Source organism: Streptomyces sp. NPDC047049, from assembly GCF_040643995.1.
GTDB classification, from domain to species: domain Bacteria; phylum Actinomycetota; class Actinomycetes; order Streptomycetales; family Streptomycetaceae; genus Streptomyces; species Streptomyces mooreae.
This window is the reverse complement of record NZ_JBEYVM010000007.1, coordinates 287668-344274: the sequence shown is the minus strand read 5'-3', so window position 1 is coordinate 344274 and position 56607 is coordinate 287668. Positions and strand designations below refer to the sequence as shown.

Genomic DNA, 56607 nt, shown 5'->3' with positions numbered 1-56607 from the left:
CTCGCGGGGGAGGGGGCCGTCGAGGTCGTGCCCAACCGCGGCTTCCGGGTCGCCGAGCGCAGCTCCCGTGACCTCGCCGAGCTGGCCGAGGTCCGGGCGATGCTGGAGGTGCCCGCGATCGTCCGGCTGGCCCGGGCGCTGCCCCCCGAGCGCTGGGAGGGGCTGCGCCCCCTCGCTGATGCGGGCGTCGCGGCCGCCGCCCGCGGTGACCGGGTCGGCTATGCCGAGGCCGACCACGCCTTCCACGACGCCCTGATGTCGCTCACCGGCAACCGCACGCTCACCGAGGTCACCGGTGATCTGCTCCGCCGCGCCCAGTGGCCGCCGGCCGGCGGCCCCCGGCGGCGCACGGCCGAGCTGCTGGCCGACGCCTCCGAGCACACGGCGCTGCTCGACGCCCTGGTCGCCCAGGAGTACGCGGTGGCCGAGCGGATCGCCCGCGAGCATGTGTCGGTGGCGCGCCACCCGCACTGAGCGGGTCCGCCGGCGGCTCGGCCGGACGGCGCCGGGGTTCAGCCGGGCAGCAGCTCCTCCAGTGGTAGCGCCGCGACATCGGCGGCGGGCCGGGAGAGATAGAGGTCGGCGTGGTAGAAGCCGTCGGCTTCCTTGTCCGCGGTGGACAGGCCGCGGGCGGCCAGCGCTTCGAACGCCGCCTGCCGCTCGTTGCCGTCGGCGAACCGCCGCTGACGGAACGTACGGGTGGTGAGTCTCTCCGTCACCAGGCCGGCCCGGGCCAGCAGGGCGGAGATCGGCCGGTAGGACACCTCGCGCAGCACGAACGCGGCGACCCAGGGCGGCGTGGACACACAGTCGAAGAGGCGGGCGAAGGTACGGGCGGAGATGTAGCCGACGCCGCCGGTGACGGTGATCAGGTCGGTGCCGGCCAGCACCTTCCGCAGTTCCGGGCTCGGGTCGTCGAGTTCCAGGTTCTCCGCGAAGCCGTGGTCGAGCAGTCCGACCGCCCGGGCGTAGCCGACCGCGCGGTCCGCCGCGTCGATGCCGGTCACCCTGAGGGGTTCGGCACGTCGCCGGGTGGCGAAGAACGTGCGGTCCTCCTCCAGGAGTTGGGCGGTGGAGGGCAGCGCCTTGCCGTTCCCGGCATAGCGGCCGTAGAGGTCGGTGAGGGAGAGCTGGTGGTTGAGCAGTGCGGCGTTGACCCCGTACGAGCAGCAGAGGTCGACGACGTTCAAGGGCGGGCGGTCGCTGCGGTGCCGCTGCAGGGTCTCGGCCACGGCACGGAACACCGCTTGGCCGTGGTGTGGAATCTGGTAGTCCAGGGGGTTCAGTGTGGTGAAGTACCGACGGGGATCCGGGCAGTTGTAGATCGCCTCGAAATCTGCCTTGCCCCAGTCGCTCGCAGCGGTCGTGTTGGTCACTCCTGCTGTCATGTGGCCTCCTGAAAGGCTGTGCCAGTGGGTGGGGCCGGCTGGTCCCGGACCAGCATCCATACCCCGCTGCCGCCTCACAGTGCGACTTGCGGCCATTCTCGGGGCCTGTGGGGCGTCGTGAGACATCCCTGCCCCGGGCCTTCGGCTCATAGTCCCACCTCAGGCTTCGCGTGGCGCGTCGACGGCCGGTCGGGCCCGCAACCATCGCAGCCCGGCCGATCCACTGCCGGGACCCTATGAATCCGGTCAATCGTCGAAAGATCCGGCATGGCCGGTGTTGAGGGGTTGACGGCGGCGGAACGAGCGGGGCACGGGCGGCAGATCGAGTGGCGCGGGCCGCGGACGGGTCAGCCGGACCGCCACGGAGAGTGGAGGACCGGCCGCCGCCCGTGAGGCCTCACCGGCGGACCGTGAGGCCGTCCAGAGTGAGGTCGAGCAGGCGCTCCGCTTGCTGTCGGTGTTCGGCGCCCGCCGAGGTGAGGGCGATGCCTTCCAGGGCGGCGCCGATGTCGGCGGGCCGGATATCGGTACGGATCACCCCGGCAGCCGTGCAGGCGTCCATGAGCGAGGTGAGGGCGGCCTGGATCATTTCCCGGCTGTGGCCATAGGGATTGTTTCCCTTCGCGGCGATGGCGCGCAGGGCGTCGATCATGCCGTACTTGGCGGTGACGTAGTCGAGGAAGAGGCGCGTCCACGCGCGCAGGGCCTCCGCCGGCGGCTGCTGCGCGAGCAGGGCGGGGGCGGCGTCGCACAGCTGGGCCACCTCGTTGCGGTAGACCGCCTCGACCAGGGCCTCCCGGGTGGGGAAGTGGCGGTAGAGAGTCGCGCTGCCCACGCCCGCCTCCTTGGCGATGCGTTCCAGGTGTGCGTCCAGCCCCTCCGTCGTGAACACGCGCACGGCAGCCGCGAGGATCTTCTCCCTGTTGCGCCGTGCGTCAGCCCGCAACGGCCGAAGCGCTTCGTCGGTCATCAGCGCTCGCCATCCCCTCTTGCCCTCTCGGAAGTCATCCGTCTTGTTAAACGGAGACGCCCCCACTTAACCTGAGCTAAACGGGGACACCTCCGTTTCACTGTAGGTCACCGCACTGGCCTGCGCGCACTCCGTGAAAGGAAGCCGGTCATGTCGGGTATCCAGGGCAAAGTCATCGCGATCATGGGCGCCAGCAGCGGCATCGGCGAGGCGACGGCGATCCACCTCGCCGAGAAGGGCGCCCGGCTCGTGCTCGGGGCCCGGCGCGAGGACCGGCTGAACGCCGTCGTGGACGGCATCACGGCGAAAGGCGGCACTGCCGTCGGCGTCCTCGTGGACGTCACGCGCCGCGAAGATCTCCGGCGTCTGACGGACACGGCCCTCGACCGGTACGGCCGGCTCGACGTCCTCGTCTCCAACGCGGGCACGATGGCCGTCTCGCCGTTCGACGACCTGCGCCAGGACGACTGGGACGCCATGGTCTCCACCCACATCACCGGCCTGCTCAACGGCATCGGGGCGGCCCTGCCCGTCTTCCGCCGGCAGCGCGCCGGCCAGTTCGTCAATGTCGGCTCCACGGCGGCCTACGTCGTCAAAACTCCCCAGGCGGTCTATGCGGCCACCAAGACGGCGGTGAAGGTGCTCACCGAGGGCCTGCGCCAGGAATCGGGACCCGACCTGCGCGTCACCCTGGTCTCGCCCGGCTTCACCCACACCGAAGGCGTCGGCAAGGGAGCCGGCCCCGAAGTCGCGGCCGCGATGACCCGCCAGCGCGACGAGATCGCCATGCCGCCCTCCGCCGTCGCCTCCGCCATCGGCTACGCCATCGAACAGCCCGAGGGCGTCGACGTCAGCGAGATCGTCGTCCGCCCCACCGTGCAGGCCTGATCGCCGCGGGCCGGGCCGAAGGGACACCCGCTACGTCGCCGTGACGCCGGTGGACAGATGATCGGCGAGCCATGTGGGGACGCCGCCCATCAGGCGGAAGAGCCGGGCCGCCTCGGCGCGCAGCCGGTCCGCGTCGGCGTCCGGGGCGGCGTCGGCCAGCGCCACGAGGGCCGGTGCCGTGCCGACCAGAAAGCCCAGCTCCTCGCGGATCCGCAGCGACTCGGCGAAACCGTGCCGGGCCTCCGCCAACTCGCCGTCACGCAGGGCGAGTCCGGCCAGGTGGCGCCAGGTGAAGGACAGCAGCAGGGTGTCGCCGTGCGCGGTGGCGCCGGCGTGCGCACGACGGTAGGCGGCCCGCGCCGCGTCCGGGCTGTCGGCGACATGCTCGGCCATCAGGCCACGGCGGAAGTCCAGCAGCGGGCGGCCGGCCGCGGTGGGCGCCAGCAGCGCGGCGGCCCGGCCGAGTGCCGAACGGGCCTCGTCGGCGCGGTCGCGGACGCCCAGGACCGTGGCGGCGTACGCGAGATGGCCGCGTTCGCAGGCCGCGCCGCCCCGCTCGTCGTCGTCGCCCGCCAGCGCCTCGGCGGCGCGCAGCGCGTCCTCGGCCTCGGCCCAGCCGGTGGCCGTGAACATGCACCGCTCGACCAGCAGCGCGGCGCGGCGCAGCGCGGACGGCGCGTGCCGGACGGAGTGCGGTTCCAGCAGGGCGGCCGCATCGTCCCAGCAGCCGCGGGAGCGCAGACGCCACACGGCACGGTCGAGGGGGCCGTCCCCCTCGGCCGTGCCGAGTGATGCTGTCTCCGGTGCGGATGCCGGTGCCGGTACCGCGAGCGGCACCACAACTGCAGAACCGGCCGGATCCGCGGAATCCGCGGATTCCGGCATGGCGGTATCCGCCACGTTGCCCTCCCCGAGCGCGCCATTGAGCTGGAAGTTGGAAGCAGTGGGCGCATCTCAGCACGGATCCCGCCGCCCGGCCAAGGGGGTGGGTGAATGAATTCACAATCCCGGGGCGGGCGTTCCGGACCGCCGGCGCGGCCCTGATCGGGCACATCGCCGCACCGTGCGGCGGGCCCGGGGCACCACGACGGGCCGCGTGATGACGCCCGATCGAGTTACCCCGAATGGCGTAATCGGGCCCCGCCGGGTCGAACGGCGGGGCCCGATCGGGCGACAGGCGCGGGCAGTCGCTTCGCGGCGGCGTCACGCGGACGGCGCCGTGACGCGGGGCGGAGCCGTGACGCGGGGCGGAGCCGTACGCGGGACCGCGTCGTCAGCTCATCCGCAGCGCCAGGAAGAAGTCGAGCTTGTCCTCCAGGCGGGACAGATCCCGGCCGGTCAGCTGCTCGATGCGGCCCACCCGGTAGCGGAGGGTGTTGACGTGCAGGTGGAGGCGGCTGGCGCAGCGGGTCCAGGAGCCGTCGCAGTCCAGGAACGCCTCCAGGGTGGGGATCAGCTCGGCGCGGTGCTTGCGGTCGTACTCGCGCAGCGGGTCCAGGAGGCGGGCGGTGAAGGCCCGTCGGACGTCGTCCGGCACGAAGGGCAGCAGCAGGACGTGCGAGGCCAGCTCCTCGTGCCCGGCGGCGCAGACCCGGCCCGGACGGGCCGCGGCGACCCGGCGGGCGTGCCGGGCCTCCTCCAGGGCGCCGCGCAGCCCCTCGGCGGAGTGGACCGCGGCGCTCACCCCGACCGTCAGCCGCCCGTCGTCCGCCAGACCCCGGCCGAGCGGCCCCTGGACGGCGGACAGCAGCTCACCGGCGTGCAGACCGGCCGCCGAGGGAGCACCGGGCTCGTCCGGGACGGGCAGCGGCACCAGCGCCACCGCCTCGTCGCCGGTGTGTGCCACGGCGATGCGGTCGGAGGGCTCCGGGCCGAACGTGCCGGGATCGACCAGCATCTCCTCCAGCAGGCTCTGCGCCACCGGGCCACCGGGGACGTCGCCGTCCTCCCACTCGACCCGGGCCACCACGATCTGCCAGTGCGGCGCCGCGCCCAGCCCCGGCAGCAGCACCGGGGCCGCCACCCGCAGCCGGGCCGCGATCTCGGCGGGCGGAGCGCCGGTCTGGACGAGTTCCAGGACCTCCTGGGCGAGCCGGCGGCGCACCGTACGGGCGGCATCGCGCCGGTCGCGCTCCACGACGATCAGCTGAGTGACGCCGTACAGCAGGTCAAGGCGCTCTTCGGACCAGTCGCCGGCGTCCGCCTCGACGGCCAGCAGCCAGTCGCTCAGCAGCGTCCGGCGCAGATCACGGCCCTCGTGGCGGATCGGGAAGAGGGAGAAGGTGGAGCTCGCCGGCCCCTCGCCCGGCCGCCGTCCCTCCTCGGGCTTCCCCCGGGCCTCGTCCGCGGCGGCGGCCGTCGCGGCGCCCGCCTCGACCGTGACGCGATGCGGGCCCCGGCGCCCCGAACGGGCCGCCGCCAGATGCTCGCCCGCGAGACGGGCGGCCAGTTCACCGGAGAGCTCGGGCCCGGCGTCCGCCAGTGTGGAGCCCGCGATCTGCCGGCCCGTGGGGGAGAGCACCCAGGCCCGCAGATCCAGGTCGGAGCCGAGCAGGTCCAGGACCACTTCCGGGCCGCCGCCCGTGGGGCCCGACGTCATCAGCCGCCGGTGGCGGTCCACCACGGCCGCCAGATCGCCCGCCCGTTCGCTGGAGACCTGGCGGACGACATGCTCGGTGATGGAGGCGAACGAGACGTCCTCGACGACGGAGAACAGCGGCAGCCGGTGGCGGAGGCAGGCCTGTACGAGGTCGTCGGGGACCGAGCCCAGCTCCGCCTCGCCCGCCGCGAGCCCGGCGACCCCCGCGGTGGCCAGGATGCGCACGAACCGTTCGGAGTCCTCCGGTTCACGGCGCCACGCCAGCCCCGTCAGCACCAGTTCGCCGCCGGAGAGGTAGCGGCTGGGGTCCCGCAGGTCGGTGGTCATCACGCCGCGTACCGTGCGGTCCAGCTCTTCCTCGCCCCCGAGCAGCCGGAGGCCAAGGGTGTGGGTGTCCAGGAGTGCGCGGAGCCGCATGACCTCGCCCGCCGTTCTTTGCTGTCTGGTGTTGCCGGTGGAATGCCGCGAGGTTTCCGAGCCTCGTCTTTCGTTCGAATCTACAAGACATGTGGTGTGGCCAGCCAACCGCTTCATGGTTTCGGTGACTGCACCGGGCGGGTCCCGGGCGCGTTCACTGAACGCATCTCCGTGAACAGGACATGAATGAACGACTCCGTGGCGATGCCGGCGCAGCGTCCTCACCATGAGTAGCGAACGACCCGATTTCGTAGAATTCGTAGAAGAGGCCAACGATGGACTTCCTTCGCCCCGCCAGCTGGGAGGAGGCGCTCGCCGCCAAGGCCGAGCACCCTACTGCTGTGCCCATCGCGGGCGGCACGGACGTGATGGTCGAGATCAACTTCGACCACCGCCGCCCCGCGTACCTGCTCGACCTGAACCGCATCGGTGACCTGAGCGAGTGGGAGGTCGGCGAGAAGACCGTCCGCCTGGGTGCCTCCGTCTCCTACACGCAGATCATGGAGAACCTGCGGGCCGAACTCCCGGGCCTGGCCCTGGCCTCGCACACGGTGGCCTCCCCGCAGATCCGCAACCGCGGCGGCGTCGGCGGCAACCTCGGCACCGCCTCCCCGGCCGGCGACGCGCACCCCGCGCTGCTCGCGTCCGGCTGTGAGGTCGAGGTGGAATCCGTGCGCGGCCGCCGGATGATCCCGATCGACGACTTCTACACCGGCGTCAAACGCAACGCCATGGAGCCCGACGAGCTGATCCGTTCGGTGCATCTGCCCAAGGCGGACGGCCCGCAGCAGTTCTCCAAGGTGGGCACCCGCAACGCCATGGTCATCGCGGTCTGCGCCTTCGGTATCGCGCTGCACCCCGGGACCCGCACGGTGCGCACCGGCATCGGCTCCGCCGCACCCACCCCCGTACGGGCCCGTGAGGCCGAGGACTTCCTCGCCGCGGCGCTGGAGGAGGGCGGCTTCTGGGAGTCGGGTAATTCCCTCCCGCCGTCCCTCGCCAAGCAGTTCGCGCAGCTCGCCTCCGGCGCCTGCAACCCGATCGACGATGTGCGCGGCAGCGCCAAGTACCGCAGGCATGCGGTCGGCATCATGGCGCGCCGCACCCTCGGCTGGACCTGGGAGTCCTACCGGGGCAAGGAGAGGAGCGCACAGTGCGCGTGACATTCACCGTCAACGGCCGCCAGCAGGAGGCCGACGACGTCTGGGAAGGCGAGAGCCTGCTGTACGTCCTCCGTGAGCGGATGGGCCTGCCGGGCTCCAAGAACGCCTGTGAGCAGGGCGAATGCGGGTCCTGCACGGTCCGTCTGGACGGTGTGCCGGTGTGCTCCTGCCTGGTCGCCGCGGGCCAGGTCGAGGGCCGCGACGTGGTGACCGTCGAGGGCCTGGCGGACTTCGCCCGGCAGCGCGCCGAGAACGGCGGCTGTGCCTCTGGCACCTGCGGTACGAGCATCGACCAGGCCCAGCGGTGGCAGGCCCGCCCGGCCGGTTCGCAGGCCGGGGAGGGGGCCGAACTCTCCCCGATCCAGCAGGCGTTCATCGACGCCGGCGCGGTCCAGTGCGGCTTTTGCACCCCGGGCCTGCTGGTCGCCGCCGACGAACTGCTGGAGCGCAACGACTCCCCGTCGGACGCCGACATCCGTGAGGCGCTGTCGGGCAACCTGTGCCGCTGCACGGGCTACGAGAAGATCCTCGACGCGGTCCGGCTGGCGGCCGCCCGCGGCGCGCACCCGACCGCCGGACAGGGGGCCTGATCGCCATGGCAGAGAAGGAGACCCGCCTCGCGACGGCTCCGGGCCGTACGCCCACGAACCTCACCCAGGGCGGCCAGACCAAGGCCGGGATCGGTGAGTCCACGCTGCGGCCCGACGGCACCCTCAAGGTGACCGGCGAGTTCGCCTACTCCTCGGACATGTGGCACGAGGACATGCTGTGGGGCTACACCCTGCGCTCCACCACCGCGCACGCCGAGATCAGGTCGATCGACACCTCCGAGGCGCTGGCGACCTCCGGGGTCTACGCCGTCCTGACCTACGACGACCTGCCCACCGACGTGAAGAACTACGGCCTGGAGATCCAGGACACGCCGGTGCTCGCGCACGGCAAGGTGCGCCACCACGGCGAGCCGGTCGCGCTGGTCGCCGCCGACCACCCGGAGACCGCGCGCCGCGCCGCCGCCAAGATCAAGATCGACTACGCCGAGCTGCCGGTCGTCACCGACGAGGCCTCCGCCACCGCCGAGGGCGCCCCGCTGGTCCACGAGCACCGCACCGACCACCACATCGGCCACGTCCCGCACCCCAACATCGTCCACCGCCAGCCGATCATCCGCGGCAACGCCGACGAGGCCGCCAAGAAGGCCGATGTCATCGTCTCCGGCGAGTACGTCTTCGGCATGCAGGACCAGGCCTTCCTCGGCCCGGAGTCCGGCCTCGCGGTGCCCGGCGAGGACGGCGGCGTCGATCTGTACGTCGCCACCCAGTGGCTGCACTCCGACCTGCGCCAGATCGCCCCCGTCCTCGGCCTGCCCCCGGAGAAGGTGCGGATGACGCTCTCCGGCGTCGGCGGCGCGTTCGGCGGCCGCGAGGACCTGTCGATGCAGATCCACGCCTGCCTCCTGGCGCTGCGCACCGGCAAGCCCGTCAAGATCGTCTACAACCGGTTCGAGTCCTTCTTCGGGCACGTCCACCGGCACCCGGCGAAGCTCTGGTACGAGCACGGCGCCACCAAGGACGGCAAGCTCACCCACCTCAAGTGCCGCATCGTGCTCGACGGCGGCGCTTACGCCTCCGCCTCCCCGGCCGTCGTCGGCAACGCCTCCTCCCTCGCCGTCGGCCCGTACGTCGTCGACGACGTCGACATCGAGGCCATCGCGCTCTACTCCAACAACCCGCCCTGCGGGGCGATGCGCGGCTTCGGCGCCGTCCAGGCCTGCTTCGCCTACGAGGCGCAGATGGACAAGGTCGCCAAGAAGCTCGGCATGGACCCGGTCGAGTTCCGGCAGCTCAACGCCATGGAACAGGGCACGATCATGCCCACCGGCCAGCCGGTCGACTCCCCGGCCCCGGTCGCCGAACTCCTGCGCCGCGTCAAGGCGATGCCGCTCCCGCCGGAGCAGCAGTGGCTGACGGCCGGGGCGGGCGCCGACGTCCGTGCGCTGCCCGGCGGGCTGTCCAACACCACCCACGGCGAGGACGTGGTCCGCGGCATCGGCTACGCCGTCGGCATCAAGAACGTCGGCTTCTCCGAGGGCTTCGACGACTACTCCACCGCCCGGGTGCGGATGGAGGTCGTCGGCGGGGTGCCGGTCGCCACCGTCCACACCGCGATGGCGGAGGTCGGCCAGGGCGGTGTCACCGTCCACGCTCAGATCGCCCGTACGGAGCTGGGGGTCCAGCAGGTCACCATCCAGCCGGCCGACACCCGGGTCGGCTCGGCGGGTTCGACGTCCGCCTCCCGCCAGACCTACGTCACCGGCGGCGCGGTCAAGAACACCTGTGAGCACGTCCGCGAGCAGGTCCTCGACATCGGCCGGCGCAAGTTCGGCACGTACCACCCGGCCTGGGCGACCGCCGAACTCCTGCTGGAGGGCGGCAAGGTCGTCACCGATGGCGGCGAGGTACTGGCCGACCTGGTGGACGTGCTGGAGGACGAGGCGGTCGACCTGGAGCTGGAGTGGCGCCACCGCCCGACCGAGCCCTTCGACCTGCACACCGGCCAGGGCAACGGCCACGTCCAGTACTCCTTCGCGGCCCACCGCGCGGTCGTCGAGGTGGACACCGGACTCGGCCTGGTCAAGGTCATCGAGCTGGCCTGCGCCCAGGACGTCGGCAAGGCGCTCAACCCGCTGTCCGTCGTCGGCCAGATCCAGGGAGGGACCACCCAGGGGCTGGGCGTGGCGGTCATGGAGGAGATCATCGTCGACCCCAAGACGGCGAAGGTGCGCAACCCCTCCTTCACGGACTACCTCATCCCCACGATTCTCGACACCCCGACCATCCCGGTCGATGTGCTCGAACTCGCCGACGAGCACGCCCCGTACGGGTTGCGCGGCATCGGCGAGGCCCCCACCCTGTCGTCCACCCCGGCCGTCCTCGCGGCGATCCGGAACGCGACCGGGCTGGAGCTCACCAAGACGCCGGTACGGCCCGAACACCTCACCGGCACCTAGAAGCCGTCCGGGGGCGACCCCGGACACCGGTCTCCGGGCGGTGGGTGTCAGGGGGGTCCCTGTCCGTCCTCCACAGCTCACCGCCCGGAGTCCCACCGCGCACCACGCATCACGCACCACGCAGTCGCTGCTCCGCTCCGGCGGAGCCAGTACCCCCCGTTCGTCTCGGGCCGTCCCCCGGGTCGTGCAGCCGGAATCCATCCCAAATCTCGCCCCTCGCGGCGAGTGCCCCTGTGAACCTTGGGAGTAAGGCACCATGACCCAGCAGTCCACCGAGCCGAGGACCACGGCGGAAGACGCGGGCGCCGGCTCGCGCCAGCCCGCCGGCCGGTCCTGGCTCGACCGGTACTTCCACATCTCCGACAGAGGATCGACGCTTGCGCAAGAGGTGCGCGGCGGCATCACCACCTTCATGGCGATGTGCTACATCCTCCTGCTCAACCCGCTGATCCTGTCGACCCCGGACGTGGAGAAGAACACCCTCGCGCATGCGGGTGTGGTCACCGCGACCGCGCTGGCCGCGGCCCTCTCCACGCTGCTGATGGGCTTCATCGGCAAGGTACCGCTGGCCCTGGCGGCCGGCCTGAACGTCTCCGCCGCGCTGACCGCCCAGGTCGTCCCGCACATGACCTGGCCGCAGGCGATGGGCATGTGTGTGGTCTACGGCGTGGTGATCTGCCTCCTGGTGGTCACCGGCCTCCGCGAGATGATCATGAACGCCATCCCGCTGGCCCTCAAGCACGCCATCACCATGGGCATCGGTATGTTCGTCGCCCTGCTGGGGCTGGTGAAGGCCGGTTTCGTGGGCAAGGGCGAGGGCGGCCCCGTCACCCTCGGCCTGACCGGGCAGCTGTCCGGCTGGCCGGTGCTGTTCTTCTGCGTCACCCTGCTGCTGATCTTCATGCTGCAGGCGCGCAAGGTGTCCGGCGCGATCCTCATCGGCATCGTGGCCGGCAGCGTGCTGTCCATCGCCGCGACCAGGATCGGCGGCCTCACGGCCAAGGACTGGGGCGGTACGCCCCCGGAGCTGAGCGGCGGCGCGGTCGCGATGCCCGACTTCGGTCTCTTCGGCCATGTCGAATTCGGCGGCTGGGGCTCGATCGGCGCGCTCAGCGTCGGCATGATCGTCTTCACCCTGGTGCTGGCCGGCTTCTTCGACGCCATGGCCACCATCATCGGCGTCGGCACCGAGGCCAAGCTGGCCGACGACCAGGGCCGGATGCCGGGCCTGTCCAAGGCGCTGTTCGTGGACGGCGCGGGCGGGGCGATCGGCGGGGTGGCCGGAGCCTCCGGCCAGACCGTGTTCATCGAATCGGCGAGCGGTGTCGGCGAGGGCGCCCGCACCGGCCTGTCGTCCGTCGTCACCGGCCTGCTCTTCGCGGCCTGCCTGTTCTTCACCCCGGTCACCCAGCTCGTGCCGGCCCAGGTCGCCTCGGCCGCCCTCGTCGTCATCGGCTCGATGATGATGAGCGCCGCCGGCCACGTGGACTGGCGCGACCGCTCGGTGTCCATTCCGGTCTTCCTGACCGTGGTCCTGATGCCGTTCACCTACAGCATCACCGCAGGTGTGGGAGCGGGCGTCATCGCCTACGTTGCCATTAAGGCGGCACAGGGCAAATGGCGCGAGGTCGGCGGCTTCATGTGGGTGCTGACCGCGATCTTCGTTCTCTACTTCTCGCTCCATCCGATCGAGCAGTGGCTGGGCGTCAAGTAACCGCCCGCCCTCCCCCCTCGCTCGGCTTCGCCCGAGCGGGGACCCCCATCCGTCCCTAAGGAGACCGACATGCTGGACATCGCCGAAGAGCTGCACCGGTGGGTCGGGCAGGGCCGCGACTTCGCGGTGGCCACCGTGGTGGCCACGCACGGCAGCGCGCCCCGCCGGCCCGGAGCCGCCCTGGCCGTCGACAGTGACGGCACGGCGATCGGGTCGGTCTCCGGCGGATGTGTGGAGGGGGCGGTGTACGAGCTGTGCCAGGACGCGCTGCGGACCGGCGAGCCGGTACTGGAGAGCTTCGGCTACAGCGACGAGGATGCCTTCGCCGTGGGCCTGACCTGCGGCGGCATCATCGACATCCTCGTCCAGCCGGTACGCGCGGGCGGGCGCCCCGCGGGCGGCCAGGCGCCGGGAGAGCCGGCGGACGCCACCGCCCGCACGCTCGCCGCGGGGCTGGCCGCCGCCGCCACGGGGGAGGCGGCGGCCCTCGCCCGGATCATCGAGGGTCCCGCCGAGCTCCGCGGCCGTGCCCTGCTGGTCCGCCCCGACGGCAGCCACACCGGCACCCTCGGCGGCCACCCCGCCCTCGACCGCACCGCGACCGCCCTCACCCGCGCGCTGCTGGACGCCGGGCGCACCACGACGATCGAGATCGGGTCCGGCCCGGCACCCGAGGACGACGCCCGCGGCGAAGGCGCGGCGCAGCCGGCCGGGGAGCAGTGCGGCACGCCCGTCCACCTCCTCGTCGAATCCTCCGTCCCCGCGCCCCGCATGATCGTCTTCGGTGCCATCGACTTCGCCGCCGCACTGGTCAAGGTCGGCAAGTTCCTCAACTACCACGTCACCGTCTGCGACGCCCGGCCCGTCTTCGCCACCCGCACCCGCTTCCCGGACGCCGACGAGATCGTCGTCGACTGGCCGCACCGCTACCTGGACTCCCAGGACCTCGATGCCCGCGCGGTGCTGTGCGTGCTGACCCACGACGCCAAGTTCGACGTCCCGCTGCTGGAGCGGGCGCTCAAGCTCCCGGTCGCCTACGTCGGCGCGATGGGCTCCCGCCGCACCCACCTGGACCGCCTCCAGCGGCTGCGCGACACCGGCCTGACCGAACTCGAACTCAACCGCCTGCGCTCGCCCATCGGCCTCGACCTCGGCGCCCGCACCCCCGAGGAGACCGCCCTGTCCATCGCCGCCGAAATCGTCGCCAACCGCCGCGGCGGCACCGGCGTACCCCTGACCGGCGCGCACACCCCCATCCACCACGACCCGGCCCGTCCGGTGGGGCGGATCGGGTCGGTGGCCTGAGCCTGGGCGCAGGGCGCAGGGCGCAGGGCGCAGGGCGCAGGGCGCGGGGCGCGGGGCGCGGCGGCGCGGTGGGCGCGCGGCAGGTGGCCCGCGCCCGGCGCCCGGCGATCAGAGGCCGTGCGGGCGGCCGCCCGGCGAGGGGTACCGGAAATCGGGATGCCCGCCCCGGCGCACCGCGTTAGCGTCCCCCGGTGACCACTGACGACGACGCCCGCGCCACCACGGAGTTCCGCGACATCCCGGAGGCCGACTGCGACCGGGCCCTGGACCTGACGTACTCCGTCTTCCACCTGACGCCCGGCGACAGGACCCGGCACAAGCACGCGGGAATGCTGCGGGCCGGCCTCCGCGTCGGTGCGTACGACGGCGGACAGCTGGCCGGAGTGGCCGGGGCGCACCGCCGCACCCTCTCCGTCCCGGGCGACCGACTCCCGTGTGCCGCAGTGGACTTCGTCTCCGTACTGCCCACCCACCGGCGCCGCGGCATCCTCACCTCGATGATGGACGAGCTCTGGCGCCGCTGCGCCGCCGACGGGCGCCCGCTGGCCTGCCTGTGGCCGTCCGAGAGCGCCATCTACGGCCGCTACGGCTTCGGCGCCGCCACCGAGCGCTGCCGCATCGAGATCGACTCCACCCGCCCCCTCGCGCTCCGTGCCGCCCCCGACAGCCGCCCGCTGCGGCTGATCGACCCGGCCGCGGCACCCGCCCAGCTCGCCCCGCACTACGACGCGACCCTGGCGCGGCGGGCCGGCCGCTTCACCCGCGACGAGAGCTGGTGGCGCTGGGGGGCACTGGACCTCGACGGCGCCAGTATGAGCGCCGGGCAGGACGGATTCGGGGCGGCGCACGTGGTCGTGCTCGGCACCCCCGGTCAGACGCCCGGCGGCTACGCGGTCTACCGCACCCGCGGCCCCGGCGGGAGCGGCGCCGGCGCGGTCCGTGTCGCCGAACTCGAAGCCGAATCCGCACCGGCCGCCGCCGCCCTGTGGTCCTACCTCGTCTCGATCGACCTCACCTCGACCGTCGAGATCCAGGGCCGCCCCGCCGACGACCCGCTCCTCCACCTCGCTGCCGATCGCGACCAGGTCCGCGTCACCGGCCAGGAACCCGAACTCTGGCTCCGGCTGCTGGACGTCAGCGCCGCGCTGACCGCCCGCTCCTGGGCGGCCCCCGTGGACCTCGTCGTCGACCTCCGCGACACCGTCCTGCCCGCCAACGCGGGCCGCTTCCGGCTGACCGCCGGCCCCGGGGGCGCCACGTGGGAACCCGCTGCCGAAGCCCCCGACCTCTCCCTGGACGTACGGGAGTTGGCCTCCTGCTACCTCGGCGGCACCCCTCTGCGCCACTTCGCACACGCCGGCCTGGCCACCGAGCACACCCCGGGCGCGGTCCGCCGCCTGGACGCGGCCCTGGAGACCGAGTGGCTGCCGTTCACCGGGGAGAATCACTGAGCGAGGGGCAGGGGCGCGGGCCGGAGCGGTCGGGGCCCGGCGCCCGGCCGGCCAGGGGCCGCCCGCGCTCGCCCCTCAGCTCGCGCCCCTCAGCGTGCACCCCCGCTCGCGCCCCTCAGGTCGTGCCTTCAGCCCGTGCTCTCGGCCCGCCGCGTCCGCAGCGCGGCCATCACGAGCACGTCATGCCACGCGCCGTCCCAGAACAGCGCCTCCCGCATCCGGCCCTCCACCTCGAAGCCGCACTTCTCGTACGCCCGCCGGGCGCGCGGGTTGTAGTCGTAGACCTCCAGCTGGACGCGGTGCAGGCCCACCCGGTCGAAGGCGTAGTCGAGCAGCAGCCGGGTCGCCTCGCTGCCGATGCCGCGGCCGGTGGCGTCCGGGACCAGGGCGATCCGGAAGTCGCCCCGGGCGTTGGGGGCATCGATGTCGTTCAGCGCGAGTTCGCCCAGGAAGGCGCCGGACTCCCGGTCCTCGACGGCGAGGTCCAGCCGGTCCGGGCAGTCGGCCCGGCCGGCGCACCACACCTGCAGCTCCTCCAGCGTGAAGTCATGGTGGGTGCCGGTCAGCCGACGGGTCTCCGGGTCCACGGCGGAGGCGTGGAAGGCGGCCGCATGGCGTATCGACAGCGGAGTGAGCCGGATCCGGTCGCCCGTGAGCACCGGTTTCTCTGAGAGTGCGGTGGCGTCGATCATGAGGGGATGATGTCCGGACGGCGGAACGGCCGGCAACGGAATTGACCGGCAACGCGGTCGACCGGCAAGGGGATCGACGGTCGGGGGAGTGCCGGATCGGGCGGCGGAGTGTCGGAACGGGCGGCGGAGTGTCGGAACGGCGGCGGGGAGTGCCCGCGCCGGGCGCCGGGCGCCCGGCCCGGGCAGGGCACGGACCGGGCGGGGCAAGGCGGCCGGCTCCACAGGAGCGGGCCGGAAAGGGGGAGGCGTGGAGCTGCGACAGGTGCGGTACTTCGTCATGGTCGCGCAGGAGCTGCATTTCGGGCGGGCCGCGGAGAAGCTGCACATCGTGCAGTCGGCGGTGAGCCAGCAGATCAGACGGCTGGAGCGGGAGTTGCGGACCGAGCTGTTCGACCGGTCGGCGCGCCAGGTGCGGCTGACCGCCGTCGGCGAGCGGTTTCTGCCGGAGGCGCGGGCCTTGCTCGCCGCCGAGCAGCGGGCCCGTGCCGTCGTCGCCGAGCTGACCGCCGGTTGCGCCGCCACCCTGCGCGTGGGAACGAGTACCGGCCTGGGCGCCCACCTGGACCGCGTGCTGGAGACGCTGGCCGGGCTCGCCCCGGAGATCCGGGTGGAACTGGTGGCCGCACCGGCCCGGGAACGGCTCGCCCGGGTGGCGTCCGGCGGGCTGGATGCCGCGTTCCTCCGCGGTGAACCGCACGACGCGGAGCGGGACGGCCTGCGGTTTGTGCCGCTGTGGCAGGACCCGCTGGTGGCGGTCGTCCCGGCCCGCCACCCGCTGGCCGCCTCGCCGGGCACCGTCGCGCTCGCCGCGCTCGCGTCCGTCCCGCTGGTGCTGACCGCGCGCCGCAACAACCGCGCCCTGGTCGACCTGGTCGTCGACGCCTGCCACGGCGCCGGCTTCACCCCCGCCCCGGGGCCCGCCTACGGCTCGCTGGACGACACCCTGACGGCGATCGGCGCCGCCGGCGCGAGCGACGGGCTGTGGACCGTCGTCTACGCCTCGCACGCCGCCCGGCTGAGCACCCCCAGGGTGGCCTTCCTGCCCTTCCGCACCCCGGGCATGGAGCTCACCACCTCGCTCGCGGTGCGCCGTACCGACCCGCCCGCCGGAGCGGAGCAGTTGCTGCGGGCCTGCGAGCCCGCACGGTTGACGGACGACGGCGCGGGGTCCGATCTCGATCGGTGATCGCTGTGTGCGCGATCCGCTCCTTGGTCGCACGGCCCGTTCGCGATGGACTGAGGGCACGCCGGTCAACCACCGCGAACCCGCGGAGAACCCGGGAACCCGGCTGCGGAACACGGGGGAGTCCCCTGCGTTCCGGCATCCCCACGGCCGTACCCCACAAAGGAGTTGTGTCATGCCGATCGTCACCGTCCAGCAGGGCCCGCGCAGCGTCGAGCTGAAGCGGGAGCTGGTCCGCCAGATCACCGACGCGTTCGTGGACGCGTACCGGATCCCCGCCGACACCGTGCAGGTCTGGATCCAGGAAGTCCCCACGGACAGCTGGGGCGCGGCGGGAACGCTGACCGCCGACAAGTAGCCGACCGGCAGCCGACGACCAGCGGGCCGGCCTTCACGGGGGAGGGCCGGCCTGCCCGGCTGAGAGGCCTCTACTGCAGCGGGCGGCAGAGGTTGCCCCCCCCGGGTCGTCTGGCTGACCAGGGAGGTGGCGTACCTCAATGAAGAGATCGCAGAGAAGCGACAGGCATCGAGGGCATTGCTGTTGCACACTCTGGGCGACCAGACGTGGGCATATGCAGCCGCTGCGGTGGTCGGCGGTATCGGCCTGCTGGCCTCAGTGATCGCTCTGGTCGAGTGCGTAGGTGCCGTCCGGAAGGGTCTGGCCTGGACCAGCGCCGCCTGGGGCATTGTCATTCTGCTGGTGACCAGTTGTGCGGTGGTCCACCGATTGATTGTGGCGTGATGCCGCGCATGAGTACTTGAGAAGTCGCCGGGCTGTCCCAGTCCTACGGTATGAGGCGCGTGGTCGATGAGCTGTCCTTCATCGCGCAAGGAGGCGGGCTGACCGACGCCGAGAGGGTCGTACGGGAGCGGGTCCGGCTGCTGGCCGTGGAGCGCTTCGAGGACAGGGAGAAGAACCGGGAAGATCGCTGCCGCGCTGCGGGTGAGCGAGCGTTCGGTGGAGCGGTGGCGCCGTGCCTGGCAGCGCAGCGCCTGGCTGGTCTTCGAGGACGAGGCTGCGCAGTCGATGACTCCGCCGCGCGCCAGGACGTGGGGCCGGATCGGACAGACCCCCGTCGTGCGACTCCGGGGCCGGGACTCCGGCCGGGTCTCGATCGCCGGCATGACCTGCTGCAAACCGGGTGAGCGGGCCCGGCTCATCTACCGGATCCAGTATCGCCCTGCCCTGGTTTGACGGCTGCCTCGCCGGCACCGGGCTGGTCCCGGACGGCTGATCACCGAGCTGGGAAGCCCAGGTCCTGCTCCTCAGTTCACGGGGACGAGGGTCAAGTAGGCCAGGCCCATGACGCCGCGATAACCCCGTAGCCACATACTGCGGTGGCGGTCTGCACGGTCGCGGGTCTCTCTCGCCAGAGGGTGATCGGGATGGGAGGCGAGCCATTCCTCGACGTCGGACTGGTATGCAGACTCGAAATTCTCCCATTCGTCGTCGTTGGCGGTCTCGATCCAGGCGGGTCGGAAGCCCGCAGCGATGGCGAGGTCAACGAGGTCGGAGAGGTCGTGGAACTCGGAAGCAGAGGCTTCGGGCCACATGGCCGACAACTCGCCCGGAGTCGGTGGACGCTGCCAGAAGCCCTCGCCGAGAAGGACACGGCCGCCCGGCGTCACCAAGCGGCGGAGGACGTGCAGTGCGGCGGCGGTGTGCTCCGGAGGCTGGGCGTTGCTGAGAGCGTGGCTGGCCCCGAAGCACAGGACGATGTCGGCGGGGCCTTGGACGGTGTCGACAGCGGACTCCCGGACGAAGCGGACGCGCTCGGCCAGCCCGCGATCCTTGGCGTTGGTGCGCCCGCGGGCGAGGTCGTCCTCGTTGAGGTCGATACCGACGCCGGTCGCGCCGGGCGTCGACGTGAGGAGGCGGAGCATGAACTCGCCCCAGCCGCAACCGACGTCGAGCACAGTGGTCAGGGCGGTCGGGGCGACTCGGTCCGTGAGCCGGCGAATCATCCTGGCAGCCCGGTCCTCAGAGAGGGGGCCGTGGAAGGTGAGCCGAGTCAGCCGCGGTGGGGCGATGGTGTCATCCATGATCCGGAACAATAGGCACGGCTCGGCAGTCAGCGGCACCCGTTTTCCGCACGACGGCGGCAGGTGAGCGCTCGGCACTCTCGCCGCCGACTCGACCTGCCCACGGACGGCTGGCCGACATCACGCGTTCAACATCAGTAGTGTCCCTGGGCTCGCTCGTGGGCCTCTCATATGCGCGAGGGGCAGGCTCCGTGATCTCAGTCCTGGACCGCAGTTGGGCAGGGTCGGCCCCCGAGGCCGGGCGTCGTGGGTCGCCGCCGCACCGGGTGACCTACGGAAGCGCCCCCACCCGCCGCGCCGCGATCACTGCCTGCAGCCGGGTGTGCGTCCCCAACTTCCGCATCCCGGAGCGGAGATAGCTCTTGACCGTCTCCGGCCGCAGCCCCAGCCGCTCCGCCACCACCGCATTCGTCGCCCCCGACGCCACACAGGCCAGGACGTCCACCTCGCGCGGCGACAGCGCCGGGCCCGTACCGTCCTGCGCCCCGGGCCGCTTCGACGAGGCCGTCGCGAGCCGGCCGCACGCCGCCAGCATCTCCTGCCGCAGCAGCGGATCGGCGATGCGCTGCGCCAGCGCCCGCAGCTCGCCGTGCGCCTCCCGTACCTCCTCCCACCTCGCCGGCTCGGCGGCGGCCGGCTGCCGGGCCAGCGACAGCAGCCGCGCCGCCTCGTCCTGCAGCACCAGCGCCTGCTCCAGCTCCCGCGCCGCCTCCACGGCCGCCGACAGCGGCCGGTCGCCGAGCCGCACCGGCCGGCGCAGCGCCCCGTACAGCACCCCGCGCACCCGCCGCCGGACGATCACCGGCACCGCGAGCACCGACCGCAGCCCCTCCGCGGCCACCGCCGCGTCGTACTCATGGCTGATCACCGACGAGGCGCTGTAGTCGGTGACCGCGAGCGGCCGGGACAGTGCCACGGCCTTCCCGCCCAGTCCGTTGCCCTGCAGGATGTCCAGGCCGTGCAGCACCGCGGTCTCCGTACCGGCCAGCTCATTGATGCGGTAGCGCCCCGCGCCGGCCAGCAGACCGCCGAACGCCACCGGCAGCCCGCTCGCCCGCCGCAGCCGCGACAGCGCCGCCCGTACGTCCACCGAATCGCCCGCCGCCGGCTCGAGCTGCACGCCGATACCTCCGCTTCCCCCCATTCGGGGGTGGTGAGACCTGCGCCACTGATTACACGATGGCAGGGAGCGGTCCGGCAATGAGCAGGACACAGCGAGGTGGACAGGGGAAGGAGGACGATGACGGACACGGAACACGGCGCGGCGAGCCGCGCACCGGGCTGCTGGTACCGCACCGGAGGCTTACCTTTCCCTTGCACCTGACTGCGCGACGGCATCCGACGGCATCCGACGGCGTCTGACATTCGACGGCATCTGACATCTGACGGCATGCGACTGCACGGCCGTTGCCGTCACGGAGCCAGTTGCTGCACGTGCCGTTGCCGCGGCAAAACCGCTGCCGTCAGGCGACTGCCAGACTCCCCTTCAGCTTCCAGGCGTGTGGGTACGACATCCCTCCGAACACAGGAGAAAGCATGCGGACACCGATGACGATCGCGGATTTCCTCGACCGCGCCGACCTGGGCTTCCGCGAGAGCCCGGGGGTGGTCGACGAGCCGCAGCAGCCCGCCCCGCCGGTGCCCGTATCGACGTACGGCCGGTTCGCCGAACGGGTCCGCGCCTGGCAGGCGGGCCTGGACGCCCTCGGGGTCGGTGAGGGTGAGCGGGTGGCGGTGGTCAGCCACAACTCCACCCGCCTGCTGGAGCTGCTGTTCGCGGTGCCGATGAGCGGCCGCATCTGCGTCCCGGTGAACTTCCGCCTCAAGCGAGAAGAGGTCGCCTATGTGGTCCGGCAGAGCGGGGCCTCGGTCCTGCTCGTCGACCCGGAGCTGGAGGAGGCACTGGCCGGGGTCGAGGTGCGGCATCGCTTCGTGCTGGGCGAGCAGACCGAGTCCGAGCTGATGCGGTTCGGCGTGGACCCGCGCCCGTGGTCGCACCCGGACGAGGACGCCACCGCGACGATCAACTACACGTCGGGCACCACCGCCCGACCCAAGGGCGTACAGCTCACCCACCGCAACATCTGGGTCAACGGCCTGACCTTCGCCCTGCACACCCGCGTGTGGGAGCGCGACGTCTACATGCACACGCTGCCGATGTTCCACTGCAACGGCTGGGGAATGCCGTATGTGATGGCCGGGCTCGGCGTCAAACAAGTGGTGCTGCGCAAGGTCGACGGCACGGAGATCCTGCGGCGGGTCGAGGAGCACGGTGTCACCCTCATGTGCGGCGCGCCCGCCGTGTGGAATGCCGTCCTCAACGCCGCGGCGACCTGGCCCGGCGAGATCCCGGGGCGCGACCGCGTACGCGTGGTCTGCGCCGGGGCGCCGCCGCCGAGCGCGACGATCGCACGAATGGGTGAGGAACTGGGCTGGGAGTTCACCCAGATCTACGGCCTCACCGAGACGTCGCCGCTCCTGACCTTCAACCGGACCCGGCCCGGCGACGCGGACCTTCCCGCCGGGGAGCGGGCCCGCAAGCTGTCCCGTGCGGGTCTGCCCGCGCTCGGCGTGAAGCTGAAGATCTCCGACTCCGGTGAGGTCCTGGCCCGCTCGAATACGGTGCTCGAAGGCTACTGGGACAAGCCGGAGGAGACGTCGGCGGCGCTCGAGGACGACTGGTTCCGCACCGGCGACGGCGGCACCCTGGACCCCGCCGACGGGCACCTCACGATCTCCGACCGGAAGAAGGACGTCATCATCACCGGCGGCGAGAACGTGTCGTCGATCGAGGTGGAGGACACGATCTTCAGTCACCCGGCGGTCGCCGAGGTCGCCGTGATCGGCGTCCCGCACGAGAAGTGGGGCGAGACGATCAAGGCCCTGGTGGTCCTCGCCGAAGGGGCGACGGCCGAGGAGTCCGACATCATCGACCATTGCAAGCGCCACATGGCCGGCTACAAGGCCCCGACGTCCGTCGAATTCCGCGACGAGATCCCCCGCACGGCCACCGGAAAAATCCAGAAGTTCAAGCTCCGCCGGCCGTACTGGTCCGGGCGCGACCGGGGAGTCAACTGACGACCGAGGACGGGGTTTTGGTGCCGGCTGACGTTGATGAAGACCCAAGACCCAAGACCCCAAGACCCCAAGCCCCCGTCTCCGGCGAGATCCCCCTATCGAACTGCGGGACCGCACGGCGCCGGGCGACGGCAGTGCTGCCGACCGCCGCGACGAGAACCACCGATGAGCCGGCCGTACGGCGCCGGGTACCGCGACGAGAACTACCGATGAGCCGGCCGCACAGTGCCGGAGTACGCGAGGAGAATCACCGATGAGCGAGCCGCACCGGGACATGAGCGAGCCGCACCAGGAACTGTCGTACGCCTGCGGGGTCGCCGACCGGCCGTTGCTCGGGCACACCATCGGGGCCGATCTGGCCCGCACCATCGCCCGGTTCGGCGGCCGCGAGGCGCTGGTCGAGGTGGCGAGCGGCCGCCGCTGGACCTACACCGAACTGGGCCGCGCGGTCGACGAGGTGGCGCTCGGCCTGCTGGCCAAGGGCGTCGGCAAGGGCGACCGGGTCGGCATCTGGGCGCCCAACTGCGCCGAATGGGTCCTCGTCCAGTACGCCACCGCGCGGATAGGCGCCATCCTCGTCAACGTCAACCCCGCCTACCGCGTCCACGAGTTGGCGTATGTGCTGCGCCAAGCCGGCATCTCGCTCCTGGTCTCCGCGACCCACCACAAGACCAGCGACTACCGCGGGATGGTCGAGGAGGTGCGCGCCGGGAGTCCGGCGCTGCGCGAAGTGGTCTACATCGGCGACCCCACCTGGGACGGGCTGCTGGCGGCAGGCGCCACCGCCGGGCACCACCGGCTCGCCGAGTGCGAGAAGACCCTCACCGCCGACGACCCGGTCAACATCCAGTACACCTCGGGCACCACCGGCTTCCCCAAGGGCGCCACCCTCTCCCACCACAACATCCTCAACAACGGCTACTGGGTCGGCGAGACCGTCGCCTACACCGAACAGGACCGGGTGTGTCTGCCGGTGCCCTTCTACCACTGCTTCGGCATGGTCATGGGCAACCTCGGCGCCACCTCGCACGGCGCCTGCATCGTCATCCCCGGCCCCGCCTTCGACGCCGCCACCACCCTCCGGGCCGTCCAGGACGAACGCTGCACCTCCCTCTACGGCGTCCCCACCATGTTCATCGCCGAGCTCAACCACCCCGACTTCGCCGGCTACGACCTCACCTCCCTCCGTACGGGCATCATGGCGGGCTCCCCGTGCCCCGAGGAGGTGATGAAGCGGGTGGTCGCCGAGATGCACATGACCGAGGTCTCCATCTGCTACGGCATGACCGAGACCTCCCCGGTCTCCACCCAGACCCGCCGCGACGACGACCTCGCACACCGCACCGCGACCGTCGGCCGGGTGCTGCCGCACATCGAGGTGAAGGTCGTCGACCCGGCGAGCGGGGTGACCGTGCCCCGCGGCGCCCCCGGGGAACTGTGCACCCGCGGCTACAGCGTGATGCTCGGCTACTGGGAGGACCCCGAGCGCACCGCCGAGGTCATCGACGCTGCCCGGTGGATGCACACCGGCGATCTCGCGGTGATGAGCGACGACGGCTACGTCCGGATCGTCGGCCGCATCAAGGACATGATCATCAGAGGCGGTGAGAACGTCTACCCGCGCGAGATCGAGGAGTTCCTCTACTCCCACCCCAAGATCGCCGATGTCCAGGTCGTAGGCGTCCCCGACGCGAAGTACGGCGAGGAGATCGCCGCCTGCATCATCCTCCGCGACCCCGAAGACCCCCTCACCCCCGACGAGTTGGCCCACTACTGCCACTCCCGCCTCGCCCACTACAAGGTGCCGCGCCACCTCCGCATCCTCGACGCCTTCCCGATGACCGTCAGCGGCAAGGTCCGCAAGGTGGAACTGCGCGAGCGGCTGGCGGAGGAGCTGGGGCGGATACGGCAATGACGCTTGGGCGCGTACGGAGATGAATCCGCGCCTGGCGATCGGGCGAGGACGACGCGCCCCTCGGCGAGCGTAAGGGACCGGGCATCCGCGTCCTGCCCGGCCCCTTCCGCCCCGGCGCGTGTCGCCGCCCCCTGCACTACCGACGCTCCCCGCTGGCGCGAAGCGACGACGGATGCTTGAAATCGTAGAGAAAGTTGTTGCTCAGGCTCCGGACGGGATGTGCCAGAGCGGGGCCTGGTACTGCTCCGGGCGGCTGCTGAGGAGCAGTGCTCTGAGGGCCTGGCGCTGGTTGCCGCTGAGGCCGAACGCCTCGGTGAGCCGGCGGAATGTTGTGTGGGTAATTCCGCGGGACCGGGCGTCGGCCTCGAACTCGTCGAGCTGGGTGAGGACGGCTTCCGGGGAGAGTTTCTGGGCCGGCTGGCCGCCGAGCCGAGTGGCCTTGGTGCGTTCGTGGTCGATTTCGGAGAAGCCGCAGATTTCGCGGCTGTGCTGTTCGACCTGGTGCAGGTTCTCGGTGGCGAGGATGGCTCGGGCGAGCTGGTTGCGGTTCAGGGCCTCGTCGAGGTCGACCTCGTAGACGAGGGGGCCGGTGTCGGTGAGGGCGACCGGTAGGCCGGCGTCCCGTGCTTCGCACAGGCCGCGGGCGCCTCGTGTGGTGGCGGCGAGCATGGCCGTTGCTTCGGACGGGTGCCATTCCAGTACTGAGCTGACGGGTGTGACGTGTTCGGCCGTGAGGGTGAGGGCAACGGGGCCCAGGCGGTCGCGGAGGACGTCGGGGGGCAGTTCGCCGTCCAGGCCGGGGCCGGCGACCAGGAGACGCACGGGGTAGTTGAGTTCGCAGCACGCCGCGAGGGTGAGGGCGTCGGCGAGGGGGCTGCGGAGGGTGGGCTCGTCGCCCTGGGCGAGGATGTCGCCGCCCACGTCCAGGAGGTCGACGGTGTCGGGCTCCAAGTGTTGGACGAGTTCTTCGAGTTGGCGCACCATGCCCTCGGCGCCGTGGTGCGGGTCGATGAGCGCGAAGGTCTGCGGGAGCTCCGCGGCCAGTCGGGGAAGCGTCGAGCCGGCGGGAGGGACCGGTCTCGCGTCGGGGGGAACGGCCTGGACGCTTCGGGTGAGGGGACGGAGGCCGGTGAAGTTGGCCGGTCCTCTTGGGCCCGGGACAGGGTCGATCAAGAGGCGGTCCCACGCGTAGGTGAGGACCACCGCTGGAGTCTCGCCGCCGTAGAGGGCGGCATCCAGCATCGCTGCGGCGACGGCGTCGCCGCCTCCTCCTGCTGCCACGATCAAGCGTGTCACGTGCGTCAGCGTACGGGCTGCTGTACTAGCCACTCACCCTATAGTGGCTAGAGGTAATAGCCACTTAGGGAAAGGGGCGCGGATGCCGAAGATCGAGGAGAGCCGGCCCAAGTACCTTCAGATCGCGCACCACATTCGCGATCAGATCCTGCGGGGCGACTTGCGGCCCGGTGACGAAGTGCCGTCGGAACGTCAACTGGCGGCGGACTGGAGCGTGTCGCGCCCGACGGCTGCGCGTTCGCTGGAGGCTCTGCGGCAGCAGGGGCTGGTCGAGAAGCGACAGGGCTCGGGCACGTACGTGCGAGGCCTGGCGGTCAACCGCCGTGCTCGTGAGCTGTACGGACGGGCCAAGCAGGCGGGCAAGGCGTACACACCGGGCGAGTACGCGGTGATCACCTCGGCGGGCTGGCTGGAGGCGCCGGACTACGTGGCGGAGTCGCTGAACCTGGCTGCCGGTGGCCGTGCGGTCCACCGTCGGCGGGTCACCAGGAACGATTCCGGCCCCCTCACGCTCTCCACCTCCTGGTTCGGCCCCGACGTGGGTGAGCGCGCGCCGAAGCTCCGGGATCCCGGCCGGATCCAGGAGGGCACGCTGATGTACGTCGAGACCATGACCGGGCGACAGGGCAGCTACGCCGAGGACCGGATGTGCGCTCGCCTCGCGACCGAGGATGAGGCGTTTGACTTGGAACTGGACCCGGGGTCAGCGGTGCTGATCGTTCATCACGTCGTCTATGACCTGCAGGATCGCCCTCTGGAGTTCGTGGAGGCGACGTATCCGCCCAGTCGTTGGGTGTTCGAGCAGGGGTACCCGATCGGGTAGAAAGCCTTGGCTCTCTGAACTCGACGCTTGCGATCCAAGTGGCGCCATGACCTTGCACCCGGTGCCCGAGTCCGTGGCACGGGGTCGGCGCTGGTTCAGAAAGTCCACAGATCCGCGTGAGCGGGCGTGCTCGGTATGGTGCCCGTGCCCGTGCCCGTGCCCGTCGGCGTTGGCGTTGGCTGTCAGGGCCGCCGTTCCCCAGGCCAGTCGAGCAGCAAGCGCTGAGCGCGGGGGAGTGAAGCGACCACGAGGTCGTAGGAGTCTTCGATCATGTCGAGGATCAGCCGGTCGGGGAGGGCGCCGTCCAGGGAAACGGTGTTCCAGTGGCGCTTGTTGAGGTGGTAGCCGGGGACCACCTCGGGGTGTGTGGCGCGCAGTCGTTCTGCCAGTTCGGGTTCGCATTTGAGGCTCACGGCGAGCGGCTCGTCCGTCAGCGTGGTGAGCGCGAAGATCTTTCCGCCGACCTTGAAGGTGGACACGTCCGGGTGCCGGGGAAAGGGAAACTCCTCGACCGCGCCATTGAAGTCCAGGCAGGCGGCCCGCAGGGTATTCGCGTCGATCATTCCGTCATTATGGCCGGTGGGCGGTCATGGCTGATGGGGTGTCATTTGCGGTAGGCGGCAGGGCGGGATTGCCGCTCCGGGCCGAGGGGGCGTTCGCCAGTTCTGCGGCGAGCGGGCTCGGCACGCGGTCTGTGGGGAAGATTGACCGGAATGGTCGCTCGGGCCGTGTGTAGGTCGTGCAGGGTGTCAACTCGTCTGATTACTCTGGCATTTCGTCATGATTCTTGGGGGGCTCATTGTGCTGAGTGGAGCTGACGGCGGGCAGGAGGGACGGCGCGGGGCGTATGGCGTCGATGCCCCGTACGCGTTGTTCGGCCTTGGCTGCGGAGCCGTGGGGTCGGCAGTGGCGGGGGTGGGGACGCTTGCGGGGCCTGGGATGGGGGTGGCCTGGGTGCCGTTTCTGTGCGCGCTGGTGATGGCCGTCGCCTTCGTGCTGTACGCGCATGCCACACGGCGCGGAAAGTTCGCGGTGTGGGAGGGGCTGCTGGACGAGCTGGAGCTGCGGGGCGACGAGCGGCTGCTGGATCTCGGGTGCGGGCGTGGGGCCGTGCTGCTGGCCGGCGCACGACGGGTGCCGGAGGGGCGGGCCGTGGGCGTGGACTTGTGGCGTGGTGTTGACCAGTCGGGCAACGCCCAGAGGGTCACCTCGCGCAATGCGGAGGCTGAGGGGGTCCATGGCCGGGTGGAGCTGCATACCGGTGATCTGCGGGACCTGCCCTTCGGCGACGGCGCGTTCGATGTCGTGCTCTCCAGCCTGGCCATCCACAACATCAAGGATGCTGAAGGGCGGCGCCGGGCCGTCGCCGAGGCGGTGCGGGTGTTGAGCCCCGGAGGGCGGTTGGTGATCGTGGATATCGGGCGCTCCGTGGCGCTCTACCGGGACGTCCTGGGAGAGCTGCCGGTCTGTGGGCTCGGTGTGCGCTCGCTGGGCTGGCGCATGTGGTGGGGTTTCCCGTGGATGCGGAGCCAGGTGGTTACTGCGTCCGGGGCGGTCGGCTGAGCGGCGACGGGGCCCAGGCCCGGCCGGCGCCGGGCGGGCCGGAGCGTTCACGTTCCGCTGTCCGCCCCGCCGGCCTCCCGTCTCATGCACACCCGTGGCCAGCGGTCGAGTCCCAGCGTCGCCTCGTGGGCGCGGATCGCCCGCAGGCCCGGGGTGAGTTCGGCTTCGGTGAGGATCCGGAATCCGAGGCGGGCGTAGTACGGCGCGTTCCAGGGCACCTCGGCGAAGGTGGTGAGGGTGAGCGGGCGTGGGGCCGGGCTGCCCTCGCGTTCGGCGCGGTCGATCAGTGCCTGGCCGATGCGGCGGTGGGCGTGCTGTGGGTGGACCGAGACCTGTTCGATGTGGGTGCAGCCGTCGACCGGTTCCCAGAGCAGAAAGCCGAGTGGGTGTCCGGTGCCGTAGCCGAGTGGCTGTCCGGTGCCGTCGGTGGCCGCCGTCCCGCCCGGTTCCTCGTACGCCGCCAGTGCCCGGCCCGCGCGCCGGAACGCCGTCAGCTGGGCGAGGGAGGGTGGTTCGGCGTCCGCGATCGCCGTCATGCCGAGCTCGTGGAATGCCGCACCCGCCGCGAGCTCGATGCTGCGCAGGGTGGGCAGTTCGGCGGGTGAAGGGGCATGGATCAGCACGGTGTCAGTGTCGCCGGTCCGGGCGTGGGGAGGCGAGCGGATTTCCGCGGCCGGCTCGCCGCCGGCGTCACGGGCCCGTTGTGCCGTCGGTGTCACCGCCCCGCCGCGCCGTACTTGATCAGTTCGTCGGCCGGGTCGTTGACCGGCTGCGGGGTGCCCGTGAGGTCCATGACGAACAGCGGGATGTGCAGGTCGTCGGCGCGGGAGCGGGCGTCGCGGGCATAGCCGGCGAGGGAGAAGAAGACCGCGATGGCCGAGGCGTTCAGGCCGTTGAGCCAGACGCATTCGATCTCGCGCAGCTGGGTGGCGCGGGTGGTCGGGTCGACCTGGGCGACCACGCCCGTACCGCGGAGGTCCACGCCGGAGGCGGTGCGCTCCTGGGTCCGGGCGACATCGGCGTAGCCCAGCCACTTCAGATACTGCTGGGCGGCGGTGACACAGTCGCGGGCCGTGCGGATGGTGACCGGGCGGAACGCCGGGCGCAGGGCGGGGTGCGGCGTCCCGGAAGCGGAAGCGGAAGAGGGATCAGCAGCGGGATCAGGGGCGGGGGCCGGGGCCGGTTCGCGCTTCGGTGGCGGTGGGCCGGGCGAGGGGAAATTCGGCGGTGGTGGGACCGGCGCGGGGACGACCGGGACCCGTACGACGGTGCCGCAGGCGCAGCCGGACTCCGGCGCGGGCCATTCGTCCTGCCGTCCGCAGACCTCGCAGCGCACCTCCACCCAGGAGGCCTGCCACGTGCGGTGGAGTATCTCGACGGGTACCCCGCCGCGCAGCACGGGCAGGGTCAGCGGGGCACCGCACGCGCATGGGAAGGTGGGCGGGGTGAAGGCGTTCTCGCGGCGGCACGTGGGGCACCGCACCGGCACGCTGTCGGCCATGGTCGGCTCCTGGCAGGTCGGGCGGCAGACAGGTCGGATCTGCTGCTGTTCCCATGGTCTCTCCAAAATCGGGCGCACGGGGGCGATTTGCGAGGAGAGCCGCAGGTGGGGGAGGACCGCGCGGGAGCCACGGCGCATGGGGGGGAGCGCATCGCGGTGCGCAGGGGCCGTCCGTGCGGCCGGTAGCGCCACGGACACGAGGCCGGGCGCGCCACGGACACAGGGCCCGGGATCCGGACGTACGGATCCCGGGCCCGCTGTGGTTCCCGTCCGACAGCGCGAGAATCGGGCGCGACAGGACATCGCGCTGCCGGACGGAGTCTGTGGGAGGGAGGAGGGACGGGGAGAGGTGCGAGGGGAGCAGGCGGGCTCCGCGGTGGGGGAGAGGCCCGCCCTTTCCCTCGGGCGGGCGCGGCCACCGCACTGGTTCTCCCGGTGTACCGCGGAGCTCGCGCTGCGGCTCCGTACCGGCCGGCCACCCCTCACACGGGCCGGCCGCTACGGATGCGCGAGGAAGCCGACCTCCCGTCAGTCCTCGCGCAGTTCGCGGACCCTGGCCTCGACGCGCGCGCCGTAGTCCGGGTCGGCGGCGTGGAAGTGAGCCAGGTTCTTCTCGATCACGTCGTCGCGGCTGACCTGGGAGAGGCCGCCGGCGATGTTGTCGACCAGACGGGTCTTCTCGTCCTGGGACATCAGGCGGTAGAGCTCGCCGGCCTGGAAGAAGTCGTCGTCCTTGGTGTGCGCCGGGGCCTCGTGGGTGCCGGTGTGGCCGGAGACGGCGAGCGGGGCGGAGAGCGGCTGGTCCGTCTGGACCGGGCCGCCGTAGGAGTTCGGCTCGTAGTTCTTGGCGTGGCGGTCGTAGCGGTGGGTGGCCATCAGGCCGTCCCGGCCGTAGTTGTGGGCCTCGGTCGCCTTGGGGGCGTTCACCGGCAGCTGGGTGTGGTTGACGCCCAGGCGGTAGCGGTGCGCGTCGGCGTAGGCGAAGAGCCGGCCCTGGAGCATCTTGTCCGGGGACGGGCCGATGCCGGGCACGAAGTTGTTCGGCGAGAAGGCCGACTGCTCGACCTCGGCGAAGACGTTGTCGGGGTTGCGGTCCAGGACCAGGCGGCCCACCCGCTGCAGCGGGTAGTCGCTGTGCGGCCACACCTTCGTCAGGTCGAACGGGTTGAAGCGGTAGTTCGCCGCCTCGGCCGCCGGCATGATCTGTACGTACAGCGTCCAGGAGGGGTAGACGCCCCGCTCGATGGACTGCAGCAGGTCGGTCTGGTGGCTGTTCGGGTCCTTGCCGGACAGCTCGGCGCCCTGCTCGGCGTCCAGGCAGCGGATGCCCTGGTTCGTCTTGAAGTGGTACTTGACGAAGAAGGCCTCGCCCCCGGCGTTCGTCCACTGGTAGGTGTGCGAGCCGTAGCCGTTCATGTGGCGGTAGGAGGCCGGGATGCCGCGGTCGCCCATCAGCCAGGTGACCTGGTGGGTCGCCTCGGGGGAGTGCGCCCAGAAGTCCCAGACGTTGTCCGGCTCCTGCTTGCCCGTGAAGGGGTCGCGCTTCTGGGAGTGGATGAAGTCGGGGAACTTGACCGGGTCCTTGATGAAGAACACCGGGGTGTTGTTGCCGACGAGGTCGTAATTGCCCTCTTCGGTATAGAACTTGAGGGCGAAGCCACGCGGGTCACGGGCCGCGTCCGGGCCGCCGAGGCTGTCGGCGACGGTCGAGAAGCGGATGAAGGTCTCGGTGCGCTTGCCGACGGTGCCCAGGAAGTCGGCACGGGTGAAGCCCGTGACGTCGTCGGTCACCTCGAAGTAGCCGTACGCGCCGGAGCCACGGGCATGCACGACGCGCTCCGGGATGCGCTCGCGGTTGAAGCGGGCGAGCTTCTCCAGCAGGTGCTGGTCCTGGAGGAGGATCGGGCCGCCGGCGCCTGCGGTGGCGGAGTTCTGGTTGTCGGCGACGGGGGCGCCAGCCTCCGTAGTGAGAAAGCGCGCCGTCAGCGTGGGCTTCGACATGGTGACCTTCCGTACGAGAGCGCGGAAGTTGGCTTCCGCGTGTCGGAGCGTAAGAAGCGCTACGACCAAACGTCAACAGTTTGTTGAAACAAAGCGGAGAGGTGTCCGGGGGTGTTCCGGGCGGCGGCCACGCCTGGGCGCGACAGGACAAGTGTCGGCGCGGCCGCCGCCCGGAAGCCGGAGGGGACGTGCTGAAGGTCCCGGGGGGAATCTGATCGAGGTCCCCTGGGCGCACTCGTGCACGGGGCCGGGGGCCGTGCCGCCGTGGGCTCAGTGCGCGGTGGGGTGCCCGGACAGACGTTCGACGCCGCGGAGGAGGGCGGAGTGGTCGAGACCGCCGTCGCCCTGGGCGCGCAGCGAGGCGACGAGGGAGGCGACGAGGGTGCCGACGGGCAGCGCGGCGCCGACCGTGCGGGCGGCGTCGGTGACGATGCCCATGTCCTTGTGGTGGAGGTCGATGCGGAAGCCGGGGGGAAAGTCGCGGTTCTTGAAGTTGTCCTTCTTGCGGGCCAGGACGGTGGAGCCGGCCAGGCCGCCGCCCAGGACGTCGAGGGCCGCGGTGAGGTCGACGCCGGACTTCTCGAGGAAGACGACGGCTTCGGCGCAGGCCTGGATGTTGATGGCGACGATCAGCTGGTTGGCGGCCTTGACGGTCTGGCCGGCGCCGTGCGGGCCGCAGTGGACGATCGTCTTGCCGAGGGCTTCCAGCAGGGGGCGGGCGGCGTCGAAGTCGGCCCGGTCGCCGCCGGCCATGATGGACAGGACGGCTTCGATGGCGCCGGCTTCGCCGCCGGAGACGGGGGCGTCCAGCACGCGGATGCCCTTGTCGGCGGCGGCGTGGGCCAGGTCGATGGAGGTCTGCGGGGTGATCGAGGACATGTCGATCAACAGGGCGCCGCGCCGGGCGTTTTCCAGGATGCCGTCGGGACCGTAGGCGATGGCTTCGACCTGGGGGGAGGCCGGGACCATGGTGATGATGACGTCGGCATCGGTGACGGCTTCGGCCAGGGAGGCGGCTGCGGTGCCGCCGGCCGCCGCGAGGCGCTGGAGTTTGTCGGCTTCGAGGGTGTAGCCGGTGACCTGGTAGCCGGCCTTGATCAGGTTTTCGGCCATGGGGGAGCCCATGATGCCGAGACCGATCCACGCGATCTTGGGCAGGTTGCTCATCGGGATGCCTCTTTCACGGTTTTCGCGGTGCGGGAAGTCGTCAGGAGCGGGCCGCACGCAGCGGGGCGGGGAGCCATGCGAAGGCGCCTGCGCTGGGTCCGTCGCCGGGCTTGTACTCCAGGCCGGTCCAGCCCTGGTAGCCGGCCTTCTTGAGGCGGCCGAGCAGGGCGGAGAAGTCGAGGTCGCCGGTGCCGGGGGCGCCGCGGCCGGGGTTGTCGGCGATCTGCACATGGGCGGTCTGGGGTGTGTAGCGGTCGATGACCTCGTCCAGGTCCTCGCCGTTCATCGACAGGTGGTAGAGGTCCATCAGGAAGCGGGTGTTGTCCAGGCCGGTGGCCGCGTTCACCGCGTCCACCACCTCGATGGCCTTCGGTGCGCTCACGATCGGGCAGTGCGGCGACTCCGGCGCGTTCAGGGCCTCGATCAGCACCGTCCCGCCCACCTCCGCGACCGCCCGCGCGGCGAACGCCAGGTTCTCCAGCGCCAGCGCGTCCTGCTCGGCGGCCGGCACCCCCGCCACCCGGTTGCCGTAGAGGGCGTTGAAGGACGTGCAGCCCAGCGAATGGCCGAACTCCACCGCCACGGGCACGTTCGCCCGGAACTTCTCCGACTCCTCGCCCGGGACCGACAGGGCCCCGCGGTCCGGGCCCGGCAGCTGCCCGGCGTAGAAGTTCAGCCCCACCAGCTGAGTCCCGGCATCCGTCAGCGCGGTGCGCAGCGCCGCCGGCTCGGCCGGCTCCGGCACCGGGGCGTCCACCCACGGCCACCACAGCTCCACCGCCGTGAAGCCCGCCGCCCGCGCGGCCGCCGGCCGCTCCAGCAGCGGAAGCTCGGTGAACAGGATCGACAGATTGACGTTGAAGCGCGTGTCCGTGAAACCCATCAGGTCCGACGCTCCCTTCCGGATAGTGGAACTGTTTTTCTGCGTATTGGAAGACTGCCTGGCGGGCTCGAAGGCTGTCAAGGGGGCCCCGGGGCAATTTCTGGTGGCCGGGCGCTCCCGCGCGTAGGTTGAGCGGCGTGCGATTGAGAGTGGAGTTCACGACGGAACCGTTCGACCTGGACGAGGCGCCGGCGCATGCGGTGGTGGCGCGGGACGTCGTCACGGGTGCCGAGCTGGACGCCGTCGACGTCGGCCCCTTCGGCAATACGGCGGAGGGCGAGGCCGAGCAGGTGCTCGGTGCCGTGGCCGCCCTGCTGCGGGAATCGCTGCAGGCGGGCGCCACCCGGGTCTCCCTGCAGGTCAATGTGATCCAGGGCGCCGTTCAGGGCGCGGGGGAGGCGACGTGACGGAGCCCGCCGACCACCCGTTCGTCCAGGCGGTCAAGCCGCTGGTCGACGCGATGGGTGGGCAGATGCTCGCGCCGGACCAGGCGCAGGGCGACGACGTCGTGCTGACCTGGGAGGGCCAGGACCGGGTGGCCGTACGGCTCCCGCATCTGTCGGACTCGCTCGACCACATCCTCGCCGAGCTCCAGCGCCGGCACGGCATGCCGCTGGCGGAGCTGGACCGCAAGACCAAGCAGTCGGTGGTGCGGATACTCGAGTCCCGCGGGGCCTTCTCGGTCCGCCACGGGGTGGAGACCGTCGCCACCGCCCTCGGCGTCAGCCGCTTCACCGTTTACAACTACCTGAACAGGGACAACGCGGCGAAGGGCACCGACTGAGGGCGAAGCGGGCCGAGATCGGCTCCGGTCGCCGGAACCGTCGCCCGGATTCGCCGGACGGCGGCATTTGTGCCGCCGAGTTTTCAACAAAGTGTTGACGTGTTGTTGCCAGGGGTCTTAGCTGTTTCCAGCCAAGCAGAGCTGTCCAGCACCAGGCCACGGAGGCTTCCCGTGTCTACGCGTTCACCACGCTCGACGGGGGACACCCCCGAGCCCACGCCGGGCCTCACCCGGTTCAACACCGCCGACGACGAGGCGGCCCTGGCCGCACTGCACGAGGTGTGTGCCAGCCGGGCTTGGGGCGGCAAGGTTCTCGCGCGGCGTCCCTACGCCACCGCCGATGCCCTGTTCGCCGCGAGCGACGCCGCCATGGCCGAGCTGACCGCCGAGGATCTGGCCGAGGCGATGGCCGGGCACCCGCAGATCGGCCGTCCGAAGCCGGGCGACCCCACTTCGCGCCGTGAGCAGAGCGGGATGGCCGGCGCCTCCGAAGCGCTCAAGGCCGAGATGCTCGAACTCAACCTGGCCTACCAGGAGAAGTTCGGGCATGTCTTCCTGATCTGTGCCTCCGGCCGGACCGGAGAGGAGATGCGCGACGCCGTCCGTGACCGGATCGACAACACGCCGGAACAGGAACGCGAGATCGTGCGTGCGGAACTCGGCAAGATCAACCGCATCCGCCTCACCCGTATCGCCGAGCACGCAGAAGGAGACGCAGCATGAGCAGCGAGACGGCCACGCCGACGTCGGTGTCCACGCACATCCTGGACACCAGCGTGGGCCGCCCCGCGGAGGGCGTCGCCCTCACGCTCGCGGTGCGCTCCGGCCGCGACGGCGCCTGGACCGCCCACGGCGCGTCCACGACCGATGCGGACGGACGCTGCAAGGACCTGCCGGCCCTGCCGGAAGGCACCACCCATGTGCGCCTCGACTTCGCCGTCGAGGAGTACTTCGTTTCGCCCCAGCACCGCGCACACCACAAGGCAACCCAGCAAGCCGAGGAACAGCAGGACGCCCCCCGCGTAAGGGACAGCGGAGCTTTCTTCCCGGAGGTGGCGATCACCTTTGCCGTCACGCCGGGCGAGCACTATCACGTACCGCTGCTGCTCAACCCGTTCGGCTACTCCGTATACCGAGGGAGCTAGCACCGACATGACTGCCCAATCCCGCCCGGCCCGCGCTGCCGATTCCCGCCCGGCCCGCGCTGCCGATTCCCGCCCGGCCCGCCCTGTGATTCTCGGCCAGAACCAGTACGGCAAAGCGGAGAACCGCGTCGTCAAGATCACCCGCGACGGCGACCGGCACCACATCAAGGACCTGAACGTCTCGGTCTCGCTCTCCGGCGACCTGGAAGAGGTCCACCTCTCCGGCTCCAACGCCCACTGCCTGCCCACCGACACGACCAAGAACACCGTGTACGCCTTCGCCAAGGAGCACGGGATCGAGTCGGCCGAGCAGTTCGGCATCCACCTGGCCCGGCACTTCGTCACCAGCCAGGAGCCGATCCACCGGGCCCGCATCCGGATCGAGGAGTACGCCTGGGAGCGGATCGCCCCCTCCGACGCCAACTCCCGCTTCATCGGCGCCGACGAGGTCCAGCACTCCTTCGTCCGCAAGGGCCAGGAGACCCGCCTGACCGAGATCACCTATGACGGGGAGCGGTGGCAGGTCATCTCCGGCCTCAAGGACCTCGTGGTGATGAACTCCACCAACTCGGAGTTCTGGGGCTACATCAAGGACAAGTACACGACGCTGAAGGAGGCCTACGACCGCATCCTGGCCACCGAGGTGTCCGGCCGCTGGCGGTTCAACTGGACCGACGACGAGCAGCGGATGCCGAACTGGGAGCGTTCGTACGAGCAGGTCAAGAAGCACATGCTGCAGGCGTTCGCGGAGACGTACAGCCTCTCGCTCCAGCAGACCCTGTACCAAATGGGCGCGCGTGTGATCAACCACCGTTCGGAGGTCGACGAGATCCGCTTCTCGCTCCCGAACAAGCACCACTTCCTCGTGGACCTGGAGCCGTTCGGGCTGAAGAACGATACCGCCGAGGGCGCCGTGTATTACGCGGCCGACCGCCCGTACGGCCTGATCGAAGCCACTGTTCTGCGCGACGGTGTCGAGCCCGAGATCCCGGTGGATCTGACGAACCTCTAGCGGCTTTGACGCAACGCCGTGCCGCGTGTGCCCCTCCCCACCCCGCGGCGGGGAGGGGCACACGGAACCCGAGGGGAACGACCCATGGCACAGCACACGCACGCCCCGCACCACCCCGCGCCACCGGTCCACCCGGTGGACGAGAAGCCGGCCGTCAGACGGCTCGTCCCGGCCGCGCTCCAGCACATCGCCGCCATGTACGCCGGTGTCGTCACCCCTCCGCTCATCATCGGCCAGGCCGTCGGCCTGGACGCCGCGGGCCGGACCCGGCTGATCGCCGCCGGCCTGCTCATCGCCGGGCTCGCCACGCTCCTGCAGACGCTCGGTGTCCGCCACTTCGCCGGCAACCGCCTGCCGTTCGTCAACGCGGCCAGCTCCGCCGGCATCACACCGATGCTCGCCATCGCCGAGACCACCGCCAAAGGCCACCAACTCCCCGCGGTCTACGGCGCGGTGATGGTCGCCGGGGCCTTCTGCCTCGCCGTCGGACCGTTCTTCGGCAGACTGCTGCGCTTCTTCCCGCCGCTGGTCACCGGCGTCGTCATCACCCTCATCGGGGTCACCCTGATGCCCGTGCCGGTCGGCTGGGCGCAAGGCGGCGACGCACGGGCCGCGGACTTCGGCGCCATGCGGCACCTGGCGCTCGCCGCCTTCACCCTCGTGGTGATCCTGCTCGTCCAGCGCTTCGCCCGCGGATTCCTCCGGCAGATCGCGCTGCTGGCCGGCCTGGTCGTCGGCACGCTCGCCGCGATCCCCTTCGGAATGGCGGACTTCGACGCGCTGCGCACGGCCCCGGTCGCCGCGCTGCCCACCCCGTTCTCCTTCGGCGCCCCCGAGTTCCACCCCGCCGCGATCCTCTCGCTGTGCCTGGTGATGCTGGTGCTGATGACGGAGTCCTCAGCCGGCATGCTGGCGCTCGGCGAGATCTGCGACCGCCCGGCCACCGGCGCCACCCTCACCCGGGGACTGCGCACCGACGGCCTCGCCACCCTGCTCGGCCCCGTCTTCGGCGGCTTCCCGACCAGCGCCTTCGCCCAGAACGTCGGCGTGGTCTCGCTGACCCGGGTGCGCAGCCGGTACGTCGTCGCGCTGGCCGGCGCCACCCTGCTGGTCCTCGGTGCCTTCCCCGTCCTCGGCGCGGTGGTCTCGCTGGTGCCGATGCCGGTCCTCGGCGGCGCGGGCATCGTGCTGTTCGGATCGATCGCGGTCAGCGGCATCCGTACGCTCGCCGAGGCCGGTCTGGACGAGAGCTCCCACATCGTCCTGGTGGCCGTCTCGCTCGGCGCCGGCCTCGTCCCGCTCGCCGCACCGTCCTTCTACGACGACTTCCCCGCCTGGGCACAGACCGTGCTCGGCTCGGGGATCAGCGCCGGCGCCCTGGTCGCGGTGCTGCTCAACCTGTTCTTCCATCACCTCGGCACCCGGAGCACCCCACGGGCGGCGGTACTGTCAGCCGCCTCGCCCGGCTCCGGCACTCAAATCCCGTAGGGCCATGCCGTGCCCACCGCCGGAACCGAAAGTAGGAGCACCATGGCTGCCTCGGCATCCCCTGAGGGCGCGATCGAGCGCCTCGTCATCGAGAACTGCGCCATCGCGACGGTCGACGCCCACGACACCGAGTACGCCACCGGCCATGTCGTCGTCGCCGGGAACGTCATCGAGTCGGTCGGTGCGGGCAAGGCGCCCGAGGGACTGGCGGGTGTCGTCCGCCGGATCGACGGCACCGGGCACCTGGTCACCCCCGGCCTGATCAACACCCACCACCACTTCTACCAGTGGATCACCCGGGGCCTGGCCACCGACCACAACCTGTTCAACTGGCTGGTCGCGCTCTACCCGACGTGGGCCCGGATCGACGCCCCGATGCTCGCCGCGGCCACCCAGGGCTCGCTGGGCATGATGGTCAAGGGCGGCGTCACCACCGCCTCCGACCACCACTACGTCTTCCCGCGGGGCTCCGGCGACCTCGTCGCCGCCGAGCTCGCGGCCGCCGCCGGGATCGGCGCCCGGATCACCCTCGCCCGCGGCTCCATGGACCGCAGCGAGAAGGACGGCGGACTGCCCCCGGACTTCGCCGTCGAGACCACCGAGGGCGCCCTGCTGGCGACCGAGGAGGCCATCGACGCCCACCACGACGCCTCCTTCGGCTCGATGGTGCAGATCGCCGCCGCGCCCTGCTCGCCGTTCTCCGTGTCCACCGAACTCATGCGGGAGGGCGCCGAGCTGGCCCGCCGCAAGGGCGTACGGATGCACACCCACGGCTCGGAGACCGTGGAGGAGGAGAAGTTCTGTCACGAGCTGTTCGGCATGGGCCCGACCGACTACTTCGAGTCCACCGGCTGGCTCGGTGACGACGTGTGGATGGCGCACTGCGTCCACATGAACGACTCCGACATCGCCGCCTTCGCCCGCACCGGCACCGGCGTCGCGCACTGCCCGTCCTCCAACGCCCGCCTCGCGGCCGGGATCGCCCGCGTCCCCGACATGCTCGCGGCCGGCGTCCCGGTCGGCCTCGGCGTCGACGGCACCGCCTCCAACGAGTCCGGTGAACTCCACACCGAGCTGCGCAACGCCCTGCTGATCAACCGTCTCGGCGCCCACCGGGAGGCCGCGCTCAACGCCCGCAAGGCGCTGCGGCTGGGCACCTACGGCGGTGCGCAGGTCCTCGGCCGGAGCGCCGAGATCGGTTCGCTGGAAGCCGGCAAGCTCGCCGACCTGGTGCTCTGGAAGCTGGACGGCCTCGGCCACTCCTCCATCGCCGACCCGGTCACCGCCCTGGTCTTCGGCCCGGCCGCACCGGTCACCCTCTCCCTCGTGGGCGGCCGGCCGGTCGTCGAGGACAACCACCTCAGCAACGTCGACGAGGACGCCGTCGCCCGCACCGCGCGGGCCGAGGCGCAGCGTCTGGCCCGGATCGCCGCCGAGGGCTGACCCTCGGCGCGGCCGCGGCCGACGCCACCCCTGAACTCGGCCGGGAGGGACGGCTCCCGGCCGGGCTTGTGGATCCGAGCGGGGTCCACAAGCGCCGGACCCGGGGGTGCGGGATCTTCTCGTACCCCCGGGCCGGTCGGCTCCCACCCCCGGGCCGGCCGGCCCCACCGCCGTCCGTGCGCGCCACGAGCGCGGAGTCCCGCAGCATCGCTCACCAGGCAACTGTCTGCACCACGCACCACATGGCAAGCCCTCCGTGACAGCCTCGCCTCGCCGGCCCCCGGCGACGCAGAAAACGAAGGAGGCCCGCAGTGGCCGCAATGACCGGGCAGAAGCCGGAGGAGGACCGGGAGCATCCGGTCGACCGGACCCTCCCGCCCCTCAAGATGTTCACCAGCGGCCTCCAGCACGTGGCCGCGATGTACGCGGGAGTGGTGGCCCCGCCGATGATCGTGGGACCGGCCTGCGGGCTGAGCGCCACCGAGACCGCGTTCCTGATGGGTGCCAGCCTCTTCACCGCGGGCATCGCGACGCTGCTGCAGACGCTGGGCTTCTGGAAGGTCGGCGCCAAGCTGCCCTTCGTCAACGGGGTTTCGTTCGCCGGTGTCACCCCCATGGTGGCCATCGGCAAGGCGCACGGCCCCGCCGACGCACTGCCGGTCATCTTCGGCGCGGTGATCGTCGCCGGTGTGCTGGGATTCCTCCTCGCCCCCTACTTCTCCAAGCTCGTACGGTTCTTCCCGCCGGTGGTCACCGGCACCGTCATCACCCTGATCGGCGTCTCCCTGCTGCCGGTGGCCTTCAACTGGTCCCAGGGGGGCAACGACCGGGCCCCGGACTACGGTTCGCTGACGAACATCGGCATGGCCGCGCTGACCTTCCTGATCGTGCTGGTGCTGCGCCGGGTGCTGCGCGGATTCCTCCAGCAGATCGCGATCCTGCTCGGCCTGGTCGCCGGCACCCTGATCGCGATACCCGTCGGCATCACCCACTTCTCCGCCCTCTCCCAGGCGTCCCTGATCGGTTTCCCGACGCCGTTCCACTTCGGCGTCCCGCAGTTCGACGTCGCCGCGATCGTCTCCATGTGCATCGTGATGCTGGTCTGTATGACCGAGTCGACGGCCGACATGCTGGCCCTCGGCAGGATCGTCGACCGCCCGGCGGACGAGCGCACCATCGAGGGCGGACTGCGCGCCGACACCCTCGGCACGGCCCTCAGCCCGCTCTTCAACGGCTTCGCCAACAGCGCCTTCGCACAGAACATCGGCCTGGTCGCGATGACCAAGGTGCGCAGCCGCTTCGTCGTGGCCACCAGCGGTCTGATCCTGATCGTGCTGGGCCTGTGCCCGGTGGCCGCCTCGGTCATCTCGCTGGTCCCGCTGCCGGTCCTCGGCGGCGCCGGCATCGTGCTCTTCGGCTCGGTGGCCGCCAGCGGCATCCAGACCCTGGCCTCCGCAGCGATGGAGAAGGGCGACAACGCCCTGATCGTCGCCGCGGCCGTCGGCATCGGCCTGATCCCCATCGCCGCACCGGACTTCTACCACAACCTCCCCAAGGACCTGCTGGTCGTCCTGGACTCCGGCATCAGCACCGGCTGCCTGGTCGCCATCGTCCTCAACCTCGTCTTCAACCACTTCGACCGGAAGACGCCGGACACGGAGGGGAACGCCGAGGGGGAGGCCCTGGGAGACACGGACACGGACACGGACACGGACACGGACACGGACGCGGCCGCGGCAGCCGCCGTCCCGTCCGATCCGGCGACCACACCGCAGCCCGTCCCCGCCACGGCGGCCGACACCGACGAGCCCGCGGCGGCAACCGCCCACTGACGTGGGGACAGTGCGACGGCCGCTACGGGCAGACGCGGCTGTGGCTGTCTGACGCCCCCCCCTCGCGGCTGTGACTGCCTGACGCCCCCTCGGGGCCGGCCATGGAGTGCGCTCATGCGAGCTGTAGTGATCGACCGCGAGGGGAAGTCCCAACTGGAGCGGCGGCCGGTCCCGGTCGTTCCCCTGCTCGCCCACGGTCGCTTGCGGGTCCCCGTGGACACGACCTTCTCCCTTGACCGGTACGCCGAGGCCTACGCCCGGCTCGCCGGCCCGGGTAAGTTCGGCAAGCAGGCTGCCGTCCCCGTAGCTGCCATCAACGAGTGGTGGCGACGTACTGGTCCGACGACAGCTCGAACACCCGCACCCGCCGACCACAGGCGGGATTGACGGTCTCACGGACCGGGTGCATCCCCAGTTTGGTCATGATCCGTTCGGAGGCGTCGTTGCCCACTTGAGCGATGCTGACGACCCGCTCCAGCCCTCGCTCTTCGAACCCGAACCGCACAGCGGCCGCAGCGGCCTCGGTGGCCAGGCCCTGCCCCCAGTGGGAACGCCCCAGCCGCCAGCCGACCTCAACCGCCGGCAGCACCTCCGGCAAGAAGTCGGGCACCGAATGGCCGGTGAACCCGGCCAGCTCGCCAGTGGACCGGATCTCCACGGCGAACAGGCCGAAGCCCCGTGTCTCCCACTCGCTCTCCCATGCCTGGATCCCTGTGCGAGTCTGCTGTTCGTCACGGACACTGCCGTCACGGATCCACCGCATGACCTCGGGATCGGCATTGACGGCTGCCATGGGCGCAACGTCTTCCTCGCGCCAGCGACGCAGGATCAAACGGGGAGTCTCAAGCGTGAGCATCCAGTCATTCTGAATCACACATGGGCTCCTCGGCATGGGCTCCTCCGCATGGGGCTCTCCGCATGGGGCGCTGTGTGCGGCGCGGTGCTCTGTGCGGGCCCGCGGCTGTGCGGTGGCCGGAACTCCTCCGTCCCTTCAGTCCAGCAGCCCGCCCAGCAGCTCGCGAAGCCCTGGCCTCGGGTCGAATTCCTCGTCAGGAAAGGAGAGTTGGCGGAAGGCGACGCCGTCCATGTAGTCGCAGAGGATCGCGCAGTGCCGCCGCGGCGCCGGCGAGCCGATGCGCCGCAGCCACTCCGCTCCCCAGTCGATGACGGTCTCGCGGCCGCGGGCGAGTGCCTGGCGGAGCTCGGGGCGGGACCAGGATTCCAGGTAGAGCGCGAAGCGGGCGGCGGTCCTGGCCCGCTCGGGGCCGGTGGTGTACCGGAGGAACCGGGCGACGGTATCGGCGAGTTCACCAGCGTCGGCCGGGTCGGCCGCCGCGGCGAAGGCCTCCCAGTCGCGGTGGTCCAGGGCCTGGACGTGGTCGACGATGCCGTCGATCAGGGCCGCCCGGTTGCGGAAGTAGTTGGAGGCGGTGCCCGACGGGACCCCTGCCGCGGCATCCACGGCCTGGTAGGTCAGTCCCCGTGCCCCCGCGCTGCCCAGGACCTGGATGCCTGCGTCCAGCACCTGCTCCCGCCGTCGTGCCACTTTGAGCGCCCTTCGTGCCGAACCGGTTCTTACTACGCTTGTAGTGCCGAGCCACTATAAGACGTAGCCCCGTGGCGCGCTGATCGCCGAGGCGGCCTTCCTGGCCGAGTACGCCGCGGCCTACCGGGCCGGGTGCCCCGTAAGGGCGAGGGGCCGGTACGTACCGCACCGCGGTGTACGTACCGGCCTCTCGGGGGTGAAGGGGAGCCCCCTACGGGCGAAGCCTCAGCCCAGCAGCTCGTACGCGGGCAGCGTCAGGAACTCCGTGTAGTTCTCGTCCAGGGCGACCCGGAGCAGCAGGTCGTGGGCCTGCTGCCACCTGCCGGAGGTGAAGGCGTCCTCGCCGACCTCGGCGCGGATGGCGGCCAGTTGCTCCGCGGCGACCGCGCGCACCAGCTCGGCGGTGGCCTTCTCGCCGTTCTCGAAGACGACCCCCGCGTCGACCCACTGCCAGATCTGGGAGCGGGAGATCTCGGCGGTGGCGGCGTCCTCCATGAGGCCGAAGATGGCGACGGCGCCCAGACCGCGCAGCCAGGCCTCGATGTAACGGGTGCCGACCTGGACCGCGTCGATCAGGCCCTGGTAGGTGGGCTTGGCGTCCAGGGAGTCGATCGCGATCAGATCGGCGGCCTGGACGTCGACGTCCTCGCGCAGGCGGTCCTTCTGGTGCGGCTTGTCGCCGAGGACCGCGTCGAAGGAGGCGCGGGCGACCGGGACCAGGTCGGGGTGGGCGACCCAGGAGCCGTCGAAGCCGTCGCCGGCCTCGCGGTCCTTGTCGTTCTTGACCTTGGCGAGGGCCTTCTCGTTGGCCTCGGGGTCGCGGCGGTTGGGGATGAAGGCCGCCATGCCGCCGATCGCGTGCGCCCCGCGCTTGTGGCAGGTGCGGACGAGGAGTTCGGTGTAGGCGCGCATGAACGGGGCGGTCATCGTGACCGCGTTGCGGTCCGGGAGGACGAACTTGGCGCCGCCGTCACGGAAGTTCTTGACGATGGAGAAGAGGTAGTCCCAGCGGCCGGCGTTCAGCCCCGAGGCGTGGTCGCGCAGCTCGTACAGGATCTCCTCCATCTCGTACGCGGCCGTGATGGTCTCGATCAGGACGGTGGCGCGCACGGTGCCCTGCGGGATGCCGAGATAGTCCTGCGCGAAGACGAAGATCTCGTTCCAGAGGCGGGCCTCCAGGTGCGACTCGGTCTTCGGCAGGTAGAAGTACGGGCCCTTGCCCAGGTCCAGCAGGCGCTGGGCGTTGTGGAAGAAGTAGAGGCCGAAGTCGACCAGCGCACCGGGCACCGGCCGGCCCTCGAACTGGAGGTGGCGCTCGTCCAGGTGCCACCCGCGCGGGCGCATCACGACGGTGGCCAGCTCCCCGGCGGGCTTGAGGGCGTACGACTTCCCGGAGGCGGGGTCGGTGAAGTCGATCCGGCGCTCGTAGGCGTCGATCAGGTTGAGCTGGCCGGAGACGACGTTCTCCCAGGTCGGGGCGGAGGCGTCCTCGAAGTCGGCGAGCCAGACCCTGGCGCCCGAGTTGAGCGCGTTGATCGTCATCTTGCGGTCGGTGGGGCCGGTGATCTCCACCCGACGGTCGTTGAGCGCGGCGGGCGCCCCGGCCACCCTCCAGCTGTCGTCCGCGCGGATCTCCGCGGTCTCGGGGAGGAAGTCCAGGGTGCTGGTCCGGGCGATCTCCGCACGGCGCCCGGCGCGGCGGGCGAGCAGTTCGTCGCGGCGCGGGGTGAACCGGCGGTGCAGCTCGGCGACGAAGGTGAGCGCGGCGTCGGTAAGGACCTCGCCCTGGCGTTCGGGGGCGTGAGCGGGGTCGACGTCGACGATGGCCAGCGGGGACGGCGCTGGTGCGGACATGCGTGTCACTCCATTCAGCGGCGGTGCCTGGCGGCCTCCGGAAGCACCGGGCGGCACCGGGTGCCGCGGGCTCCGGAATACGGTCGCGGGCGCCGTCAGGGTTCAGGGCGCTTCTGACCAGTGGAGACTAGTTTCCTTATCGCGGAACTTCAATGGTTTGTTGATGTCAAGATTCTCCGAGTCGACACAAGCGGTGATCGAATGGCTCTCGGTGCCATGCCGATCACTCTCCATTACCGCTTCCCCTGCATCTACTCCCTTGCGCCGCACGGGAGTTGCCGAGGGGCGTACGCGGCCGCCGCGGACCGGTCACCGCAGGCGGTGCAGATCCTCCGGCGTGTCGATGTCGTACGGCTCGGCGATGTCGGAGCACTCGACGAGGGTGAGCGCGTCCGCATGCTCCTGGAGGTAGGCGCGCGCACCGCGGTCGCCCGTCGCGGTGGCGGCGATGTCCGGCCAGCGGCCGGCGCCGAAGAGGACCGGATGGCCCCGGCGGCCGTCGTACGCCGCGGAGGCGAGCGAGGTGCCGCCCGTGTACGCCGCCACCACCCGCGCCACCGCGGCGGCCCCGATGCCCGGCTGGTCCACCAGCGACACCACCACCGCATCCGCCCCCGAACCGGCCAGCGCGGCGAGGCCCACACGCAGCGAGGAGCCCATACCCTGGGCCCAGTCCGGGTTTTCCGAGACGCCGTACGCCGAGAGATCGGCCCGTTCCCGCACGGAACCGGCGGCCGCCCCCAGCACGATGTGCACGGGGTCGCAGCCGCCGTCCCACAGTGCCCGTGCGGCGTGTTCGACCAACGGCCGTCCCCGGTGGTCGAGCAGCGCTTTGGGCCGTCCTCCCAGGCGGCGCCCGCCGCCCGCGGCGAGCAGCAGGCCGGCCACCCTCCCCCCGGGCCGCCCGGCGTGCCGCGGCCCCTCATCGGTGCCCGGCCGGGCGTGTGGTGACTGTTCTTGCGGTGCTCCCGGCCGTCCGGGCGTCCTCGGCGTCATGGGGACTGCTTACCTCATGGAGGGTGCTTGCCTCAGGGGGCTGCTTCCCTCGTGGCGCCCGGCCTCCCGGTCCGGTGAGGGCGGTTCGCCCGGGGGTGCCGGTCAGGCCGCGTCGCCGGCGGCCCGGGGGCGGGGGATGCCCGGCCGCAGCCGGTCGCGCAGGTGAGGTGTGCGTTCCTCCGCGCGCCGGCGCTCGGCGACGTAACGGTGTATGTGCTCCAGGGTGATCTCCGAGGCATCGGAGAGGCCGTACGCGCGGCAGATGAGTTGCACGACGCTGACGCCGCGGTGGTGGTTCGAGCCGGTGTCGGGGCCGGAGTTGGACTCCATGACACTCTCCGATTCGGTGATATGCCGGATATTTCCTTGAAAGGGAGAATGCTCCATCTCGCTGCGGCATACGCTTCGGACCGTGCGCACCCACACCAAAGGGTGGCGAGGGGAACGCATGTGCTGACGCATCGTCAGGTCGATTCGGGGTATGGCGCGGCACGGCCGTTCCGGGCTGTTCCCGGCCGCTTCCGCTCGGTGATCCGGTTTTTTCGCTCTCCGTGTGGCGCCATCAGCGCAGAGTGGCGTTAACTGTCCGGCATGGCGGAACGGGCAACGGCCTTGGAGGACGCCGTCGTTGTGGAGCAGCTGCAGAGGGACGGACGGGTGACCGGGGTCGAGGACGACCCACGGGTCCAGGAGCTACGCGGGGCGGTGGCCCGGCTGCGTCGGCAACTGGCATTGCTTCCGGGCGAGTTACCGGATCGGGTGGCGGCCGATGACGAGCTGGCCGCGCTGGACGCGATGGTGAGCCACGGCCTGCCGGAGGTGCCCCGGCTGCGCCGTTCGCTGCTGCTGATCGCCGGGGCGGTCGGCTCGGTGAGTGCGCTGTCGCCCGCGCTCACCGAGGTGCGTGCGGGGATCGACCGCTTCGGTGAGCTGCCGCGCGGCCGGTGACCGCGTACCCGGGCGGGTACGCGGGGTCCGCTGCGCCTACGCCGGCGTCTGATTGGCCAGCGCCACCGACAGCTGCGCCGCGACGTCCTGCAGCACCGGGACGATCTTGTCCGTCGCGGCCTCGGTCACCCGTCCGGTCGGTCCGGAGATGGAGATCGCCGCCGAGGTGGGGGAGTTGGGCACCGGCACCGCGAGGCAGCGGACGCCGATCTCCTGCTCGTTGTCGTCGACCGCGTAGCCCAGGCGGCGCACATCGGCGAGGGCTTCCAGGAAGCGGTCCGGGTTGGTGATGGTCTTCTCGGTCGCGGCCGGCATGCCCGTGCGGCCGAGCAGGGCGCGGACCTCCTCCGGGGAGTGATGGGCCAGCAGGGCCTTGCCGACGCCGGTGGAGTGCGGCAGCACCCGCCGGCCGACCTCGGTGAACATCCGCACCGCGTGCCGCGAGGGCACCTGGGCGACATAGACGATCTCGTCACCGTCGAGCAGCGCCATGTTGGCGGTCTCGCCGGTCTCCTCGACCAGGCGGGCCAGGAACGGCCGGGCCCAGGTGCCCAGCAGCCGGGAGGAGCTTTCGCCGAGCCGGATCAGGCGCGGGCCGAGTGCGTAGCGGCGGTTGGGCTGCTGCCGGACGTAGCCGCAGGCGACGAGCGTGCGCATCAGGCGGTGGATGGTGGGCAGCGGCAGCCCGCTGCTGCTGGAGAGCTCGCTCAGGCCCACCTCGCCACCGGCGTCGGCCATCCGCTCCAGCAGGTCGAAGGCGCGCTCAAGGGACTGGACGCCGCCGCTGGCGCCCGCGGGCTTGGCTTCGGCGGCGGAGGTGCTGGCGCTGGACGACGGCACGTCGCGTTCCTTTCGGGGCGGGTCGGATCGGTCTCGGCCGGTGCCGGCGGGCGCCGGGCCCGACCGGAGAAGCCTACCGGTCCCGTTACGCGGGCACACGGTCTCTCGCACACTCGTTCCCGCCGGTCAGGCCCTCTTTGTCTCACGGTGCGAGCTGACCGGCAAGCTCCTAGCCGCGAACCCTTGACGGCGCCAGGGGCCGTAGCTACGTTCTGCTGCGCGAAACCTACTGTTCATTCTGTGGAATCCTCCAAATCGTTTGGAGAGTCATGCGCCTTCTCGTCATGAACCCGAACACCACGGCTTCCATGACCGCCGCCATCCGCGTCACCGCCACCGCGGCCGCCGCCCCGGGCACCGAGATCATCGCGACCCAGCCCCGGTGGGGGCCGGAGTCGATCGAGGGTCACTTCGAGGGCTATCTCAGCGCCGCGGCCGTGCTGGACCGGCTCGCCACCTTCGATACGCCCTTCGACGCGCTGGTCATGGCCGGGTTCGGCGAGCCGGGCCGGGAGGGCGCCCAGGAGCTGCTGGACGTCCCCGTCCTGGACATCACCGAGAGCGCCGCCCAGATGGCGATGATGCTCGGCCACGCCTACGGCATCGTCACCACGCTCGACCGTGCCGTACCGCAGATCCGGGACCGGCTGCTGACCGCCGGGCTGCTGCAGCGTTGCGCCGCGGTGCGCGGCACCGGGCTCGGTGTCCTGGAACTGGAGGAGGACCCGGAGCGGACCGTCGAAGTGATCATCGAGACCGCCCGCGAGGTGGTCCGGGCCGGCGCCGAGGTGATCTGCCTGGGCTGTGGGGGCATGGCCGGACTCCAGGAGAGGGTCGCGGCGGCGCTGGGGATTCCCGTGGTCGACGGGGTCGCCGCCGCGGTGAAGTTCGCGGAGGCTGTCGTCGGTCTCGGGCTGACCACCAGCGCGGGACGCAGCTTCGCACCGCCCCGCCCCAAGGCCATCGGCTCCTGGCCGCTGAGCACACATCTGCGCCCGTCCCCGGGGCGTGCCCAGGACTCCCCACGTCCCGCCGCATTTTCCGTACAGACATCAGACATCTGACAACTGGCCCCCATGCCGCTGTAAGCTCCACCCCACCCGCCCGGGAGGACACGTGACCACACCCCCGAAGCCCCCGCAGCCGGACCCACGCCTCTTCAACGGGGACCTGGCACCGGCCCCCGAGCGCACCTGGGGCACGTACAGCATCTTCGCGCTGTGGATGTCCGACACCCACGCGATCAGCAACTACGCCTTCGCCGCCAGCCTGTTCGTGCTCGGCCTGCCCGCCTGGGAGGTGTTCGTGGCGCTGCTGGCCGGCATCACGATCGTCCACTGGCTGATGAACCGGATGGGGCACGCCGGGCACCGGACCGGCGTCCCCTACCCGGTGCTCGCCCGCGCCAGCTGGGGCGTCTACGGCGCCAACATCCCCGCCCTGCTGCGCGCGGTCATGGCCGTGGCCTGGTACGGCATCCAGACCTGGCTGGCCTCCACCGCCGTGGTCCTGCTGACGCTGCAGCTCGCGCCCGGGCTGGCGGCCTACCACCACAACTCGGTGCTGGGACTGTCCACGCTGGGCTGGGTCGCCTTCCTGGTGATGTGGGGGCTGCAGGCCGTCCTGCTGACCCGGGGGATGGAGTTCATCCGCAAGGTCCAGGACTTCGCGACCGGGCCGGTGGTCTGGCTGGTCGTCCTCGCGCTCGCGGTGTATCTGGTCGTCAAGGCCGGCGGTGACATCTCGCTGACCCGCAGCCTCACCGGCCTCAGCGGCCCCGCCCAGGCCGAGCAGAGCCTGATCGCGGTCAGCCTGACCGTCGCCACCTTCCTGACCCTGGTCCTCAACTACGCCGACTTCGCCCGCTTCACCCCCGACCACCGCTCCTACCGGCGCGGCAATCTGATCGGGCTGCCGGTGAACTTCACCGCCTTCGCCGTGGTCGCCGTCCTCGTCACCGCGGGCACGATCTCGGTCTTCGGCGAGGCGATCTACGACCCGGTGAAGGTGATCCAGAAGATCGACAATCCGGTGGTCACGGTCATCGGCGCGCTGGCCTTCATCGTCGCCACCATCGGCATCAATGTCGTCGCCAACTTCGTCTCGCCCGCCTACGACTTCGCCAACCTCGCGCCGAAGTACCTGAACTTCAAGCGCGGCGGCATGATCACCGCGGTGCTGGCGATCGTCGTCATGCCCTGGAAGCTCTATTCGTCCGCGCTGGTGATCCAGTACTTCCTGGGAGCGCTCGGCGCCTTCCTCGGCCCCCTGGTGGCGATCCTGCTCGTCGACTACCACCTGGTGCGCCGCGGCCGGATCGACGTCGATGCGCTGTTCTCGGCCGACGCCCGGGGCGCCTACTTCTACCGCAGGGGCTACAACCCGAAGGCCGTGGCCGCTTTCCTGCCGGCCGCCGCGGTCTGTGCCGCGCTCGCCCTCGTCCCGGCCTTCGCCGTGGTCGCGCCGTTCTCCTGGATCTTCGGGATGGGGCTCGCCGGGGCGCTCTACGCCCTGCTCTCCCGCCGTGAGCGCGCCGCGGCCGGCGCCGGCCCGGTCCCGGAGGAGATCATCCCGTCGCACGTCGGGGCCGTTGTGGCGGAGGAACCCGCGGCGCCGCAGGGGGCCGGGGCGCTCGCTGTGCCGGTGCCGGTCGAGGGGTCTTGACGGGCCGCGGTCCGGAGTGAAGACTCGTTCAACAGATTGTTGAATTCGTGGTCTTCGCGGGCCGTTCCCGCAGGCCGTTCCTACGGGCGTCCGTGCCCCGGATGCCACGGCACCTCGCGGCGGCCGTGCGCCCCGTAGGCCCGGACGCAACGATGAAGACAGAAACGAGGAGGGGACCGGGTGTCCGAAACAGAGCTGGTGCTGCGCTCCACACGCGTCGTCACCCCCCAGGGGACGCGCGCCGCGTCCGTCACCGTCGCGGGCGGCACGATCACCGCGGTGCTGCCGCACGACGCCGAGGCTCCGGCCGGGGCGCGGGTACGGGACTTCGGTGACGATGTCCTGCTGCCCGGCCTCGTCGACACCCACGTCCACGTCAACGACCCCGGCCGCACCGAGTGGGAGGGCTTCTGGACCGCCACCCGCGCGGCCGCGGCCGGCGGTATCACCACCCTCCTGGACATGCCGCTCAACAGCCTCCCGCCCACCACCACGGCCGCCCACCTCGACACCAAGCGCGCGGTCGCCCGCCCCAAGGCCCATGTCGACGTCGGCTTCTGGGGCGGTGCCATCCCCGGCAACGTCAAGGAGCTGCGGCCGCTGCACGACGCCGGTGTCTTCGGTTTCAAATGCTTTCTCTCGCCCTCGGGCGTGGACGAGTTCCCCGAGCTCGACCAGGAGCAACTGGCCGCCGCCCTCGGTGAGATCGCGGGCTTCGGCGGCCTGCTGATCGTGCACGCCGAGGACCCCGGCCATCTGGGCGCGGCCCCCCAGCCGCACGGCCCGAAGTACGCCGACTTCCTCGCCTCCCGCCCCCGCGCCTGCGAGAACGACGCCATCGCCGGACTGATCGCGCTCGCCCGGCGGCTCGACGCGCGGGTACACGTCCTGCACCTGTCCTCCAGCGACGCGCTGCCCCTGATCGCCGCCGCCAAGCGCGAGGGCGTCAAGATCACCGTCGAGTCCTGCCCGCACTTCCTCACCCTGACCGCCGAGGAAATCCCGGACGGCGCAACGGAGTTCAAGTGCTGCCCGCCGATCCGCGAGGCCGCTAACCGGGACGCCCTGTGGGAGGGACTGGCCGACGGCACCCTCGATTGCATCGTCTCCGACCACTCGCCCTCCACCGCCGACCTCAAGACCGCCGACTTCGGCGCGGCCTGGGGCGGCATCTCCTCCCTCCAGCTCGGCCTGCCCGCCATCTGGACCGAGGCCCGCGAGCGCGGTCACACCCTCGATGACGTGGTGCGCTGGATGGCCACCGCGCCCGCGGCGCTGGCCGGACTCGGCCACAAGGGGGCCATCGAGCCCGGCCGGGACGCGGACTTCGCGGTCCTCGCCCCCGAGGAGACCTTCACCGTCGACCCGCAGGCCCTCCAGCACCGCAACAAGATCACCGCCTACGCCGGCAAGACCCTGCACGGTGTCGTACGGTCCACCTGGCTGCGCGGCCGGGAGGTCCACGACGGCACCACCCTTGCCGCCCCCACCGGCCGGCTGCTCGAACGGCCGCACCACGCCTGACCGCGGCCGGCCCGCCCCGCTCCACCGGCGAGGCACCCTCGTCCGCAGGCGGGACGTCGACGACAGGCCCTACGCCCGGATCACTCGGCGACGCAGTTCCAGAACATGAGTTCATACGCCTGGAGGAGGCGGCCGTAGCGGTGCGCCGTGACCGGCCGCGCCTGGCCGGTGTCGAGGCCGTGCTGCACCGCCTGGCGTGCCTTCTCGTCGACGGCCGGTGCCGGACCGGCGAAGAAGCCGAAGAACCGACAAGCCTCCTCGGGGAAGGCGTAGTGGTCCCGCATCGCGGCTTCCACGATCGCGCAATAGCCGCCCCACGCCGCGAAGTTGGCGGTCAGCGCGATCGCCACGTCGGACGGCTCGCCGCCAAGGGCGAGCCGCGCCGCGTAGGAGGGGTAGGCCTGGCACCCGGGGCGCGGCTGGTACTCCGCGATCTGCCGCTCGCTCAGCTCACAGGCGTCCGCCAGCCCGGCCAGCTGCTTCATGGCCAGCGCCTCGCCCTGGGCGAGCAGGTCGAAGAAGTCGGCCACGGGCGGATCGCCGTCCGCCCGCCGCGCCAGATGCTGGAAGCTGAGCCGGTCGGCGCTGATCACATGATGCTGTTCGAGGGCGAAGGTGGCGAACACGGAGCGCGGCGCCGCCCCCGCCTCGATCCGCGAGACCAGCCGGTTGGCATCGGTGTCCGGGGCGAGGGAACGGACCGCGTCATCGAGCACGGCGGCCGCGGTCGGACGGGGGGCATCGGGCGCGGGTCGGGCCATGGGTCGGTCTCCTCCGGGACGAGGGCGGCGGCCAGAGCCTCAGAGTAGGACGCACGGCACGGACCGAGGGCTCGATGACGCGGCCCGTCGGAAAAGGTGCCCCCCCCGTCAGTCCCTCGGTTCCCCTCAGTGCAGTATCACCTCATTGACCTCGGGCGCCGGTGCCCCGTCCCGCCAGACCAGGCGCACGCCCCCGATCGCGCCGTCGCCGGCCGGCAGCCGCGTCAAGGCCCCGGACAGCGTGCCGAGCGTGCGCCAGGCACCGCCCGTACGGACCTCGACCGCCGCCGCCCCGGCGGGTGCGCCCTGCGGCCGGAGGACGGTGACGGACCGCGCCCTGCGGGGCGCGTCCGGGGTGAACTCCAGCGCCTCACCCGGCTGCGCCGAACGCGCCGCGCGATAGGCGGTCGCCGGGTCACCGTCCCCCGCCGACCGCAGCGCGCTGCCCGCCGCCGCGGGCGGGCCGCCGGCCACCGTCGCCGCACCGTCCCCGGCCACCGTGAACTCCCGCACCACCAGCCAGTTGTCCTGCGCCGCAGTGGCCCGTGCGCGGACATACCGGGCCCTGGTCCCGGCCGGCGGTTCCGCGACGGCCTCGGCCGTCCCGTCGAACGAGGCCAGCGGGTGCCAGTTCCTGTGGTCCGACGAGTACTCCAGGACGCCGTGCCGCAGATAGTCGTCCGGGCTGCCGCTCTTGCCCATCGCCAGCCGTACGGTCCCCAGCGCACGCTCCGCACGCAGATCCAGCTCCACGAAGGAGCCGGCCCGGGGCGCCGCGCCGCTCCAGAAGTAGGTGGCATCGTCACCATCGGTCATCCGGGAGGCCGCGTGGTCCTGGTAGACGGCCAGATTCGTCGACCCCTTCGGACGGCCGACGACGCCCAGCGCCGCGTCGTGCTCGGCCACCGCCGCCTCGACGAAGGTGTCCAGCACTCCGTCCGCCACCAGCACCGGAACCCTCTTCCCCGACATGTCCACATACACGAACGAGGCGGCGGTCCGCACCAACTCCGGTACGTGCTGCCGCAGTTGCCAGGCCTTGGCATCGTCCCCCGCCCTGGTGGCCTCGATCAGCTGAAGGGCACCGCGCGCCGCGACACCCCAGGCCCGGGTGGCATCCAGCCACGGCCCGCTGTCCTTGACGAACCCCCGGTCGGCGAGCCGGTCCCGCAGCACCCCCGGCGCGTCCCGCAGGTTCCGCAGCACCCCGTCCAGCCGCCGCACATCGCCGTCCTTGCCGAACTGCGCTATGGCAGCGGCCAGTTCAGGCGCCTGCTGCGGATTGAGCGACGAGGCGTAGTGGGCATCGGCGAAGGCACGCAGCGCCCGTGCCGTCCGGGCGTCGCCGCCGGCCAGCTCCGCGATCGCCGCACCCCAGGAGGCACGGGCGTCATACGCCGTGTCGTTCCACGCGTAGTCGGCCACCGTGTACAGCGCGAGCTTGGACGCGGCAGGCTGGATCATCGGGTTCGCGGTGATCCCCGCCAGCTGCCCCGGCAGCCCCTTCTCCCGGCCGTTGAACGGCCCGAGCAGCAACCGGCTGGTCACATAGTCATTGACCGGGTAGTTGTCCCACGTCAGGATCGGGTGCCCGAACACCTCCCGGGCCTGCCGCGCCTGGGCCACGGTCATCGTCGGCGCGATCACCCCCACGCCCGTCCACTCGACCAGTACGTCCTTGTCCAGCCGGGCGGCCAGCGCCTTCTTGTACGGCGACGGCTTCACGTCGTAGTACTCGGTCGGCACCATCTGCAGCGGCCCGGCACCGGGATGCCGGGCGATGAACTCCTGCTGGACGCGATTGAGCAGCTGCGCCTGCGCCGCCCCCGCCGCCCCGCCGCCGGTCCCGAACGCGTCCTTGTCCGCCGCGCAGTTCCAGTCCGTGTAACTGATGTCGTCCAGCGGCACCGCGAAGGTCCGCACCCCGATGTCCCACAGCGTCTGGAACTTGGCGGTCACTGCCTTGCGGTCCGCGTCGGAGCTGTAGCAGACCGACAGCCCCGGGGAGAGCGCGTAGGTGAATTCCACATGCCGCTCGTGCGCCCGGTCCACCAGCTCCTTGAGCTGCGCGAGCCGGTCCGCGGGGTAGGGGTCGCGCCACTTCGCCCGCAGGTAGGGGTCGTCCTTGGGCGAGTACACATAGATGTTCATCTTGTGCTCGCCGTAGAAGTCGAGCTGGTCGAGCCGGGCCTCGTGCGACCAAGGGGTTCCGTAGAAGCCCTCGATGACACCCCGCAGCGGGGTGGCCGGCCAGTCGCGTACGGCGGTGCCCCGCACCCGCGCGCCCGGCCGCTCCCGGTGGGGGAGCAGCTGCCGCAGCGACTGCGCGGCGTAGTACGTACCGGTGGCGTCCTTGCCGGACAACGCGATCCGGCCCCCGCCGACGGCCAGCGCATAGCCCCCGGCGGGCAGCCCGTCCGGCCCCCGGGCCCCCAGTGCCCGCAACGCGCGCGACGCCCCCGCCCCGCCCACATACACCGCCAGCTGCCCGTCCCCCGGGTCCCTTCCGGCCCGTACGACCCGGTCCGCACCGGCGTCCTTGAGCGATTTCTCGACGACGGCCAGTGCCGGGGCATCGGTGTCCGGCCCGGCGACGACCGTCACGGAGCGGGTGATGGTGACCTGGTCGGACCGGCTCCGGACGGACCGGGGCGTGGGGGAGAGGGCACGGGAAGCGGCAACTCCCAGACCGTCCCGGGCGCCGTCCCGCCCCGCCTGCCCGCCGCCGCCCGGCGGCCCGGCCATGCCCGTCAGAGGGAGCACGGCCAGGGCCACGGCCCACGCGGTGGCCGCCGCGGTGCGCGTTCGGTGCATCCTTCGGTCCTCCTCGGTGCGACGAGGTACAGGGACGAGTCGTGCGAGCCTTCGCGCCAGCAGGCTTCACCTGCCCACCGCACCGGAGCAATGGACTTTCGAGCCGAGGAGATGGACGTTGCCGCGTCGGAGAACCTTCCACCCCGCACCGAGACGTCGGACAAGCCCCCCACCCACCCTCACTTACTCACCCACGGGAGGGGACGGGCCGGAGCGGGTGGGGTGCCGGACTGCTTCGCTTTACGTCCGGCACCCCACCCGCTCCGGCCCGTCCCCTCCCGTTGGGGGTGGGAAGAAGGCCGGTGGGGGTGGACCTGGGCGGTCCGGTGCACCGTGTCGGCACGGGAAAAAGACCATGCCGGCCCGCCCCCACGCACGTTGCCCCACGACGGGACGGCCGAAAACGTGAGCGGTCTCCACCGTCTCGTGAAGATCGGTCGCGGCGTCCAGCGCGGAGGCCGCGGACAGGCCCAGACAGGCAAGCAGGGCGGCTGCGGCGATCAGGCGGCGGCCGTGGACGGCGGTGCGCGGCGGAGGGGGCGCGGGTCGTTCGGGGGCCAGGAGGGCGGCGACGCGGCGGGGGACCGGGCCGGTGGCCGCGGCGAGGACGGTGCCGGGGCGGTGGGCGTCCGCGGCGGCGGGGCGGGCGGCCAGCGCGGCGCGGCCGATGGCGCGGGCGGTGACGCGGCGGTCGCCCACCCGGGAGGCGGCGGTTTCGTCGGCCCAGCGTTCCAGGGCGTAGGCCAGCGGGGCGCGCAGGGGCCGGAGCAGGGGGTGGCAGACCGCGGCCAGCGCGGCCGTGAGCAGGAAGAGATGGTGCCGGCCCGCGAGATGGGCGCGCTCATGGGCGAACAGCGCCTCCCGCTCGTCCGGGGGCAGGGCCCGCAGCATCCCGGCCGTGACCACCACCCGGCCCGGCCGTCCCGGCAGGGCGTAGGCGTCGGGCGCGGCGTGCGGCAGGACGCACAGATCGCCGGAGGTGGGGTGGGCGTCGGTGGCGAGGCGCGCGGTACGGAGTTCGGTGTGGTGGCGGCGCATGCGATGGACGGCGGCGACGGCGGTGGCGCCGAGCAGACCGGCGGCGGCACCGGCGGCGGGGACCGACACAACCGGATCGCCGCCCAGCAGCGGCAGGGAGAGATGGTCCAGGGCGGCGACCGGCGGCAGTCGCAGCGCCCCGGCGGTCAGCAGCAGGCCGAGCGCCGCGGTCGTACAGCCGGCCAGCGCGACCGCGCAGCCGGTCAGCAGCCAGGCCGCGGCGCGCGGCGGCAGCGACTCCGCCAGCCGGCGGGCGGCCGGCACCGCGAGCAGCGGCATCAGCAGGGGGATCCACACGGCGACGATCATGGCGCGGCTGCGGTGCCGGGGTCGGTGCCGGTGCTGGTGCTGGTGCCGGGGCCAGGGCCGGGCCGCGAGCCGGCCCCGGGTCCCTCGGGGGCGCCTTCCGCGTCGTCCAGAAGGGACCGCAGCAACTGCTCGTCCTCACTGGTCAGCTGGGAGACGAAGCGGGCGAGCGCGGTGCCGCGGTCGTCCTGCTTGTCGAGTTCGCTGCGCATCCGCCGGGCGGTCAGCCCCGCGGAGTCCTGTATGGGGAAGTACACGAAACCGCGGCCGGCCCGGGCGCGGGAGACCGCCCCCTTGTCGTGCAGCCGTGTGAGGATCGTGGTGACAGTGGTCCGCGCGAGCCGGCCGCCCAGCGCGCTCTGCACCTCGGCGGGGCTCAGCGGCCCGCCGGCCGCCCAGAGCGCCGCGAGCACGCTCGCCTCCAGCTCCCCGGCCGGGCGCCGCTGCGCGGGTGATGTCTCCGACATGGAACGCCCTTCACCTGTTCGTCGTCTACAGTGCCGTAGACCGTCTACGGGACTGTAGTCGGTCGGGCCGGCCGGAAGCCGGGCCCGCAACCCATTAT

General features: G+C 71.7%; 52 protein-coding genes (1 of these 52 only partly in view). 28 read left to right on the top strand and 24 right to left on the bottom strand.

The genetic code is table 11. From position 1 onward, the window contains the following. Nucleotides 1-474 carry the 3' portion of a GntR family transcriptional regulator gene (locus ABZ851_RS19540; protein ID WP_361128899.1) on the top strand. Its footprint begins 225 nt before the window's first position, so only the last 474 of its 699 coding nucleotides appear in the window; its start codon lies beyond the left edge, outside the window; its stop codon occupies nt 472-474. Nucleotides 475-512: 38 nt separating this feature from the next. On the opposite strand, the gene ABZ851_RS19535 is transcribed toward ABZ851_RS19540, so the two are convergent. Then, nucleotides 513-1388, bottom strand: coding sequence for a hypothetical protein (locus ABZ851_RS19535; RefSeq protein WP_361128896.1), 876 nt, complete (start codon nt 1386-1388; stop codon nt 513-515). A gap of 397 nt (nt 1389-1785) precedes the next feature. Next, complete coding sequence (locus tag ABZ851_RS19530) at nt 1786-2358, bottom strand: helix-turn-helix domain-containing protein (RefSeq protein ID WP_361128893.1); 573 nt, start codon at nt 2356-2358, stop codon at nt 1786-1788. A gap of 150 nt (nt 2359-2508) precedes the next feature. Here ABZ851_RS19530 and ABZ851_RS19525 point away from each other — a divergent pair, with 150 nt between their 5' ends. Beyond that, nucleotides 2509-3246 (top strand): SDR family oxidoreductase, encoded by a 738-nt coding sequence (locus ABZ851_RS19525; RefSeq protein WP_361128890.1) that lies wholly within the window; start codon nt 2509-2511, stop codon nt 3244-3246. Nucleotides 3247-3276: 30 nt separating this feature from the next. Here the strand turns inward: ABZ851_RS19525 and ABZ851_RS19520 are convergent, their stop codons facing one another. After that, nucleotides 3277-4146, bottom strand: a complete 870-nt coding sequence (locus tag ABZ851_RS19520) for a hypothetical protein (protein ID WP_336054649.1) — start codon at nt 4144-4146, stop codon at nt 3277-3279. Between the two features lie 373 nt (nt 4147-4519). Beyond that, nucleotides 4520-6262 carry a PucR family transcriptional regulator ligand-binding domain-containing protein gene (locus tag ABZ851_RS19515; protein ID WP_361128886.1) on the bottom strand — a complete coding sequence of 581 codons (1743 nt, stop codon included), beginning with the start codon at nt 6260-6262 and terminating at the stop codon, nt 4520-4522. 275 nt (nt 6263-6537) lie between these two features. Between ABZ851_RS19515 and ABZ851_RS19510 the strand changes: the two genes are divergently transcribed. The 6 genes from ABZ851_RS19510 (at nt 6538) to ABZ851_RS19485 (ending at nt 14902) form a co-directional block, all read left to right on the top strand. Further along, nucleotides 6538-7425, top strand: a complete 888-nt coding sequence (locus ABZ851_RS19510) for a xanthine dehydrogenase family protein subunit M (RefSeq protein ID WP_361128883.1) — start codon at nt 6538-6540, stop codon at nt 7423-7425. After that, on the top strand, nt 7416-8015 hold the full coding sequence (locus ABZ851_RS19505) for a (2Fe-2S)-binding protein (protein ID WP_093491472.1): 600 nt from the start codon (nt 7416-7418) through the stop codon (nt 8013-8015). The genes ABZ851_RS19510 and ABZ851_RS19505 overlap by 10 nt, the downstream gene beginning before the upstream one ends. A gap of 5 nt (nt 8016-8020) precedes the next feature. Further along, the gene (locus ABZ851_RS19500; protein ID WP_361128879.1) at nt 8021-10432 is read left to right on the top strand and encodes a molybdopterin cofactor-binding domain-containing protein; all 2412 of its coding nucleotides are present in this window, start codon (nt 8021-8023) and stop codon (nt 10430-10432) included. A 256-nt stretch (nt 10433-10688) separates the two neighbouring features. Next, nucleotides 10689-12146 carry an NCS2 family permease gene (locus ABZ851_RS19495; RefSeq protein WP_361128876.1) on the top strand — a complete coding sequence of 486 codons (1458 nt, stop codon included), beginning with the start codon at nt 10689-10691 and terminating at the stop codon, nt 12144-12146. Nucleotides 12147-12215: 69 nt separating this feature from the next. Continuing rightward, nucleotides 12216-13451, top strand: a complete 1236-nt coding sequence (locus tag ABZ851_RS19490; protein ID WP_361128873.1) for an XdhC/CoxI family protein — start codon at nt 12216-12218, stop codon at nt 13449-13451. A 191-nt stretch (nt 13452-13642) separates the two neighbouring features. Next, on the top strand, nt 13643-14902 hold the full coding sequence (locus ABZ851_RS19485; protein WP_361128870.1) for a GNAT family N-acetyltransferase: 1260 nt from the start codon (nt 13643-13645) through the stop codon (nt 14900-14902). A 128-nt stretch (nt 14903-15030) separates the two neighbouring features. On the opposite strand, the gene ABZ851_RS19480 is transcribed toward ABZ851_RS19485, so the two are convergent. Next, nucleotides 15031-15594 carry a GNAT family protein gene (locus tag ABZ851_RS19480; RefSeq protein ID WP_361128867.1) on the bottom strand — a complete coding sequence of 188 codons (564 nt, stop codon included), beginning with the start codon at nt 15592-15594 and terminating at the stop codon, nt 15031-15033. A 247-nt stretch (nt 15595-15841) separates the two neighbouring features. Here ABZ851_RS19480 and ABZ851_RS19475 point away from each other — a divergent pair, with 247 nt between their 5' ends. The 4 genes from ABZ851_RS19475 to ABZ851_RS19460 all read left to right on the top strand — a co-directional run bounded on the left by ABZ851_RS19475 (nt 15842) and on the right by ABZ851_RS19460 (nt 17972). Next, entirely contained in the window at nt 15842-16780 is a 939-nt protein-coding gene (locus ABZ851_RS19475) for a LysR family transcriptional regulator (protein ID WP_361128864.1), read from the top strand. A 7-nt stretch (nt 16781-16787) separates the two neighbouring features. Then, nucleotides 16788-17135 carry a 4-oxalocrotonate tautomerase DmpI gene (dmpI, locus tag ABZ851_RS19470; protein ID WP_361128861.1) on the top strand — a complete coding sequence of 116 codons (348 nt, stop codon included), beginning with the start codon at nt 16788-16790 and terminating at the stop codon, nt 17133-17135. A gap of 126 nt (nt 17136-17261) precedes the next feature. Continuing rightward, nucleotides 17262-17519 (top strand): hypothetical protein, encoded by a 258-nt coding sequence (locus ABZ851_RS19465; RefSeq protein WP_361128858.1) that lies wholly within the window; start codon nt 17262-17264, stop codon nt 17517-17519. A 201-nt stretch (nt 17520-17720) separates the two neighbouring features. Beyond that, nucleotides 17721-17972, top strand: coding sequence for a hypothetical protein (locus ABZ851_RS19460; protein ID WP_361128855.1), 252 nt, complete (start codon nt 17721-17723; stop codon nt 17970-17972). A 71-nt stretch (nt 17973-18043) separates the two neighbouring features. Here ABZ851_RS19460 and ABZ851_RS19455 read toward each other — a convergent pair whose 3' ends face one another. Together ABZ851_RS19455 and ABZ851_RS19450 are read right to left on the bottom strand one after the other, a co-directional pair. Then, complete coding sequence (locus ABZ851_RS19455; protein ID WP_361128852.1) at nt 18044-18820, bottom strand: class I SAM-dependent methyltransferase; 777 nt, start codon at nt 18818-18820, stop codon at nt 18044-18046. Nucleotides 18821-19091: 271 nt separating this feature from the next. Continuing rightward, complete coding sequence (locus ABZ851_RS19450; protein WP_361128849.1) at nt 19092-19964, bottom strand: LuxR C-terminal-related transcriptional regulator; 873 nt, start codon at nt 19962-19964, stop codon at nt 19092-19094. Nucleotides 19965-20356: 392 nt separating this feature from the next. Here ABZ851_RS19450 and ABZ851_RS19445 point away from each other — a divergent pair, with 392 nt between their 5' ends. Together ABZ851_RS19445 and ABZ851_RS19440 are read left to right on the top strand one after the other, a co-directional pair. Continuing rightward, entirely contained in the window at nt 20357-21898 is a 1542-nt protein-coding gene (locus ABZ851_RS19445; RefSeq protein WP_361128846.1) for an AMP-binding protein, read from the top strand. A gap of 274 nt (nt 21899-22172) precedes the next feature. After that, nucleotides 22173-23813 (top strand): AMP-binding protein, encoded by a 1641-nt coding sequence (locus ABZ851_RS19440; RefSeq protein WP_361128956.1) that lies wholly within the window; start codon nt 22173-22175, stop codon nt 23811-23813. 201 nt (nt 23814-24014) lie between these two features. Here the strand turns inward: ABZ851_RS19440 and ABZ851_RS19435 are convergent, their stop codons facing one another. Further along, nucleotides 24015-25109 carry a DUF1152 domain-containing protein gene (locus ABZ851_RS19435; RefSeq protein WP_361128843.1) on the bottom strand — a complete coding sequence of 365 codons (1095 nt, stop codon included), beginning with the start codon at nt 25107-25109 and terminating at the stop codon, nt 24015-24017. 82 nt (nt 25110-25191) lie between these two features. On the opposite strand from ABZ851_RS19435, the gene ABZ851_RS19430 reads away from it, so the two are divergent. After that, nucleotides 25192-25932: a GntR family transcriptional regulator gene (locus ABZ851_RS19430; RefSeq protein ID WP_361128840.1), complete on the top strand. Its 741-nt coding sequence runs from the start codon at nt 25192-25194 to the stop codon at nt 25930-25932. A 182-nt stretch (nt 25933-26114) separates the two neighbouring features. Here ABZ851_RS19430 and ABZ851_RS19425 read toward each other — a convergent pair whose 3' ends face one another. Continuing rightward, a complete protein-coding gene (locus tag ABZ851_RS19425; protein ID WP_361128837.1) occupies nt 26115-26495 on the bottom strand; it encodes an MmcQ/YjbR family DNA-binding protein in 381 nt (126 codons plus the stop codon). Between the two features lie 391 nt (nt 26496-26886). Here ABZ851_RS19425 and ABZ851_RS19420 point away from each other — a divergent pair, with 391 nt between their 5' ends. Then, on the top strand, nt 26887-27495 hold the full coding sequence (locus ABZ851_RS19420) for a class I SAM-dependent methyltransferase (protein WP_361128834.1): 609 nt from the start codon (nt 26887-26889) through the stop codon (nt 27493-27495). A gap of 47 nt (nt 27496-27542) precedes the next feature. Here the strand turns inward: ABZ851_RS19420 and ABZ851_RS19415 are convergent, their stop codons facing one another. From ABZ851_RS19415 to ABZ851_RS19395, 5 genes are all read right to left on the bottom strand, one after another. After that, a complete protein-coding gene (locus ABZ851_RS19415; protein ID WP_361128833.1) occupies nt 27543-28118 on the bottom strand; it encodes a GNAT family N-acetyltransferase in 576 nt (191 codons plus the stop codon). A gap of 92 nt (nt 28119-28210) precedes the next feature. Next, complete coding sequence (locus ABZ851_RS19410; protein WP_361128831.1) at nt 28211-28996, bottom strand: hypothetical protein; 786 nt, start codon at nt 28994-28996, stop codon at nt 28211-28213. A 528-nt stretch (nt 28997-29524) separates the two neighbouring features. Then, nucleotides 29525-30982, bottom strand: a complete 1458-nt coding sequence (locus tag ABZ851_RS19405) for a catalase (RefSeq protein ID WP_361128953.1) — start codon at nt 30980-30982, stop codon at nt 29525-29527. Nucleotides 30983-31267: 285 nt separating this feature from the next. Continuing rightward, a complete protein-coding gene (locus tag ABZ851_RS19400) occupies nt 31268-32164 on the bottom strand; it encodes a 2-hydroxy-3-oxopropionate reductase (RefSeq protein ID WP_361128828.1) in 897 nt (298 codons plus the stop codon). A gap of 40 nt (nt 32165-32204) precedes the next feature. Continuing rightward, a complete protein-coding gene (locus ABZ851_RS19395) occupies nt 32205-33047 on the bottom strand; it encodes a TIM barrel protein (protein WP_361128825.1) in 843 nt (280 codons plus the stop codon). Between the two features lie 137 nt (nt 33048-33184). Between ABZ851_RS19395 and ABZ851_RS19390 the strand changes: the two genes are divergently transcribed. From ABZ851_RS19390 to ABZ851_RS19355, 8 genes are all read left to right on the top strand, one after another. Further along, nucleotides 33185-33454, top strand: coding sequence for a hypothetical protein (locus ABZ851_RS19390; protein WP_361128822.1), 270 nt, complete (start codon nt 33185-33187; stop codon nt 33452-33454). Continuing rightward, nucleotides 33451-33831 carry a helix-turn-helix domain-containing protein gene (locus tag ABZ851_RS19385; RefSeq protein ID WP_093491457.1) on the top strand — a complete coding sequence of 127 codons (381 nt, stop codon included), beginning with the start codon at nt 33451-33453 and terminating at the stop codon, nt 33829-33831. The genes ABZ851_RS19390 and ABZ851_RS19385 overlap by 4 nt, the downstream gene beginning before the upstream one ends. A 171-nt stretch (nt 33832-34002) precedes the next feature. Continuing rightward, complete coding sequence (uraD, locus tag ABZ851_RS19380) at nt 34003-34554, top strand: 2-oxo-4-hydroxy-4-carboxy-5-ureidoimidazoline decarboxylase (protein WP_361128817.1); 552 nt, start codon at nt 34003-34005, stop codon at nt 34552-34554. After that, nucleotides 34551-34976 (top strand): hydroxyisourate hydrolase, encoded by a 426-nt coding sequence (gene uraH / locus ABZ851_RS19375; RefSeq protein ID WP_361128814.1) that lies wholly within the window; start codon nt 34551-34553, stop codon nt 34974-34976. Before uraD ends, uraH begins: the two co-directional genes overlap by 4 nt. 7 nt (nt 34977-34983) lie before the next feature. Continuing rightward, complete coding sequence (gene pucL / locus ABZ851_RS19370; RefSeq protein ID WP_361128811.1) at nt 34984-35988, top strand: factor-independent urate hydroxylase; 1005 nt, start codon at nt 34984-34986, stop codon at nt 35986-35988. Nucleotides 35989-36072: 84 nt separating this feature from the next. Further along, nucleotides 36073-37476 carry a nucleobase:cation symporter-2 family protein gene (locus tag ABZ851_RS19365; protein ID WP_336054453.1) on the top strand — a complete coding sequence of 468 codons (1404 nt, stop codon included), beginning with the start codon at nt 36073-36075 and terminating at the stop codon, nt 37474-37476. Nucleotides 37477-37518: 42 nt separating this feature from the next. After that, entirely contained in the window at nt 37519-38919 is a 1401-nt protein-coding gene (locus ABZ851_RS19360) for an 8-oxoguanine deaminase (protein WP_361128806.1), read from the top strand. Nucleotides 38920-39239: 320 nt separating this feature from the next. Further along, complete coding sequence (locus ABZ851_RS19355) at nt 39240-40751, top strand: nucleobase:cation symporter-2 family protein (protein WP_361128950.1); 1512 nt, start codon at nt 39240-39242, stop codon at nt 40749-40751. Nucleotides 40752-41064: 313 nt separating this feature from the next. On the opposite strand, the gene ABZ851_RS19350 is transcribed toward ABZ851_RS19355, so the two are convergent. The 5 genes from ABZ851_RS19350 to ABZ851_RS19330 all read right to left on the bottom strand — a co-directional run bounded on the left by ABZ851_RS19350 (nt 41065) and on the right by ABZ851_RS19330 (nt 45477). Then, complete coding sequence (locus ABZ851_RS19350; protein ID WP_361128803.1) at nt 41065-41607, bottom strand: GNAT family N-acetyltransferase; 543 nt, start codon at nt 41605-41607, stop codon at nt 41065-41067. Between the two features lie 135 nt (nt 41608-41742). Next, on the bottom strand, nt 41743-42297 hold the full coding sequence (locus ABZ851_RS19345; RefSeq protein WP_361128800.1) for a TetR family transcriptional regulator: 555 nt from the start codon (nt 42295-42297) through the stop codon (nt 41743-41745). Nucleotides 42298-42522: 225 nt separating this feature from the next. Beyond that, complete coding sequence (gene aceB, locus ABZ851_RS19340) at nt 42523-44151, bottom strand: malate synthase A (RefSeq protein ID WP_361128797.1); 1629 nt, start codon at nt 44149-44151, stop codon at nt 42523-42525. 309 nt (nt 44152-44460) lie between these two features. Next, nucleotides 44461-45039, bottom strand: coding sequence for a nucleotidyltransferase family protein (locus ABZ851_RS19335; RefSeq protein WP_361128794.1), 579 nt, complete (start codon nt 45037-45039; stop codon nt 44461-44463). A gap of 210 nt (nt 45040-45249) precedes the next feature. Beyond that, nucleotides 45250-45477 carry a hypothetical protein gene (locus ABZ851_RS19330; RefSeq protein WP_311623204.1) on the bottom strand — a complete coding sequence of 76 codons (228 nt, stop codon included), beginning with the start codon at nt 45475-45477 and terminating at the stop codon, nt 45250-45252. A 327-nt stretch (nt 45478-45804) separates the two neighbouring features. On the opposite strand from ABZ851_RS19330, the gene ABZ851_RS19325 reads away from it, so the two are divergent. Beyond that, nucleotides 45805-46095 carry a DUF5955 family protein gene (locus tag ABZ851_RS19325; protein WP_361128947.1) on the top strand — a complete coding sequence of 97 codons (291 nt, stop codon included), beginning with the start codon at nt 45805-45807 and terminating at the stop codon, nt 46093-46095. A gap of 36 nt (nt 46096-46131) precedes the next feature. Here the strand turns inward: ABZ851_RS19325 and ABZ851_RS19320 are convergent, their stop codons facing one another. Then, entirely contained in the window at nt 46132-46935 is an 804-nt protein-coding gene (locus tag ABZ851_RS19320) for an IclR family transcriptional regulator (RefSeq protein WP_361128791.1), read from the bottom strand. Nucleotides 46936-47204: 269 nt separating this feature from the next. On the opposite strand from ABZ851_RS19320, the gene ABZ851_RS19315 reads away from it, so the two are divergent. The 3 genes from ABZ851_RS19315 to allB all read left to right on the top strand — a co-directional run bounded on the left by ABZ851_RS19315 (nt 47205) and on the right by allB (nt 51123). Further along, nucleotides 47205-47999 (top strand): aspartate/glutamate racemase family protein, encoded by a 795-nt coding sequence (locus tag ABZ851_RS19315; protein WP_361128788.1) that lies wholly within the window; start codon nt 47205-47207, stop codon nt 47997-47999. A 52-nt stretch (nt 48000-48051) separates the two neighbouring features. Then, the gene (locus ABZ851_RS19310; protein ID WP_361128785.1) at nt 48052-49599 is read left to right on the top strand and encodes an NCS1 family nucleobase:cation symporter-1; all 1548 of its coding nucleotides are present in this window, start codon (nt 48052-48054) and stop codon (nt 49597-49599) included. A 180-nt stretch (nt 49600-49779) separates the two neighbouring features. Beyond that, a complete protein-coding gene (gene allB, locus ABZ851_RS19305) occupies nt 49780-51123 on the top strand; it encodes an allantoinase AllB (RefSeq protein ID WP_361128782.1) in 1344 nt (447 codons plus the stop codon). 80 nt (nt 51124-51203) lie between these two features. Here allB and ABZ851_RS19300 read toward each other — a convergent pair whose 3' ends face one another. The 4 genes from ABZ851_RS19300 to ABZ851_RS19285 all read right to left on the bottom strand — a co-directional run bounded on the left by ABZ851_RS19300 (nt 51204) and on the right by ABZ851_RS19285 (nt 56509). Beyond that, nucleotides 51204-51884, bottom strand: a complete 681-nt coding sequence (locus ABZ851_RS19300; protein ID WP_361128779.1) for a transcriptional regulator — start codon at nt 51882-51884, stop codon at nt 51204-51206. Nucleotides 51885-52010: 126 nt separating this feature from the next. Next, entirely contained in the window at nt 52011-54698 is a 2688-nt protein-coding gene (locus ABZ851_RS19295; RefSeq protein WP_361128777.1) for a beta-N-acetylglucosaminidase domain-containing protein, read from the bottom strand. A gap of 240 nt (nt 54699-54938) precedes the next feature. Then, nucleotides 54939-56033, bottom strand: coding sequence for a M56 family metallopeptidase (locus tag ABZ851_RS19290; protein WP_361128774.1), 1095 nt, complete (start codon nt 56031-56033; stop codon nt 54939-54941). A gap of 8 nt (nt 56034-56041) precedes the next feature. Next, a complete protein-coding gene (locus tag ABZ851_RS19285; RefSeq protein WP_361128771.1) occupies nt 56042-56509 on the bottom strand; it encodes a BlaI/MecI/CopY family transcriptional regulator in 468 nt (155 codons plus the stop codon). Nucleotides 56510-56607 lie beyond the last annotated feature (98 nt).

What these genes read in the sequence shown, in the direction of transcription:
- ABZ851_RS19535 (WP_361128896.1), bottom strand. Translation starts at nt 1,388, where the DNA reads ATGACAGCAGGAGTGACCAACACGACCGCTGCGAGCGACTGGGGCAAG.
- ABZ851_RS19530 (WP_361128893.1), bottom strand. Translation starts at nt 2,358, where the DNA reads ATGACCGACGAAGCGCTTCGGCCGTTGCGGGCTGACGCACGGCGCAAC.
- ABZ851_RS19525 (WP_361128890.1), top strand. Translation starts at nt 2,509, where the DNA reads ATGTCGGGTATCCAGGGCAAAGTCATCGCGATCATGGGCGCCAGCAGC.
- ABZ851_RS19515 (WP_361128886.1), bottom strand. Translation starts at nt 6,262, where the DNA reads ATGCGGCTCCGCGCACTCCTGGACACCCACACCCTTGGCCTCCGGCTG.
- ABZ851_RS19510 (WP_361128883.1), top strand. Translation starts at nt 6,538, where the DNA reads ATGGACTTCCTTCGCCCCGCCAGCTGGGAGGAGGCGCTCGCCGCCAAG.
- ABZ851_RS19500 (WP_361128879.1), top strand. Translation starts at nt 8,021, where the DNA reads ATGGCAGAGAAGGAGACCCGCCTCGCGACGGCTCCGGGCCGTACGCCC.
- ABZ851_RS19495 (WP_361128876.1), top strand. Translation starts at nt 10,689, where the DNA reads ATGACCCAGCAGTCCACCGAGCCGAGGACCACGGCGGAAGACGCGGGC.
- ABZ851_RS19490 (WP_361128873.1), top strand. Translation starts at nt 12,216, where the DNA reads ATGCTGGACATCGCCGAAGAGCTGCACCGGTGGGTCGGGCAGGGCCGC.
- ABZ851_RS19480 (WP_361128867.1), bottom strand. Translation starts at nt 15,594, where the DNA reads ATGATCGACGCCACCGCACTCTCAGAGAAACCGGTGCTCACGGGCGAC.
- ABZ851_RS19455 (WP_361128852.1), bottom strand. Translation starts at nt 18,820, where the DNA reads ATGGATGACACCATCGCCCCACCGCGGCTGACTCGGCTCACCTTCCAC.
- ABZ851_RS19450 (WP_361128849.1), bottom strand. Translation starts at nt 19,964, where the DNA reads ATGGGGGGAAGCGGAGGTATCGGCGTGCAGCTCGAGCCGGCGGCGGGC.
- ABZ851_RS19445 (WP_361128846.1), top strand. Translation starts at nt 20,357, where the DNA reads ATGCGGACACCGATGACGATCGCGGATTTCCTCGACCGCGCCGACCTG.
- ABZ851_RS19440 (WP_361128956.1), top strand. Translation starts at nt 22,173, where the DNA reads ATGAGCGAGCCGCACCAGGAACTGTCGTACGCCTGCGGGGTCGCCGAC.
- ABZ851_RS19430 (WP_361128840.1), top strand. Translation starts at nt 25,192, where the DNA reads ATGCCGAAGATCGAGGAGAGCCGGCCCAAGTACCTTCAGATCGCGCAC.
- ABZ851_RS19425 (WP_361128837.1), bottom strand. Translation starts at nt 26,495, where the DNA reads ATGATCGACGCGAATACCCTGCGGGCCGCCTGCCTGGACTTCAATGGC.
- ABZ851_RS19410 (WP_361128831.1), bottom strand. Translation starts at nt 28,996, where the DNA reads ATGGCCGACAGCGTGCCGGTGCGGTGCCCCACGTGCCGCCGCGAGAAC.
- ABZ851_RS19400 (WP_361128828.1), bottom strand. Translation starts at nt 32,164, where the DNA reads ATGAGCAACCTGCCCAAGATCGCGTGGATCGGTCTCGGCATCATGGGC.
- ABZ851_RS19395 (WP_361128825.1), bottom strand. Translation starts at nt 33,047, where the DNA reads ATGGGTTTCACGGACACGCGCTTCAACGTCAATCTGTCGATCCTGTTC.
- uraH (WP_361128814.1), top strand. Translation starts at nt 34,551, where the DNA reads ATGAGCAGCGAGACGGCCACGCCGACGTCGGTGTCCACGCACATCCTG.
- pucL (WP_361128811.1), top strand. Translation starts at nt 34,984, where the DNA reads ATGACTGCCCAATCCCGCCCGGCCCGCGCTGCCGATTCCCGCCCGGCC.
- ABZ851_RS19365 (WP_336054453.1), top strand. Translation starts at nt 36,073, where the DNA reads ATGGCACAGCACACGCACGCCCCGCACCACCCCGCGCCACCGGTCCAC.
- ABZ851_RS19360 (WP_361128806.1), top strand. Translation starts at nt 37,519, where the DNA reads ATGGCTGCCTCGGCATCCCCTGAGGGCGCGATCGAGCGCCTCGTCATC.
- ABZ851_RS19355 (WP_361128950.1), top strand. Translation starts at nt 39,240, where the DNA reads ATGACCGGGCAGAAGCCGGAGGAGGACCGGGAGCATCCGGTCGACCGG.
- ABZ851_RS19350 (WP_361128803.1), bottom strand. Translation starts at nt 41,607, where the DNA reads ATGCTCACGCTTGAGACTCCCCGTTTGATCCTGCGTCGCTGGCGCGAG.
- aceB (WP_361128797.1), bottom strand. Translation starts at nt 44,151, where the DNA reads ATGTCCGCACCAGCGCCGTCCCCGCTGGCCATCGTCGACGTCGACCCC.
- ABZ851_RS19330 (WP_311623204.1), bottom strand. Translation starts at nt 45,477, where the DNA reads ATGGAGTCCAACTCCGGCCCCGACACCGGCTCGAACCACCACCGCGGC.
- ABZ851_RS19315 (WP_361128788.1), top strand. Translation starts at nt 47,205, where the DNA reads ATGCGCCTTCTCGTCATGAACCCGAACACCACGGCTTCCATGACCGCC.
- ABZ851_RS19300 (WP_361128779.1), bottom strand. Translation starts at nt 51,884, where the DNA reads ATGGCCCGACCCGCGCCCGATGCCCCCCGTCCGACCGCGGCCGCCGTG.
- ABZ851_RS19295 (WP_361128777.1), bottom strand. Translation starts at nt 54,698, where the DNA reads ATGCACCGAACGCGCACCGCGGCGGCCACCGCGTGGGCCGTGGCCCTG.
- ABZ851_RS19285 (WP_361128771.1), bottom strand. Translation starts at nt 56,509, where the DNA reads ATGTCGGAGACATCACCCGCGCAGCGGCGCCCGGCCGGGGAGCTGGAG.